Genomic DNA, 53,342 nt, shown 5'->3' on the forward strand with positions numbered 1-53,342 from the left:
ATCCCCATGACGATCCCATCGACCCAACGCCTTGTGCTGACCCTCACCGCTGCGGCCGCGCTGGCCACGGCCCTCTCGGCGTGCGTGCCGCTGGTCGTGGGCGGCGCTGCCGTCGGCGCCGGCCTCATGGCCACCGACCGCCGCAGCTCCGGTGCGCAGCTTGACGACCAGGCGATCGAGCTGCGCGGTGCCTCGCGCATCCGCGAAATCGCCAACGACCAGATGTACGTGACCGTCACCAGCTTCAACCGTCAGATGCTGCTGACCGGCACGGTGGGCAACGAGGCTGACCGCCGCCGCGCCGAAGCCGCGGTGCAGGGCATCGACAACGTGCGTTCGATCGTCAACGAGGTGGTGGTGGGCGAGCCGCGCTCGTTCCAGGTGCGCTCCAACGACACCTTCATCACCGGCAAGGTCAAGGCCTCGCTGCTCGATGCCAAGGACATCTTCGCGACCTCGTTCAAGGTGATCACCGAGAACGGCGTGGTCTACCTGATGGGCCTGGCGACGAAGCGCGAAGTCGACCGCGCCACGGACATCACGCGCGGCGTGTCGGGCGTGCAGAAGGTGGTGCGCGTGGTCGAGGTGGTGAGCGAGGCCGACTTGGCCGGCCAGACGCGCCAGGGCGGCACCGGGGCACCGGCGGCCGCACCGGCATCGAGCGGCTCGCGCGTGCCGCTGCCGCCGATGGAGCCGCTGCCGGCCAGCGGGGCAACGGTCACACCGATCCGCTGAACGAAACAAGTGCCCCGCGGGGGCGCTTGTTTACTTGAGCCGCGTGATGAGGCTGGAGGTGTCGTATCGCGCACCGCCGGCCTGCTGCACGTCGGCATAGAACTGATCGACCAGCGCGGTCACCGGCAGGCGCGCGCCGTTGCGCTTGGCTTCGTCCAGCACCAGACCCAGGTCCTTGCGCATCCAGTCGACCGCGAAACCGTAGTCGAACTTGCCCTCGATCATGGTCTTGCCGCGGTTCTCCATCTGCCAGCTCTGGGCCGCGCCCTTGCTGATGACGCCGAGCACGGCTTCCATGTCCAGGCCCGCGCGCATGCCGAAGGCGATGGCTTCGGACAGGCCCTGCACCAGACCCGCGATGCAGATCTGATTGACCATCTTGGCGAGCTGGCCGGCGCCGCTCTCACCCAGCAGCGTGACCGCGCGCGAGAAGGCCATGGCGACCGGCTTGACGGCGTCGAAGGTGGCGCTGTCGCCGCCGCACATCACGGTCAGCAGGCCGTTCTGCGCCCCGGCTTGGCCGCCAGACACAGGCGCATCGATGAACTGCAGGCCCTTATCGAGCGCGATGGCCGACAGCTCGCGCGCCACGTCGGCCGAGGCCGTCGTGTGGTCGACGAACACCGCGTTCTTCGACATGCCGGCGAAGGCGCCGTCGTCGCCCAGCACCACCGAGCGCAGGTCGTCGTCGTTGCCGACGCAGCAGAACACCATCTCCGCGCCGGCCGCGGCCTCGCGCGGCGTGGGGGCGCTCTGGCCGCCGAATTCGGCGGACCAGGCGGCCGACTTGGCGGCCGAGCGGTTGTAGACCGTCACGCGGTGGCCGGCCTTCGCGAGGTGGCCGGCCATGGGAAAGCCCATCACGCCCAGGCCGAGGAAGGCCACCTGGCGCGAGGGAACGGAGTCGTAGGTTTTGGGGTTGAGGCTGCTCATGGGGGCAGCTTAAACGACACCCCGCCCCAGCGACAGGCGGGTGAGCCCTACAGCGGCGGCAAGGGGCGCGACGGCTTGCGGGGGCGGCGCCGCGATGCATCGCTGGCGGGCCCCTTGCCCTTCCCGCCGCCGCCCTCCTGCCCGAAGGCCATGCCGGCCTTGACCTCTTCCACGCCACCCACGGGCACGGCACCGCCAGCCGCCTTCTCGAGTTGCTCGACCATGCGCGCGATGCGGTCGGCCACGCTCTCGTTGCTGAGCTTCTCTCGAAAGCGCTCGACCATCAGCGGGAACGCGAAGGGCGTGGGGCGGGCGAGCGTCTGCACCACCAGCGCCTGCGCGTTCATGCGCGCCAGGCTCGTGCGCAGGCGGCCGATTTCCAGCTCCTGCGCCAGCAACTCCTGCTCGGCCTGCAGCAGCAGCCGGTTGGCCGGGTCGTACTTGCGGAAGACCTCCCAGAACAGCGACGACGAGGCCTGCAGCTGCTTGTTGCTGCGCTTCTCGCCGGGGTAGCCCTGGAAGATCAGACCCGAGACACGCGCGATCTCGCGAAAGCGCCGCTGCGCCAGTTCGCTGGCGTTGAGGCTTTCGAGCACCTCGTGCAGCAGCGCGGCATCGGCGTCGTGGTGCGCGATCGCGTCCTGCGCCTGTGCGTCATGCCCGGCGCGCAGCACCTGCGGCAGCAGCACGGGCCAATCGACCTCGGTGGCGCACAGCAGCTCGAAGCCGTAGTCGTTGACCGCGATCGAGAAGGTGCGCGGCGCATGCTGCGCCACGCGCCAGGCGATCAGGTTCGCGAGCCCCAGGTGCACGTGGCGGCCGGCGAAGGGGTAGAGAAAAAGGTGCCAGCCTTCGCGCGTCTTCAGCACCTCGGCCAGCAGCGTCTGCGGCGTGGGCAGTGCCGACCACTGCTGCTGGATCTCGAGCAGCGGGCGCACGCACTGCAGCTCGGGCGTGTCGTACCTGCCCTCGCCCGCCAGCGCGAGCTGCTGCACCACCGCATCGGCCAACGTGGTCGACAGCGGCATGCGCCCGCCGTTCCAGCGCGGCACCGCCGGCCGCTTGCCGCTGGCACGCCGCACCCACGCGGTCATCTCGCGGATGCGCACGAGTTCGAGCATGCGGCCACCGAAGAGGAAGCAGTCGCCGGGTTTCATGCGCGCAGCGAAACTCTCTTCCACGCTTCCGATCTTGGCGCCACCGACGTACTGCACGGTCATGCTCGCGTCGCTCACGATGGTGCCGATGTTCATGCGGTGGCGGCGCGCCAGCCGCGCATCGGGCACGCGCCAGACGCCGTCGGCATCGGGCACCGCGCGCTGGTAATCGGGATACGCCGCGAGCGACGGGCCGCCCTGCCGCACGAAGGCCAGGCACCAGTCCCAGCTGTCGCGCGACAGCTTGGCGTAGGCGGCCGTGCCGCGCACTTCGTCATACAGATCATCCGGCATGAAACCGCCGCCCAGCGCCACCGTGACCAGGTGCTGCACCAGCACGTCGAGCGGTTGCTCGGGCGTGCTGCGCGCCTCGATGTGGCCGGCCGCAATCGCGTCGCGCGCCGCGGCGCCCTCCACCATTTCGATGCTGTGCGTGGGCACCAGCGTGATGCGCGACGGCCGACCCGGCGCGTGGCCCGAACGCCCCGCGCGCTGCAGCAGCCGCGCGACGCCTTTGGGCGAGCCGATCTGCAGCACGCGCTCGACGGGCAGGAAGTCGACGCCGAGGTCCAGGCTCGACGTGCACACCACCGCGCGCAACTCGCCGCTCTTGAGCCCCGCCTCGACCCACTCGCGCACCGCGCGGTCCAGCGAGCCGTGGTGCAGTGCGATCAGCCCCGCCCATTCGGGCTTCGCTTCGAGGATCGCCTGGTACCAGATTTCCGACTGCGAACGCGTGTTGGTGAAGACCAGCGTGGTACTGCTCGACGCGATCTCCTCGACCACCTGCGGCAGCATCGTGAGCCCGAGATGCCCGCCCCATGGAAAGCGCTCGGCCCGGCCGGGCAGCAGCGAGTCGATCACGAGCTTCTTGGGCACCTGGCCCTGCACCAACGTTCCATCGTCACGGCCGAGCAGCGTGCGCATCGCCTCGTCGAGATTGCCCAGCGTCGCCGACATGCCCCACACGCACAGCGCCGGGTTCCAGCGCTTGAGCCGCGCCAACGCCAGTTGCACCTGCACGCCGCGCTTGTTGCCCAGCAACTCGTGCCACTCGTCGACCACCACCATCTTGAAGGTGCCCAGCACGTCGGCCGCATCGGCACGCGACAGCAACACGGACAGGCTCTCAGGCGTCGTGACGAGCACGGTCGGCAGTCGGGCGTTCTGCGCGCTGCGCTCGCCGCTCGACGTGTCGCCGCTGCGCGCGCCGGCGGACCAATCGGGGGCGAGGGCTTCGAGGGGTTGCTGCAGCGCGCGCAGGGTGTCCGACGCGAGAGCGCGCATGGGGGTGATCCACAGCACGGTCAACGGTGGCGCCACCTTCTTCGCGGTGGTGCGCACAGCAGCCTTCGGCGCTACAGCGAAGGCCTTGAGTGCGCCGAGCCACACCGCGTAGGTCTTTCCGGCGCCGGTGGTGGCATGCAGCATGCCCGACCGTCCTTCGCCGATGGCCTTCCACACCTCCCGCTGGAACGCAAAGGGCTTCCAGCCCCGGCCCGCGAACCACGCAACGAGGTCGGCGTACTTCATGCCACCGTCGGCAGCAAGGCGGCCAGCGTCTCCAACGTATCCGCCTCCTCCACCGTCTTGTCCTCCCGCCATCGCAACATGCGCGGGAACCGCACCGCGATGCCGCTCTTGTGACGTGAGCTCTTCGCGATGCCTTCGAAGCCGAGCTCGAAGACCAGCGTCGGCTTCACGCTGCGCACCGGGCCGAAGCTCTCGATGGTGGTCTTGCGGATGACGGCGTCGACGCGTCCCATCTCGACGTCGGTGAGGCCCGAGTAAGCCTTGGCGAAGGGCACGAGCTTGCGGTCTTCCTGCTCCGGCGGACCGTCCCACACGGCGAAGGTGTAGTCGCTGTAGAGGCTGGCCCGGCGGCCGTGGCCGCGTTGGGCATAGATGAGCACGGCGTCGATGCTGAGCGGGTCGATCTTCCACTTCCACCAGGTGCCGACGTCCTTGGTGCGGCCGACGCCGTAGTGCGCGTGGCGCTGTTTGAGCATCATCCCTTCGACGCCCATCGCACGTGCCGCCTCGCGCTGGCGCGACAGGTCGGTCCAGCTGTCGCCGGTGAGCATCGGGCTGGCGACGAGTTGCGGGTGCTGCACCTGGGTGACCAGGTCATCCATCAGTGCGCGGCGCTCCTGCTGTGGCATGGCGCGCAGGTCGCGTCCTTGCCATTCGAGCAGGTCGTAGCCGAGCAGCACCACCGGGATCTCGCGCAGCAGCTTCGGGCCGATCGTCTTGCGGCCGATGCGGCGCTGCAGTTCGGCGAAGGGTTGGACCTTGTCGTCTCTCCAGACCGCGATCTCGCCGTCGAGCACCGTGCCGTCGGGCAGCGCCTCGCCCATGGTCGCGAGTTCGGGGAAGCGGTCGGTCACCAGCTCCTCGCCGCGCGACCACAGCGAGACCGCGCCGCCGCGCTTGACGAGTTGCGCGCGGATGCCGTCCCACTTCCATTCGACGATCCAATCGGCGGGCGGGCCGAGCAAGGCATCGAACTGCTCGACTGGCTGGTTGAACGGGTGCGCGAGGAAGAAGGGGTACGGTTGGCCGCTGGTCTTCTGGTTGAGTTCGCTGTCGTTCTCCGCGCCGATGAGCAGCGCGTAGTCGGCCGCCCCCGGTTGCCCGCTGATGTGCGTGTAGCCCATCAACCGTTGCGCCACGCGCTTCGGGTCGAGCCCGCCGACCGCCGCCAGCGCCTGCGTCACCTGCAGCCGCGACACGCCGACGCGGAAACTGCCGGTCATGAGCTTGAAGTAGACGAGTCGCTCGTCGATCGCGAGCTGGCGCCACTGCGCGCGCAAGGTGTCGGCGAGTTCATCGGGCGGCGTCTTCCGCAACGGCAACAGATGCCGCTCGATCCACACGGCCAGACCCAGATCGTGCGCCTCGGTCGGGGGCGGCAACAGCAGCGAGATGGTTTCGGCCAGGTCGCCGACGGCCTCGTAGCTCTCGTCGAACAGCCATTCGGGCAGGCCGGCGGCCTCTTGCGCGAGCAAGCGCAGCAACTTGGTCGGCACCAGCTGGCGTGGCTTGCCACCGGCGAGGAAGTAGACGGCCCACGCCGCGTCTTCGGGCGCTGCGGCGTGCAGATAGCGCTGCAGGGCGGCCTGCTTGGCGAGGCTCGACGTGGTGGCGTCGAGTTCGCGGTAGAGGGCGGCGAAGGCCTTCATGGCGCGGCGTCGGGGGCCGCTTCGACATCGGCTGCCGCAGGCTTGGCCTCGCCCTGGTCGGCCACGTCCTCGTCGCCGTATTCGGTCTTGAAGCCCTGCGCCTCCAGCCCGTTCTCGGTAAGCCAGCGCACCAGCACCGCGACGCTGCCGTGCGTGACGAACACGCGCTCGGCGCCGGTGCCGGCGATGGCCTTCTGCAGGCCGGGCCAGTCGGCGTGGTCGCTCATGACGAAGCCGCGGTCGACGCCGCGGCGCCGCCGGGTGCCACGCAGCTGCATCCAGCCGCTGGCGAAGGCGTCGACATAGTTGCCGAAGCGCCGCATCCACGGTGTGCCCTGGGCCGAGGGCGGCGCCAGCACCAGTGCGCGCTTGAGCATCTGCGGGTTGACCTCCGCGTCGCTCACGCGCAGCGTCGGCGGCAACGCCACGCCAGCGGCGCGGTACACCGCGTTCAGCGGTTCGACCGCGCCGTGCACCACGATCGGCCCGATGCCTGGCTCGACGCCATGCAGGATGCGCTGTGCCTTGCCGAACGCATAGCAGAACAGCACCGACGCGCGGCCCTCGTCGGCGTTGCGGCGCCACCAGTCGTTGATCTCGGCGAACAGCACGGCTTGCGTCGGCCAGCGGTAGATCGGCAGGCCGAAGGTGGACTCGGTGATGAAGGTGTCGCAAGGCACGGGCTCGAAGGGCGGGCAGGTGCCATCCGGCTCGGTCTTGTAGTCGCCCGAGGCCACCCACACGCGCCCGCCGTGCTCGACCCGCACCTGCGCCGAGCCGAGCACGTGGCCCGCCGGATGCAAGGAGATGCGCACGCCATGGTGCTCGATCGCCTCGCCGTACGGCAGCGTCTGAAGGGCGATGTCCGCCCCGAGCCGCGTGCGCAGCGTCCCTTCGCTGTCGGTGTGTGCCAGGTAATGCCCATGGCCCACGCGTGCATGGTCGGAATGCGCATGCGTGATGACGGCGCGCGCCACGGGCCGCCAGGGGTCGATGAAGAAGTCGCCTGGCGGGCAGTAGAGGCCTTCGGGGCGGGCGACGACGAGGTCCATGCAGCGATGCTAGCCCGGCGCGCCCTGCGAAACAGAGGTTCGCCAGCGCGTTGTGCCGTGTGCATTCGCCTACAAAGACGTCATGTGTATTGGGGCCGAGGCCGTTCGGAGACACGCGACAATGGCGCCGACCTGTCTCCCCTCCGCATTTCCCTCACGCCCGACGCGCGCCACCGACTTTTGCCACCACGATCGCCCATGACCGGCCACCGCTTCCACTGGCCCGCAGCCTTAGGCTCCCTGAAGCTGCGCATCACCGCGGGCGGCATCGCGGCGCTGATGGTGGGCATCGGGCTGATCACTGCACTGCTGGTGACGCGGGCCCAGAACGACACGCTGGAAGCGCAGCTGGTGCGCGAGTCGAGCGAGACGGTGCGCACTGCGGGGCTGCTGTCGCGCCAACTGGTCGACTTGCAGCGCGCGCTGGCCAGCGCCGTGCCGCAGTTCAGCGGCATTGCAGCAGAGGACAGGGGCGCTGTGCTGCGCCTGGTGGAGTCGCAGCACGTGTTGCGTCAACTCTTCAGCAATGTGTTCGCCACGTCGGTCGATGGCCGGGTGCTGGTGACGGCGGACAACCAGCAGATGAATCTTCCGGTCTCGCTCAACATCGCCGACCGCGACTACTTTCAACGGACCCTGCGCGAGAACCGCGCGATCATCTCCGACCCGACGCCGAGCCGCGTGAGCGGTCAACCGCTGATCATCCTGACGCAGCCAGTTCGCGATGCTGCAGGAACGACGATGATCTTCGGCGGTTCGCTGCGCCTGAACACGCGCGACCTGCTCGACGGCCTGGTGGAAGAGAACGAAAACGCCACGGCGCTCGTCGTCGTCACCGACAAGGCCGGCCGCGTGCTCGCCCACCCGAATCGCAGCCGCCTGTTGTCCTTGCTGAGCAGCGAGCCTCGTCTGGCACAGGCCTTCCTCGCGTGGCAAGCCATCGGCGCCCCCGTCGAGCCGAGCGGCGTCCGCCTGCCACAGCGCGGCGAGCTGGTCAGCGCGGCAGGCGTGCCCGGGCCGGACTGGATGGTCTGGCGCGTGCGGGCCGAAGCAGAGGTGCTGGCACCGCTGCGCGCGGCCCGCTCGGACGCGATCCTCGGCGCGGTCTTGCTGCTGGCGCTGCTGTCGCCGTTGCTCTTTCTGATGTTGTGGCGCGCGCTTCGGCCGCTGACGCTGCTCGAACACCGCGCACAGCACCTGTTCGACGGCTCGATGCCGCCCGAAGCCGGCTGGCCGCGGGAGCACGGTGAGGTCGGGCGGCTGAGCGCCGTGCTGCGCCGCGTGGGCCTGGAGCGGCTCACGCTGGAGGCACAGAACGCCAAGACCTTGCGCAAGCTGAACTCGGTGATGAGCGCCGCCCCGGTGGGCATCGCCTTCACGCGCGACGGCCGCTTCGAGCTCGTCAGCGCCGAGCTCTGCCGCCTGGTCGCCGCCACGCCGCAGGACCTGCTCGGCCAACCACTGCGCACGCTGTTTTCGTCGGACGACGACCATGACGCCTTCCTCGCACGCGAACGTTCGGACTTCCGGGCCTTGCAGCCATCCACCGGCGAATGGCAGCTGCTGCGGCATGACGGCTCCACCTTCTGGGCCGGCATGCGCACGAAGCCGGTCGACCTGGCCGACCGCACCCTGGGCACCATCTGGATCGTCAGCGACATCGAGGACCAGCGCGCGGTGCGTCAGCAACTCGAATGGTCTGCGGCACACGACGCGCTCACCGGCCTGGCCAACCGGAAGGCCTTCGAACAGCAGGCGCAACGGCTGCTCGAGAAGCGGCCCGCGTCGCTGCCGTCCACGTTGGTCTTCCTCGATCTCGACCGCTTCAAGCCGGTGAACGACACCGCGGGCCACCTCGTGGGCGACCTGATGCTGTTGACGGTGGCCACCGCGATCGCGGCGCATGTGCGCGCCGGCGACCTCGTGGCCCGCATCGGCGGCGACGAGTTCGTCCTGCTGCTCGAGGCTTGCCCGCACGACATGGCGATGCACATTGCCGACGAGGTGCGCCGCGCCATCACCGCCGTCGTGGTGCCGTCGGCCCTCGGCCCGTTGAGCGTCGGCGCCAGCGTCGGCGTGGCGGCGTTGCAGACGGACATGGCGACGGTGAACGACTGGCTGCAGGCCGCTGACGCCGCCTGCTATGCGGCCAAGGCAGCCGGCCGCGACACGGTGCGGAGCGCACGGTTCGAGGCACAGCCGCGCGACCTCTAAGCCACCGGTCCGGTCCACAGGACCACCTGGTTCCATTGAAGCGCAGGGCGCCGACTCCTAAAGTGCACCCACTGCACGACAACGGAGACACGATGACAAAGACAACACACGCAGCGCGCACCTGCTCGGCCGTCCTGTGCCTGGGCCTGGCCGGCGCCCTGGCCGCACCCCTGGCCCTGGCGCAGGACAACAAGCCCATCACCATCGTCGTCGGCAGCCCTGCCGGCGGCACCACCGACACGCTGGCCCGCGTGATCGGCCGGGCCATGGGCGACACCCTGCAACGCCCGGTATTGGTGGAGAACCGCGCCGGTGCCGGCGGCAACATCGCCGCGGCCTACGTGGCCAAGGCACCGGCCGACGGCAGCACGCTGCTCATGAGCTTCACCGGCCACACGATCAACGCCACGCTCTACAAGAACCTGCCCTTCGACCCGGTCAAGGACTTCACGCCCATCACCATGGTCGCGCGCGTGCCCAGCGTGCTGGTCGCGCGCAAGGGCGTGCCCTTCGACGACACAGCCGGGCTCATCGCCTACGCCAGGAAGAACCCCGGCAAGCTGAGCTTCGCGATCGGTGCGCAGGGCTCGTCGCTGCATCTGGCGAGCGAGCAGTTCAAGATGATGACGGGCACCGACATCCTCAACGTGCCCTACAAGGGCACCGGCCCTGCTCTGACCGACACGCTCGCCGGCACGGTCGACCTCATGTTCGCCAGCACCGTCAACGTGCTGCCGCACCGGCAGAACCCGGCGCTCAAGTTCCTCGGCGTGAGCAGCACCGCGCCGCTGCCGCAGTTCCCCAAGGTGCCGGTGATCAGCGCCACGGTCAAGGGCTTCGAGTCGAGCGCCTGGTTCGGCCTGTTCGGCCCGGCCAAGATGCCACCGGCCGTGACCGACAAGCTTTACGCCGCGGTGAAGAAGGCGCTGGAGAGCCCTTCGTACAAGGAGCGCATGGAGACCGAAGCGGCCACCGCCCCGGACATGACGCCCCAGGCCTTCACCACCTTTGTCGCGCAGGATGTGCAAGGCTGGGCGAAGATCATCAAGGCGTCGGGCGCGTCGGTCGAATGAGCGTGCGGCCGCAGCCGCGGGCGGCGAATGCAAGGCGGGTCGGCAATGCGAAGAGTTGGCCGCCGTCAACGCCCGACCAAACGCTCGACGACCTCGGCCGTGGGGAGAACCTCGGCAAAGCACGACGCCAGCGTGGCGAGTCCGTTGACATGGTCGTCTGGCGTGACCGCCGCGGTCGCGTCGCTCACCACGGCGACCCGGTAGTCGCGCATCATCGCGTCGCGTGCGGTGGACTCGCAGCAGACATTGGTCGCGACACCTGCGACGATGACGTTCTCGACCTGGCGTGCGACGAGCGCATCGGCCAGTTCGGAAGAGCCCGGCGCGAAGGCGGAGAAACGCGTTTTCTCCAGCACCAGATCGCGCGCATCGGGGTGCATCCCGGTGGAAAGCTGGTGACCGTCCGAGCCGGAAGCCAGGCCCCTTCGGTGTTCGCGGGCCGACGATGCATCGAAGAAGCCGGCGTGGTAGGCCGGCCAAAGATCGACCCCATCGCGCTCGAGCGTGTTCATCAACCACACCACGAGGGCTCCGCGTGCTCGCAGCGTATCGCACAGCATCCGGATGCGCGGTGCGATCGCGTCCATGCCGGCGATCTTGGGTTCGTAGTAGCGCTGCATGTCGACCACGAGCACCGCGGTCTGGCTTGCGAGGAAGGTCGTGTGCACCGGGCGGGAACCCCTTTTCTGCTGGATGCGCTGCAGAACATGCGCCGGGAGAAGGTTTGGCATCGATCGACTTTGCCGGCTTCGCACGGAGGGGTCAATCAGACCAATTGGTTCTATTGACCATACCAATGGCCGCCCTAGCATCAGCACCCATGTCACATCCGATGCCGACCGCCTTTCCCGACCGGTTGCCGCGCAGGCCGGCCGCATCGCCGCCGTCGACCGCAGCGCCCTTGCATCGCTATCACCACGTCCACCTGGTCTTGCGCCAGCGCCTCTTCGAGGGCTACTACGGCGATGGCGGCATGCTGCCGAGCGAAAGGATGCTGGCCGAGGAGTTCGACGTGGCACGGGTCACCTTGCGCAGCGCCATGGCTGCACTGGCACGCGACGGACTCGTCGTGCGACAACAAGGGCGTGGGACGGTCGCGCTGCCGCAGCAACGTGCGGAGGGCCCGGCCACCCCCACACGTGATGCGTTCGAGCAACTGTTCGCGAGCGTGATGGACATGGGCCTCAGAACCAAGGCCCGCGTGCTGAGCTACGGGCTCGTCGAGGCCGCCCAGGAAGTTCGCGATGCCATGCAGCTCGAGGCACCCGCCCAGGTGCTGCGGATCGTTCGGGTGAGATCACAGGGCGACCGGCCCGTGTCTTTCGCCACCGCTTTCGTCCCCGCCCGACTGGCCGCACGAATTCGCCGGCGTGACCTCGCGACGCAGCCGCTGCTGGCGCTGCTGGCCAAACAGGGCGTTCGCATCGAGCGCGCCGACGAGGTCATCAGCGCGACGCACGCGGACATCGATGCGGCCGAGGCCCTGCAGGTCCCCGTCGCCAGCGCGCTCCTTCGGGTCCGCAGGCTGATCCTCGATGCGAACGGCGAGCCTGTCGAACTTTTCGACGGGCTCTTTCGTCCCGAGGGCTATCAGTACCACCTCACCACCTCCCGCGACCCGATGCGTACCCGCATCCATGTCGCCATCGGAAGCGTCTGACCATCGATCCACAACCAGGAAGGCGCCCATGAAAATCTCACGCACCACGATCGCGCTCTGTTCTCTGGCAATGACCGCGGCGACATGGCTGGGCGCGGCGCCGACGGCGCATGCGCAGAAGTTTCCGACGCAGCCGATCAAGCTGATCGTCGGCGCCTCGCCCGGCGGCACGACCGACGCGCTGGCCCGCGAACTCGCCGATGACATGACGAAGTCGCTGGGACAGCCCGTCATCGTCGACAACAAGCCCGGCGCCGGCGGCAACATCGCCGCGGATTTCGTGGCGCGCGCGCCCGCCGACGGGCACACCTTGCTGGTGGCCTTCACCAGCCACACGATGAACGCGGCGCTCTTCAAGAAGCTGCCCTACGACCCGGTGAAGGACTTCACGCCGATCTCGCTGATCGGCAAGGTCGCCAGCGTGCTCGTGGCGCGGCCGGATCTGCCGGCCAAGGATCTGAAGGAGCTGCTCGCCGCTGCCAAGCAGAAAGACGGCTACAGCTTCGCGATCGGCGGGACCGGTTCGTCCCTGCAGATGGACACGGCCGAATTCCGCGCGACCTCGAAATTGCCGGGCGTCGACATTCCGTACAAGGGGAGTTCGCCCGCGCTCGTCGATGTCATGTCCGGACAGGTCGATCTGATGTTTGCGCCCATCGGCGGTGCACGCACCTTGCTGGAAAACGGCAAGGTGAAAGCCTATGCCGTGACCTCGGCCAAGCGGCTGGCCTCTTTGCCCGACGTGCCGGCTGTCGCGGAGGTGGTCCCCACCTTCACGACCAACTACGGCTGGTTCGGTGTGCTCGGCCCGGCCCGATTGCCCGCCGACGTGACGGCCCGTTTGAACGAGTGGGTGGTGAAGGCGATCCAGTCGCCGCGCATCAAGGCGCGACTGGCACAGGATGGCAGCGCACCGTCCGGCACCACGCCGACGGAATTCCATGAGTTTCTGGTCGGCGACGTGAAGCAATGGGCCGAGCAGGCCAAGCTCGCCAAGGTCGAGCTGCAGTGACGCCGGCCACCCTTGCGCAGAAGCTGGTCGCCCGCGCCGCCGGCGTGGGCGCGGTGACGCCGGGCGAGATCGTCACCTGCCGGGTCGACCTGGCCATGATGCACGACTCGGGCGGCCCGCGCCGCGTGAAGCCGATGCTCGAAAAGCTCGGCGCGAAGGTGTGGGACCCGGACAAGGTGGTCGTCATCACCGACCACTACGTGCCGGCGCACGACGCTGACAGCCGCGCCATCGTGCAGATCGCGCGCGACTGGGTGAAGGACGTGGGCATCACGCGCTTCCACGACACCCAGGGCATCTGCCATGTGGTGCTGCCGCAGAAGGGCCACCTGCGGCCTGGCCTGTTCGCGGTCGGCGGTGACAGCCATTCGCCCACCGGCGGCGCCTTCGGTGCCTACATGTTCGGCGTGGGCGCCACCGAGATGCTCGGCGTGCTGGTGACCGGCGAGATCTGGCTCAAGGTGCCGCACACGATCCGGATGTGGTGGGACGGCCGGCTCGCGCCGGGCGTGTCGGCCAAGGACATGATGCTGCACCTGTGCGGCCGCTTCGGCATGGACGGCGGCCAATACCAGGCGGTCGAGTACGCCGGCGCCGCGGTGCGCGCCCTGTCGATGCAGGAGCGCATGACGCTGTCGAACATGACGGCCGAGCTCGGCGGCCAGGCCGGGCTGATCGCGCCCGACGCGGTCACGGCCGAATGGCTCGCCGGTGTGGGCGTGCACGACGTCGACACCGCGCACTGGCAGACCGACGACGGCGCTCCGCTGCTGGCCGACCACCGGCTCGATGCCTCCGCGCTCGCGCCGCAGGTGGCGGCGCCGCACAGCCCGGCGCGGTCGCAATCGGTCGATGCCTTCGCGGGCACGACGGTGGACATCGCCTACGTCGGCGCCTGCACCGGCGCCAAGCTCGACGACCTGCGCATGGCGGCACAGGTGCTGCGCGGACAGCGCGTGGCCAAGGGCGTGCGACTGATGGTCGCGCCCGCCAGTGCCACCGACCAGGCGCAGGCCGCTGCCGAAGGCACCCTGGGTGCGCTGCTGGACGCCGGCGCCGAGTTGCTGCCCAACGCCTGCGGCGCCTGCGCCGGCTACGGCGCCAACGTCTTCGGCGAGAACACCGTGGCGATCAGCACGACGGCGCGCAATTTCAAGGGGCGCATGGGCGCGGATTCGTCGCAGGTGTACCTGGCTTCGCCCTTCACCGTGGCCGCCTCGGCCATCGCGGGACGCATCGTCGATGCACGGGAGATGCTGGTATGACAAACACCCCATCGCGTGGCCGTGCCTGGGTCTTCGGCGACGACCTCAACACCGACCTGCTGGCGCCGGGGCGCTACATGAAATTTGGCGTGGACGAGATCGCCAAGCACTGCCTCGAATCGATCTCGCCTTCGTTCGCCGCCACCGTGCGGCCGGGCGACATCGTCGTGGCCGGCCGCAATTTCGGCGCGGGTTCGTCGCGCGAGCAGGCGGTCGAGGTGCTGCGGCTCCTGGGCGTGGCCTGTGTGGTCGCCGTGTCGTATTCGGGCCTCTACTACCGCAACGGCTTCAACCTCGGCCTGCCGCTCCTGGTGTGCGCCGAAGCGCCGAGCGTGGCCGATGGCGCATCGCTCGCGCTCGACCTCGACGCCGCCCAGCTGTGCGACGTCACCACCGGCCGCACGCTGCAATGCGAAGCGGTGCCGGCTCATCTGATCGCGATGGTGCGTGACGGCGGCCTGGTGCCGCACCTGCAGCAGCGCCTTGCACGCGGCGACATCGCCGCCCAACGAACGAAAGCCACGACCCCATGACCCTGCGCACCCGCCTCCAATCGCCGAGCATCGTCACGGCCCCCGGCGTCTACGACGCGCTCTCGGCCCTGCTGGTCGAGCAGGCCGGCTTCGAGGCCGCCTACCTCTCGGGCGCCAGCATCGCCTACACGCGCTTCGGCCGGCCCGACATCGGCTTGCTCTCGCTGGACGACGTGGTGGCCGTGACCGGCCACATCCGCGAGCGCACCGGGCTTCACCTGATCGTCGACGCCGACACGGGCTTCGGCAACGCGTTGAACGTGCGCCGCACGGTGCAGCTGCTCGAGCGCGCCGGTGCCTCGGCCATCCAGCTGGAGGACCAGACCCTGCCCAAGCGCTGCGGCCACCTCGACGGCAAGACCATCGTGCCGGCGGCCGAGATGGCCGGGAAGATCCGCGCCGCGGTCGACGCGCGCCGCAACGAGCAGACGCTGATCGTCGCGCGCACCGACGCGGTCGCGGTCGAGGGGCTCGAACCTGCGCTGGAGCGGGCCGAGCGTTACGCCGAGGCCGGCGCCGACGTGCTCTTCGTCGAGGCGCTGCGCAGCACCGACGACATGGCGGACGCGCTGGCGCGCCTGTCGCACCGCGCGCCGATGCTGGCCAACATGGTCGAAGGCGGCAAGACCCCCGTGCTGCCGTCGGCGGAGCTGCAGTCGCTGGGTTACCGCATCGCGATCTTCCCGGGCGGCACGGTGCGGGCGCTGAGCTTCGCGCTGCAGGGCTATCTGCAAAGCCTGCGCGAGCACGGCACCACCACGCCGTGGCTGCCGCAGATGCTGTCCTTCGACCGGCTCAACGACGTGATCGGCACGCCCGAGATGCTGGCGCTGGGCAAGCGCTACGAATGAGCGCGGGGCGGGCACCGATTGCCCGCCGGGGTGGCGCCACCTACAGTGGCGAGCCCATGCCCACCGACCCGGATCACGCCCCCGCCGTTCCACGCTTCCACCAGCTGCGGCTGATCCTGCGCGAGCGGCTCAAGAGCGGTCTCTATGAACGCGGCCTGCCGCTGCCGGGCGAGCGGCTGCTGGCCGAGGAGTTCGGCGTGGCGCGCGTCACCGTGCGCTCGGCGCTGGCGCGGCTCGAAGAAGAGGGCTTGGTGGTGCGGCTGCGCGGCAAGGGCACGCTGCCGGCGGCGCAGGCCGAGGTACCGCGCCACCTGAAGCTGCGCGGCGGCCTGCTCGACAACATCGTGAACATGGGGCTGCGCACCAAGGTCTCGGTGCTCGAATGGCGGCTCGTGCCCGCGCCGTCGCCGGTCAGCACCGCGCTCGAACTGGCGCCCGGCGCGCGCGCGCTGAAGGTGGTGCGCGTGCGCAAGTTCAAGGGCCAGCCGATCGCCTACACCGAGGTCTTCCTGCCGGCCGACCTGGCCGATGCGGTGGCGCGCAGCACGCTGCAGGACATGCCGATGCTGGTCGCGCTGGAGCGCCATGGCGTGCAGGTCGAAGCCGCCGAGCAGACCATGGGCGCCGCGCTGGCCGACCTGCACGTGGCCAAGGCGCTCAAGCTGGCGCCCGGCGTGCCGCTGCTGCGGGTGTCGCGCGTGGTGCGCGACAGCACGGGGCGGCCGGTGCAGTTTCTCGTGGGGCTTTATCACCCGGAGCGCTACGAGTACCACATGCAACTCTCGCGCGTGGGGGGGCCGACCAAGGTGTGGATCGACAGCGACCGCCTGCCGGACGGCGCGGAGGTGGCCCGGGCGGCGTAGCGGCGTCGTCGCGGCGCCCTGTGGAACAATCTTCGGCACCCGTCGCGCCCTGCCGACGGGCCGCCCACCCATGCTTCACCCGCCCCGCCATTTCGTCTACCTCGACGCCGTCGCACGCGCGGGGTCGATCCGCAAGGCGGCCGAGAAACTGCACGTGGCCTCGACCGCGCTCAACCGGAAGATCCTGGAGATCGAGGCCGATGTGGGCACGCCGCTGTTCGAGCGGTTGCCGCGTGGCGTGCGGCTCACGTCCGCCGGCGAGGTGCTGATCGCGGCGGTGCGCCGCAGCATGGCGGACCTGCGCTCGGCCGAGTCGCAGATCGAGCAGCTGCGTGGCCTGGTGCGGGGCACGGTGCGCATCGGCTGCGCCGAATCGGTCGCCATCGACCTGATCCCCGACACCATCGCGCAGTACCAGCAGACGCACCCGGGCGTGCAGTTCCAGCTCGTGGCCGGCGTGACCGGCGTGCTGGTGGCGGCGCTTCTGGCCGACGACGTGGAACTGATCCTGGCGCACGACCCGGTGCCCTCGGAAACGCTGCGCGTCATCGCCGCCGTTCCCCAGCCGCTGTGCGCGATGCTGCGGCCCGACCACCCGCTGGCCGGCCGCGAGACGCTGCGCCTGGCCGACTGCCAGACGTACCCCGTGGCGCTGGGCGACCGCTCCTTCGGCAGCCGGCGCCTGCTGGACGCGCTCATGGCGCGCTCCCACATGACGCTGCAGGTGGCGCTGGAGGCCAGCGCGGTGCAGACGCTCAAGGAATTCACCCTGCGCACAGGCGCCATCAGCTTCCAGTTCCAGATCGGCACCCAGAACGAGGTGCGGCGCGGGGCGCTGGTGGCGATTCCGCTGACCGACCGGACGCTCACCAACAGCCAGCTGGTCCTGATGTCGCGCGCCGGCCGCACGCTGCCGATCGCCACGTTGTCCTTCATGGAAGCGCTGGTGAACCGGCTGGCCGCGCTGCCGGGCTGACAGCTGCGACAGCCTCGAGTGCGCACAAAATGTGTGCAGTGCGAGAGAAAGTATGCGCTAGAGGTTTGCACGCGCACTGCCCATACTGCGGACATCTGTTGCATCGCAGCATCCATGGACGCCCTGCTCTCCCCCCCACTCGTCGCTCCCGATGACACCGAACCCGCGGTGGACGAACGCCCTGCGCTGTGCGTGCACCGCCTGGGCATGGCCCATCCGGGCGACCTGTCGGCGCTGGCCGCGCTGCTCGATGCCGGCACGCTGCGGGCGGCCGACATCGTGGCCGTCATCGGCAAGACCGAGGGCAACGGCGGCGTCAACGACTTCACCCGCGGCTACTTCACGCAGACGCTGATGGCCCTGCTGGCCGAGCGCACCGGCCGCCCGGCCGCGACGCTGCTGCGCGAGTTGCCCTGCATCCTCTCCGGCGGCACCGAGGGCGTGCTGAGCCCGCACTATGTGGTGTTCGCGCGCAGCGGCCGGCTGGAGGCGTCGTCGGGCGATGCGACCGGCCCCGGCGCTCTCGCCATCGGCACCGCCGTGAGCGCGCCGCTGGCCGCACAGCACGTGGGCCGCTGGGCCCATGTCGAATCGGTGGCCGACGCGGTGCGCGCGGCCATGCGCGACGCCGGCATCGCGCGCACCGAAGACGTCGCCTTCGTGCAGGTCAAGTGCCCCTGCGTGACCGCTGCACGCGCCCAGGCCGCCGCCGCGGCGGGCCACACGGTGCTCACGACCGACGCCAACCGCTCGATGGCCACGGCCCGTGCGGCCGGCGCCTTCGGGGTGGCGATCGCACTGGGCGAGCTGCCCGACGACGCGGCGCTCGAAGCCGCGATGCTCACCGACTTCACACGTTTCTCGTCGCGCGCCAGCGTGTCGTCCGGCGTCGAGGTGGAGGCCAACGAAGTGATCGTGCTGGGCCACAGCCCGCGGTGGCAAGGCGACCTGCGCATGGGCTGCGCGCCGATGCGCGACGCGCTCGACCTGGGCGCCGTGGCGAGCGCACTGCGCCCGTTGGGGCTGGCCGCCGAGCCGCAACTGAGCGAGGCCGACGCGGCCCGCGTGGCTGCCGTCTTCGTCAAGTGCGAGCCCGACCGCCGCGGCAGCGTGCGCGGCGCGCGCCACACCATGCTGGACGACACCGACATCAACGCCCAGCGCCACATCCGTGGCGCGGTGGGCGGGCTGGTGGCCGGCGTGCTCGGCGACGGGCGCATCTTCGTGTCCGGCGGGGCGGAGCACCAGGGGCCCGACGGCGGCGGGCTGGTCGCCGTGATCGCCAGAGGCACCCCATGACCGATCCCTGGCAGCTCGACATCGACGCGCTGGTGCTGGCCTACGCGGCGCGCACGCTCTCGCCGGTGGAGGCGCTGGCCAGCGTGCTGGCGCGGCTGGACGCCGTGAACCCGCGCATCAACGCCGTCATCGCGCGCGATGACAACGCCGCGGCACGCGAGAGCGAACGCCGCTGGCTGCGCGGCGCGCCGCTGTCTGCGCTCGACGGCGTGCCGATCAGCGTGAAGGACAACATCCCCGTGGCCGGCATGCCCTGCCGCTGGGGCAGCGCGCTGTACCCGGCGCATGTGCAACGGCGCGACGAGTCGCCGGTGCAACGCCTGCGCGACGCCGGTGCGCTGCTGTTCGCCAAGACCAACGTGCCCGAGTTCACGCTGCAGGGCTACACCGACAACCTGGTGTTCGGCACCACGCGCAACCCGTGGGCCACCGCGCTCACGCCGGGCGGCTCGAGCGGCGGTGCCGTCGCGGCGGTGGCGGCGGGCATCGGCCCGGCCGCGCTGGCGACCGACGGCGGCGGGTCGATCCGCCGCCCCGCCGCGTACACCGGCCTGGTGGGGCTCAAGCCCACGTGGGGCACGGTGCCGCGCGCGCACGGCCTGCCCGAGATGCTGCCGGGCCTGGAGGTGATCGGCCCCATCGCCCGCAGCACGGCCGACGTGGTGCGCGTGCTGCAGGTGATCGCGCCGACCCTCTGGGACCTCGACCCGCTCGCCCTCCACGCGCCGCAACCACTGCGCATCGCACACTGGTCGCGCATCGCCGGCAGCCCGGTCGACCCGGTCATCGACCAGCGCATGGCCGCCGTCGCCGATCAGCTGCGCGGCATGGGCCACTTCGTGACCGCGGCCGACGCCCCGGCCGCCGTGCATGTGTTCAACCGGCTCGCCTGGCCGGTGCTTAGCGCCACCGGTCTGGCGGCCGTGCTGCACGACAACACGCCGAAGGACGACGCACGCATGACGCCCGCGCTGGCCGCGATGCTGGTCACTGGCCGTTCGCTGCGCGCGGTCGACCTGTTCAATGCGCAGGCCCACCAGCACGCGCTGCGCGACGCCATGGACCATGTCTTCGAAAGTGTCGACCTGGTGCTCACGCCGGCCTGCGCCGCCATGCCCTGGCCCGCCGACCACAGTCACCCGACCAGCATCGCCGGGCAGCGCGTCGACCCGCGCGGCCACGCCGTGTTCACCGCCTTCGTCAACGGCGCCGGCCTGCCCGCGCTGGCGCTGCCGGCCGAACCGTCGCCCGACGGTCTGCCCATCGGCTTCCAATTGATCGGCCCGCAGGGCAGCGACGCGCTGCTGTGCGCGCTGGGCCTGGCCTTCGAACGGCAGCAGCCGCAGGCGCGCCGCTGGCCGCTTCCTTCCCCTTCCGAGAGTCAACCCGCATGAAGATCGTGATCATCGGTGCCGGCGTGGCCGGCGCCATCCTGGCGCGGCGCCTGGCCCTGCTGCCCGGCGTGGAACTGCACTGCCTCGAACGCGTGAGCCCCGAAGACCATTCCGAGGCCGGCACCGGCCTCAACGTGGGCCCCAACGCCATCAAGGCGCTGCGCCTGTGCGACCCGGCCCTTGCGGCCGAGGTCGAAGCCGCCAGCCTGCCGTGGCAACGCTGGCAGGTGTCGCTGACCGACGGCACGGTGCTGTTCGACCTGCCGATCGCGCAGGTGGCCGACAACCCGGGCATCCGCATCCGCTGGTCGGAGCTGTACCGCGTGCTGCGCGCGGGTGCGGGCCCGGCGATCCACTACGGCTGCGAGATCGACGCAATCGGCCCCAGCGCCGCCGACGCCACGCGGACCACCGTGCGCTACACGCAGGGCGGCGTGCAGCACACCATCGACGACATCGACCTGCTGGTGGGCACCGACGGCCGCTACTCGGCCACGCGCGCAGCCTTCTCGGGCCTGCCCGAGCCGCGGCACGTGGGCGTGGCGATCGTGCGCACGCTGGTGCCCGACACCAGCGGCGGCCTCGTCGATGACTACGGCCAGTGGTTCAACGGTCCGCACCGGCTGCTGGCCTTCCGCGTGCCGCCGGACCACGTGTACATCGCCGCCACCTTCCCGATCGAACCCGGCGCGCCCATCGACGACGCGTGGAACACCGAGGCCGTGCTGCGCGCCGCCTACCAACCCGCGGGCAGCGCCTTCAGCGCGCAGGCGCAGTGGCTGATGGACGCGCTGTGCGCCAACCTCGCGCAGACGCACTGGGCGCGCATGCAGGAATCGGACGTGCGCTTCGCGGAGCCGGTGCGCCAGGTGATGTACCTCGGCGACAGCGCGCACGGCATGGCGCCGACGCTGGGCCAGGGCGCCACGCAATCGATGGAAGACGCCTGCGCCGCCGCGATGATCCTGGCGCGGGAGATCGGCGCCGGCCGCCTGTCGCCGCGCGACTGGCTCGCGCAGGTCGAGGCCGCGCGGGGCGAGCGCATCCGCTTCGCGATGGCACTGTCGATCGCCGCGACCGACACCATGCTCGCCGGCTCGGACCCGGTCGCAGGCACGCGCTGGAAGACAGAGCCGGGCTTCCTCGACGACCTCTCGGCGCTGTTCCGCGACGTGGCGCTCGCATGAACGCCGCCCGGCCGCCCGAAGGCGTTCGCACCGCAGCCCGCAGGGCGGAGGTTTTCTTATGAACACCGCCATCACCCACGGCCTGTTCCACCTCGCGATCAAGACCGCGAACCTCGACGCCACGCGCGCCTTCTGGGTCGGCGTGATCGGCCTGCGCGAGATCGCCCGCCCCGACTTCGGCTACCCCGGCGCCTGGCTCGCCTGCGGCCAGCCGGGCGGCCAGGCCATCATCCATGTGTACGCAGGTGGCCCCGCGCTCGGCGCTGAAGGCCAGGTGCCCAGCGGCACCGGCGCCATCGACCATGTGTCGCTCGCCTGCTCGGGCTACCACGCGTATGTCGCGCGCTTCCGCGCGGCGCAGCTCGACTGGCGCGAGTTCCTGGTGCCCGGCACCACGCTGTGGCAGCTCTTCGTCTACGACCCGAGCGGCGTGCAGCTCGAACTCACCTTCGAAGGCGCGGTCGAGACCGGTGCGCCGCCCGACATGTCGGCCGCCCGCGTGTACCGCGCGGGGCGCAGCTTCTTCGACCCGCTGACCTACCCCACCCTTTCATCGCCTTTCCATCTTCCGGAGTAACCCACGATGTCGCGTCCTGAATTCCTTTCCGCCCCGCTGCACACCCGCCGCCTGATCGCCGGCGCCCTCGCGCTCGCCGCGGCCACGCTCTGCCTGCCGGCCGCCGCTGCCGACAAGATCAAGATCGGCGTGTTCCCGTCGAGCGCAGCGCTGCCGTTCTACGTCGCGGTCAACCGGGGCTACTTCAAGGACGCCGACCTCGAGATCGAGGAAGTGCCCATGACCAGCCATCCGCTGACGGTGCAGGCCCTGGTGTCGAACGGCATCGACGCGGCCGTCAACCTGGTGACGCTCGAAGGCGCCAACATGGAAGCGCGCCGGCCCAACACGCTGAAGTACATCTCGCTCAACGGCCAGAATTCGCAGCATGTGATCGAGCAGTTCGTCGTCAAGGCCGACAGCCCGGCGAAGTCGCTGAAGGACTTCAAGAACGGCTTCAAGCTGTTCTCGGCGCCCGGCCCCGCCAACATCGGCGCGGCGCGCGCGGTGCTCAAGAAGGTGGGCCTGGTCGAAGGCAAGGACTTCACCATCCAGGAGCAGCAGATCGGCGTGCACGTCGGCGCGCTGCAGTCAGGCAACTTCGACGGCGGCTACACGCTGGAGCCGTCGGCCACGATCATGGTGGCGCAGAAGGTCGGCAAGCGCGTGGAGACCGGCGTGATCTCGACCTACCTGCTGGGCAACAAGAACGCCTCGGCCTTCGCCGCCGGTGCGGTTATGTCCGGCAAGTTCATGGCCGACAAGCCCGACGTGGCCAAGCGCTTCGCCGCGGCCTGGGCGCGCGGCGTGAAGGAAGCGCAGGCCGACAGCAGCGCGCGCGGCTACCTGGTGCAGGGCATGAAGGTGCCGCCGGAGCTGGCCGCCACCGTGCCGCTGCCGCGCATCGTGATGGTCAAGGACATGAGCGCCGCGGACGTGGGCGACTTCCAGAAGTTCCTCGACATCGGCACCGAGCTGGGCGTGGTCAAGGAGAAGATCGACGGCAAGACGCTGGTCCGAGCCTTCTGATGCGCGTGATGAATTCGAACCTGCCGATCGGAGCCGCCTTGCCCGATGCCGCGGAGAGCGAGAAGTCGCACCGCTGGTACCCGAAGGGCACGCACATCACCATCCGCGGCCTGACCAAGCGCTTCCAGGACGCGACCATCTACGACGACTTCGACCTGGACATCCCCAAGGGCAAGATCGTCTCGGTGTTCGGCCCCAACGGCTGCGGCAAGAGCACGCTGATCAACATGATCTCGGGCATCCTGCCGTACGACGCCGGGCAGATCCTGTTCGAAGGCAAGGAGGCGCGCGACACGCGCATCGGCTACGTCTTTCAGAACTACCGCGAGGCGGTGTTCCCGTGGATGCGCGCCATCGACAACATCCGCTATCCGCTGCAGTACCTCGACATCGCCAAGGGCGAGCGTCAGGCGCGGCTCGACCGGCTGGTCGAAAGCTTCGAGGTGAAGTTCGACCTGAACCGCTACCCCTACCAGATGTCCGGCGGCCAGCAGCAGCTGGTGTCGATCATGCGGGCGCTGGTGGTCGACCCCGAGGTGCTGTTCCTCGACGAGCCCTTCTCCGCGCTCGACTACGAGATGGTGATGTTCCTGCGCGAGCGCCTGCAGAAGGTGCTGACCGAGCGGCAGACCACCACGATGCTGGTGTCGCACGATCTCGACGAAGCCGTGCTGCTGGCCGACGAGGTGCTGCTGCTGACCAAGCGGCCCACCCGCGTGGCCGAGAACCTGCCCTTCGACGTGCCGCGCCCGCGCACGGCGGACACCACGCTCAGCCCCGCCTTCATCACGACCAAGACCCGTGCGCTGGAGATCTTCCAGCGGGAGGTGCGCAAGCCATGAGCGCGATCTCCGAACGCACCGCCGCCCGGTTGCGCCCGCTCGTCGGCATGGCGGTGCTCATCGCCCTGTGGGCCTTCGTCCACGCGACGCGCGCCATCGACCCGGTGCTGCTGCCGTCGCCGATGGAGGCGCTCGCCGCCTTCTGGAACGGCATCGCGCACGGCACGCTGTGGGGCGACTTCTACAAGACCATCGTGCGCACGCTCAGCTCCTTCGGGCTGGCGCTGGTGATCTCGGTGCCGCTGGGCATCGTGCTGGGCTCGAACGAAAAGATCTACCAGTCGATCGAGTTCGCAATCGACTTCTTCCGCTCGACGCCGGCCTCGGCGATGTTCCCGCTCTTCCTGGTGCTGTTCGGCGTCGGCGAGGCGACCAAGATCGCGGTGGCGGCCTTCGGCGCGGCGCTGGCGATTCTCTTCAACGTGGCCTACGGCGTGATGAGCGCGCGCAAGCAGCGCCAGCTCGCGGCCAAGGTGATGGGCGCGCCGCGCTGGCGGGTGCTGACCGACGTGATCCTGCTGGAGTCGATGCCGCAGGTGTTCGTGGGCATGCGCTCGGGCGTGTCGATCGCCCTGGTGATCGTGATCGTCGCCGAGATGTTCATCGGCTCGACCGACGGGTTGGGCCAGCGCATCATGCGTGCGCAAACCATCTTCGACATGCCCGACATGTACGCTTCGATTTTCGCGGCCGGCCTGCTCGGCTATGTGATGAACCTCGTGTTCCTGATGGCGGAGCGTCGCTTCGTGCATTGGGGTGGAAAGTAAGACCGTGACCGTTGCCCTCTCCGATATCAACCTCCCCGCCGTGCTCGAAGAAGTGACGGCCGCCTTCGCCGAGTACCAGCAGGCGCTCGTCACCAACGACGTGGCCGTGCTCGACAAGCTCTTCTTCAATTCGCCACACACGCTGCGCTACGGCGCGGGCGAGAACCTGTACGGCTACGACGCGATCCGCGCCTTCCGCCAGGCCCGCCCCGCGGTGAACCTGGAACGCGAAGTGACCGTCACAGCGATCACCAGCTACGGCCAGGACGTGGCTGTGACCAACATCGAGTTCAAGCGCGCCGGCAGCGACCGCATCGGCCGCCAGAGCCAGACCTGGGTGCGCCTGCCCGACGGCTGGCGCGTGGTGTCGGCGCACGTCAGCCTGATGAGCTGAGCGCGGCTACCAGTCCGTCCACTTGGCGTCGCTGGCTGCCGATGCAACCGTGCGCTCGATGAAGCGCACGCCGCGCGCGCCGTCTTCGACGCGCGGATAGTCCGCCGCGATCGGATCGGCCGCCACGCCGTCGAGCCGCGCCCGGATGTCGGCCACCACGCCCACATACACGTTGGCGAAGGCTTCGATGAAGCCTTCTGGGTGGCCACTGGGCAAGCGGCTGGCGCGCCGCGCCGATTCATGCAGCCACGGTGAGCCGCGCGTGAGGATGCGCTGGGGCCCGTCGGCCGGAAAGTGCACCAGCGCGCTCGGATGCTCCTGCCGCCAGTCGAGCGTGCCCTGCGTGCCGGTCACGCGCAGGCGCAGGTCGTTCTCGACACCGGTGTTGATCTGCGACGCGATCAGCACGCCGCGTGCGCCGTTGGAAAAGCGCAGCAGCACATTGGCGTCGTCGTCGAGCATGCGGCCCGGCACCAGCGCGCCGAGGTCGGCGCACAGGCGCTCGATGGCGAGGCCGGTGACGGTCGTAACCAGGTTCTCCGCGTGCGTGCCGATGTCGCCGATGGCACCCGCCGCACCGCTCTTCGCGGGGTCGGTGCGCCAGCCGGCCTGCTTGTTGCCGCCGGCCTCCAACGCCGTGGCGAGCCAGCCCTGGCTGTACTCGACGATGACCTTGCGCACCTCGCCGATCTCGCCGGCGCGCACCATCGCGCGCGCCTGGCGGACCATCGGGTAGCCACTGTAGTTGTAGGTCACGCCGAAGACCGTGCCTTGCGCCGCCACCGCGGCCACCAGCGCATCGGCCTCGGCGCGCGTGTGCACCAGCGGCTTGTCGCAGACCACGTGGAAGCCCGCCTCCACGAAAGCCTGCGCCACCGGGAAATGCACATGGTTGGGCGTGACGATGACGACGAAGTCGATACGCTCGTGCGCCGGCCGCGTCAGCTCGTCGGCCAGCAGCGCACGCCAGTCGCCATGGTTGCGGTCGTGGCGCAGGAACAGGTCGCGCCCGGAGGCGCGCGCCTTCTCCGCATTCGACGACAGCGCGCCAGCCACCAGCTCGCACTGGCCGTCGAGCGCGATGGCATGGCGGTGCACCGCGCCGATGAAGGCGTCGCGGCCGCCACCGACCATCGCATAGCGCAGCTTGCGCAACGGGGTTTCCAAAGTCACGTCAGAACGGGGAATTCGGGAAGTAGAAGTCCTTGGCGTTGTCCTTCGTGATCAGCACCGACGGGATGATCGTCGTGGCCGGTAGCTTCTCGCCCTTCAGGCGCGCCTCGGCGGTGAGCTTGATCGCGTCGTAGATGAACTTGGGCGAGTAGCTCACGTCGGCGTCGATCATCTTGTTCTTGCCGTCCATGATGGTCTTGACCATGCCCTTGGCGCCGGCGCCACCGAACACGATCTTGATGTCGTCGCGCTTGGCCTGCTCGATGGCCTTGAGCACGCCCACCGCCATGTCGTCGTCGGCCGCCCAGATGGCATCGATCTGCTTGAAGCGCGTGAGGTAGTCCTGCGTGACCTTGAAGGCATCGTCGCGGTTCCAGTTGGCGTACTTCGCGTCAAGCAGCTTCACGTCGGGGTGGTTCTTGAGCACCGCGTTGAAGGCGTCCATGCGCTCGTTGTCCAGCGTGGTCGCGATGCCGCGCAGCGCCACGACGTTGCCCTTGCCGCCCAGCTTCTTCACGATGTACTCGGCCGGGATGCGGCCGAAGGCGGTGTTGTCGCCGGCGACGTACGCGTCCTGCGCGCTGGTGTCGGTCAGGCCGCGGTCGACCACCGTCACGTAGGCGCCCTTAGCCTTCACCTGTGCTACCGGCTTGGTCAGCGCAGCCGATTCGAAGGGGAAGATCACGAGTGCGTTGATCCTGGTGACGGTCGTGAAGTCCTGCAGCTGGTTGGCCTGCTCAGGCGCACCACTGGCGGTCTTGATCGTGATCTTCAGGTCCTTGTGCTGCTTCTCCAGGTCCTTCTTCGCCTGGTTGGCCCAGTAGTTGATGCCACCCATGAAGCTGTGCGTGGCGGCCGGGATCGACACGCCGAGGTTGACCTTCTCGGCGGCGAACGCCGGCAGGCTGACGAGGGAGGCGGCTGCGATGGCCGTGAGTGCGATGCGGCGGGTGAAACGTGTCATGAGGGATGTCTCCTTGTGATGAATGAACGGGAACGGAAAGCTCAACGTCGGCCGCGCTGCAGGAACGCGACGATGATGATCACGAAGCCCTGCACCGCCGCGTTCAGGTAGACGCTGATGATGCTGGTGAGGTTCAGGATGTTGCTGATGACCGAGAGCAGGATGGCGCCGATCACCGTGCCGGCGATGCTGCCCGCACCGCCCTTGAGCGCGGTGCCGCCGACGATCACGGCTGCGATGGCTTCCAGCTCCCACAGCAGGCCGGTCGTGGGCGACGCCGAGCCGAGCCGCGGTACGTACAGCAGCGTGGCAATGCCGACGCACACGCCGAGCAGCACATAGGTGAGGATCTTCACGCGGTCGACGTCGACGGCCGCGTAGCGCGCCACCTGTTCGTTCGAGCCGATGGCCTGCACATAGCGGCCGTAGGCGGTGCGGTTGAGGATCACGCCGCCGATCACCGCGACGATGAAGAACACCCACACCGGCACCGGAATGCCCAGCAGGCTGGCGTAGTAGACCGGGGCATAGAGGTCCGACAGGTCGTTGTCGAGCGTGAGCGCACCGCCGTCGGCGAAGTAGGTGAGGTAGGCGCGGAAGATACCGAGCGTGCCCAAGGTCACGATGAAGGGCTCGATGCGGCCCTTGGTGATGAGCAGGCCGTGCGCCAGCCCGAACATCGCGCCGAGCAGCACCGCGAGCGTGGCGCCGAGCATCACCGCCATCAGCGGCGAGCCGGTGGCGGGCCCGGCCCAGTTGATGAACATGATCACGCTGCCGGCGATGAGCGCCGCCATCGAGCCGACCGACAGGTCGATGCCGCCCGAGATGATCACGAAGCACATGCCCACCGCGATGATGCCGATGAAGGCCGTGCGCGTGAGCACGTTCATCGCGTTGTCGGCGGTGGCGAAGTCGCTGTTGAGCAGCGTGCCGGCGATGCACAGCAGCACCAGGCCGGCGATCGGGCCGATGCCGTGCAGGCGCTCGGCCCAGCCGGGCTGGTTCTCGGCGCGGTGTGCGGTGGCCTCAGGCGTTGGCGTGGTCATGGGCGGTTCCGGTGGCATGGGCGATGAGTTGTTCTTCGGTGAGGTGCTCGGCGTCCAGCGTGGTCACCAGCCGGCCGGCGCGCATCACGGCGACGCGGTGGCACAGGCCGATGAGTTCCATCAACTCAGACGAAACGACGATCACGGCGAGTCCTTCGCGGGCCAGTCGCTGGATCAGGAAATAGATGTCGCGCTTGGCGCCGATGTCGACACCGCGCGTGGGCTCATCGAGCACCACCACCTTGGGCTGCGGCTGCAGCACCTTCGCGAGCGCCAGCTTCTGCTGGTTGCCGCCCGACAGCGACGAGGCGCGCGCATCCAGGTTGCCGGTGCGGATGCCATAGTCGTTCACGGCCTCGGCCAGTGCGGCGCGCTCGGCGTCGGGCTTCAACCATGGCGTCGCGTAGCGCTCCAGCGCCATCAGCGTGAGGTTCTGGCGCAGGCCGAAGTGCACGTGCAGGCCCTTGCCTTTGCGGTCTTCGCTCAGGTAGGAGAAGCCGTGCCTGGCGGCGTCGCGCGGGCTGCGCCAGCCCTTGCCGCCCGGCACCGGGCGGCCGAGCATCTCGACCTGGCCGCTCGCCGGGCGCAAGCCCATCAGGCCCTCGAACAGTTCGGTGCGGCCCGCGCCGACCAGGCCGGCGAAGCCCAGTATCTCGCCGGGTCGCACCTCGAAGCTCGCCCCCTGCGCCCAGCCGGGCACGCTGAAGTCGTGCACCTTCATGGCCGGTGCGGCGTCGCGCACGACGGCATCGCGCGGCGGGTAGAGGTCGGTCAGCTCGCGGCCGACCATCCGGTTCGCCATTTCGTGGCGGGTGATGTCGGCCGTGGGCGAGCGCATGACGAAGCGGCCGTCGCGCATCACGATCACGTCGTCGGTCACGCGCTCGACCTCGTCGAGCTTGTGCGAGATGTAGACGATGGTCACGCCTTCGGCGCGCAGCTGGGCGATCAGACCGAAGAGGCGTTCGGTCTCGCCCGGCGTGAGCGTGGCGGTCGGCTCATCCATGATGAGCAGCCGCGCGCGTCGCGCGATGGCCTTGGCGATCTCGACCAGCTGCTTCTCGGCGACGATGAGCCGGCGGACCTTGGTGCGCGGGTCGATCTGCAGGCCGACCTGCGCGAGGGCGGCGGCGGCCTCGCGGTCCATGGCCGCGTCGTCGAGCAGGAAGCCCGCCTTTTTCTTCTCGTGGCCCAGAAAGATGTTCTGCGCCACGCTCAGGTCTTCGGCGAGGTTGAACTCCTGGTGGATCAGCACGATGCCCAGCGTCTCCGCATCGCGCGAAGAGGCGAACTGCTGCGGTGCGCCGTCGATGCGCAGCGTGCCGCCGCTCGCCCGCTCGTAGCCCGCGAGAATCTTCATCAGCGTGGACTTGCCCGCGCCGTTCTCGCCCAGCAGGCCGTAGACCCGGCCGGGCGCGAGCGAGAAGCTCACGCCGTGCAGCACCTGCACCGGCCCGAAGGCCTTCTCGATGGCGTCGAAGTCGACGGCCAGCCCGTTCATGGCGCGACCCCTTTCACCTTCAGCGTTTCCTGCATCGCCAGCACGCCCGCGCCGATGAGGCCGGCCTGCGCGCCCAACGGCGTGTACTGGATCTCCAGATGCCGCGTCGACAGCGCCAGCGAGCGCTGGTAGACGCTCTGGCGCACGGCAGCGAGGAACAGCGGGCCGATGTGCGTAATGCCGCCCCCGATGAACACATGCGACGGATTGAAGAAATTGACCACCGACGCCAGCATCTGTCCGAGCAGGTTGCCGGCGCGTTGGATGATGGCGTTGGCCGCGGCGTCGCCGGCCCGTCCCGCATGGGCCACGTCGAGCGCGTCGAGCCGGCCCTGCGTGCGCAGGCGCTCCGCGAGCACCGCGCTCTCGCCTTGCTCTGCCGCCTGGACGGCCATGCGAGCGATCGCCGGGCCGGCCGCCATCACCTCGACGCACCCGACGTTGCCGCAGTGGCATCGCGGGCCTTCCTGGTCGACGCAGATGTGGCCCACGTCGCCGGCCGAGCCGGCGGCGCCGCGGTACACCTCGCCGTGGCAGACGATGCCGCAGCCGATGCCGGTGCCGACCTTGATGACCAGGAAGTTGGAGAGCGTGCGTTTGAGGCGCCAGAGCTCGCCCAGCGCCATGAGGTTCACGTCGTTGTCGACGAAGACCGGCGCCGCATAGTCCTCGCGCAGCGCCTCGCGGATCGAAAAGCCGTCCCAGGCCGGCATGAGCGGCGGGTTGACGAGCTGGCCGATCTGGAAGTTCACCGGCCCGGGAACGCCGATGCCGATGCCCATCACCTTCGATGCGTCGAGCCCGCACTGCGCCAGCAGCTCGCGCATGAGCACGCGCACCCGCGCCAGCACGACACCGGGCCCTTGCAGCACGTCGGCGGCCTCCGAGCATTGGGCGAGGGGCTGGAGATCGGGGCCGAGCACGGCGAGATCGAGACTGGTGGCGCCGATGTCGATGCCCACCAGCACGCCGAGCGACCGATGGAGTTGCAGGTTTTCGGCGCGACGGCCGCCGGAGGAGCGTTGCAGGCCCGCTTCGGCCAGCAGGCCCTGATCGACCAGACCAGCGATGAGCGCATTCGCCTTGCTCTTGGAGAAGCCGAGCTGCTCAGCCATGCCATGGCGCGAGCCGCCCGCCGACCAGAAGGTCGTCTCGAGCAGCTGCATCTCGTCGGCCGTCAGGCCGCGCCAGCGTTCCATGGGTTCGTCTCCGTCGTTCGCTCTCTCGACATCGGGTGGCCGAGGAGGAAGCCGGATACTAGACAGCCAAGTTCAGCCAGACAAGGCTGAACTTCGACCATTTAATGGCCAAACTGGCTCGCCCCTTCTTCGCCTTCGACCAGCCAAAGAAAAAGCCGCCCAAGGGCGGCTCTGTCGCAAGCGGTGAACCGGCTTACTTTTTCTGGCGGTACTTGCGCAGCGCGGCGATTTGCGCAGCCATCACGGCGAGTTCGGATTGCGCCATCGCGATGTCGATGTCGCTCTTGGCGTTCTTCAGCGCTTCCTCGGCGGCGGCCTTGGCGGCGTTGGCCTTCTCGTCGTCCAGGTCCTTGCCGCGGATCGCGGTGTCGGACAGCACGGTGACGGTGTTGGGCTGCACCTCGAGGATGCCACCGGCCACGAAGACGAACTCTTCGCCGCCGTCGACCGTCTCGATGCGCACGGCACCCGGGCGGATGCGCGTGATCAGCGGGGTGTGGCGCGGGTAGATGCCGAGCTCGCCGGCTTCACCGGGCAGCGCGACGAAGCGTGCTTCGCCCGAGAAGATCGACTCTTCTGCGCTGACCACGTCGACGTGAATGGTGTTTGCCATGTTTGTTCCTTTGCCGTTCTAGAGAGAACTTCGGAAAGCAAGCAGTCGGCCGTCTGGTGAGGCGCCGCGCGGAGCCGTACAGGAAGTACGGCGCGCACGGCAACGAAGCCAGGCGGTCGAATGCGCCGCTTTACGCGACCTTTTTGGCTTTCTCGAAGGCTTCGTCGATGGTCCCGACCATGTAGAACGACTGTTCCGGCAGGTGGTCGCATTCGCCGGCCACGATCATCTTGAAACCACGGATGGTTTCCGACAGCGGCACGTACTTGCCGGGCGAACCCGTGAACACTTCGGCCACGTGGAACGGCTGCGACAGGAAGCGCTGGATCTTCCGGGCGCGGGCCACGGCCAGCTTGTCGTCCGGCGCCAGTTCGTCCATGCCCAGAATCGCGATGATGTCGCGCAGTTCCTTGTAGCGCTGCAGCGTGCCTTGCACGGCGCGGGCCACGTTGTAGTGCTCTTCACCGACCACGTTCGGGTCGAGCTGGCGCGAGGTCGAGTCCAGCGGATCGACGGCCGGATAGATACCCAGCGAGGCGATGTCACGCGACAGCACCACGGTCGAGTCCAGGTGGGCGAAGGTCGTGGCAGGCGACGGGTCGGTCAAGTCGTCCGCAGGGACGTACACGGCCTGAATCGAGGTGATCGAGCCGACCTTGGTCGACGTGATCCGCTCCTGCAGGCGACCCATTTCCTCGGCCAGCGTCGGCTGGTAGCCCACGGCGGAAGGCATGCGGCCCAGCAGGGCGGACACTTCGGTACCGGCCAGCGTGTAGCGATAGATGTTGTCCACGAAGAACAGCACGTCACGGCCTTCGTCGCGGAACGACTCGGCGATGGTCAGGCCGGTCAGTGCCACGCGCAGACGGTTGCCCGGGGGCTCGTTCATCTGGCCGTAGACCATGGCGACCTTCGACTCCTCGAGCTTCTCGAGGTTCACGACGCCGGAGTCGGCCATCTCGTGATAGAAGTCGTTGCCTTCGCGGGTCCGCTCGCCCACACCGGCGAACACCGACAGACCCGAGTGGGCCTTGGCGATGTTGTTGATGAGTTCCATCATGTTCACGGTCTTGCCCACGCCGGCACCACCGAACAGGCCCACCTTGCCGCCCTTGGCGAACGGGCACACCAGGTCGATCACCTTGATGCCGGTTTCCAGCAGGTCGGTCGACGGCGAGAGTTCGTCGTAGGCCGGTGCCTTGCGGTGGATGGATGCGGTGACTTCCTGGCCGACCGGGCCGCGCTCGTCGATGGGCGCGCCCAGCACGTCCATGATGCGGCCGAGCGTGGCCTTGCCCACGGGCACGGTGATCGGCTTGCCGGTGTTGGTCACCATCAGGCCGCGGCGCAGGCCGTCGGACGAACCGAGGGCAATGGTGCGCACCACGCCGTCACCCAGCTGCTGCTGCACTTCGAGCGTGAGGGCGCTGCCCTCGAACTTCAGGGCGTCATAGATCTTGGGCATCTGGTTGCGCGGAAATTCCACGTCGACCACGGCACCGATACATTGAACGATCTTGCCTTGCACTGCATTGGCTTGAGCCATCATCTGCTCCAATTAATTTTTGAATCTGGTTGACGTCGAGGCTGGCTCAGACGCCGGCGGCCGCCGCAGCGCCCGACACGATTTCCGACAGCTCTTTGGTGATGCCGGCCTGGCGGGTCTTGTTGTAGACCAGCTTGAGTTCGGCGATCACGTTGCCGGCGTTGTCGGTGGCGGACTTCATGGCCACCATGCGCGCGGACTGCTCCGACGCCATGTTCTCGGCCACCGCCTGGTACACCAGCGACTCGGCATAGCGCACCAGCAGTTCGTCGATCACGCTGGCCGCGTCGGGCTCGTAGATGTAGTCCCACGCATGCTGACCCTTCTCGGCCTTCAGCGTGTCGGCCGCGAGCGGCAGCAGCTGCTCGACCACCGACTCCTGGCGCATCGTGTTGATGAACTTGGTGTAGCAGAGGTAGACCGCATTGACCTTGCCCTCGGCATACGCGTCGAGCAGCACCTTCACCGGGCCGATCAGCTTGTCGAGGTGCGGCGTGTCGCCCAGCTGGGTGACATGCGACACCACGCGGGCGCCGATGCGGTTGAGGAAGCCCAGGCCCTTGTTGCCGATGGCCACCGCCTCGACCGCCACGCCGGCCGCCTGCTGCTCGCGCAGCTTGGTGGTCAGCGCGCGCAGCACGTTGGTGTTCATGCCGCCGCACAGCCCCTTGTCGGTCGTCACCAGGATGTAGCCCGCGGCCTTCGCCTCGTTCGTTTTCATGAACGCGTGCGTGTACTCCGGGTTGGCCTGGCCGAGGTTCGCCGCGATGGTGCGGATCTTCTCGCTGTACGGGCGCGCGGCGCGCATGCGCTCCTGCGCCTTGCGCATCTTCGACGCGGCCACCATTTCCATGGCCTTGGTGATCTTCTTGGTGTTCTCCACCGATTTGATCTTGCCGCGGATTTCCTTGCCGGCTGCCATAGATGCTCCTTAAGCCTTGCTGTCGATCGCCATCAGGCGAACGATTTTTTGAACGTCGTGATCGCGGCGGTGAGTTCGGCCTCGGCGTCCTTGTCGAGCGCCTTGGCCTTCTCGATCTTGTCGAGCAGCGCCGCGTGGCTGGTCTTCAGGAACTGGTGCAGGCCGTGTTCGAAGGGCAGAACCTTCTTGACGTCCAGGTCGTCCATGAAACCCTTGTTCACCGCGAACAGCGTGGCACCCATCAGCGAGATGGGCAGCGGGCTGTACTGGGCCTGCTTGAGCAGTTCGGTCACGCGGGCACCGCGGTCGAGCTGTTTGCGGGTGGCTTCGTCCAGGTCGGAGGCGAACTGCGCGAACGCAGCCAGCTCACGGTACTGGGCCAAGTCGGTACGGATACCGCCCGACAGGCTCTTGATGATCTTCGTCTGGGCGGCCGAACCCACGCGCGACACCGAGATACCGGCGTTGATGGCGGGACGGATGCCGGCGTTGAACAGCGACGTTTCCAGGAAGATCTGGCCGTCGGTGATCGAGATCACGTTGGTCGGCACGAAGGCCGACACGTCGCCAGCCTGCGTTTCGATGATCGGCAGCGCCGTCAGCGAACCGGTCTTGCCCTTGACTTCACCCTTGGTGAAGGCTTCGACGTAGTCGGCGTTCACACGCGCTGCGCGTTCGAGCAGACGGCTGTGGAGATAGAACACGTCGCCAGGGTAGGCTTCGCGGCCTGGCGGGCGGCGCAGCAGCAGCGAGACCTGGCGGTAGGCCACGGCTTGCTTGGACAGGTCGTCATACACGATCAGGGCGTCTTCGCCGCGGTCGCGGAAGTACTCGCCCATCGTGCAGCCCGAGTAGGCCGACACATACTGCATGGCGGCCGATTCCGACGCGGAAGCGGCGACCACGATCGTGTAGTCCATGGCACCGGCTTGTTCCAGTGCGCGCACCACGTTCTTGATCGACGAAGCCTTCTGGCCGATCGCGACGTAGACGCAGGTCACGCCCTGGCCCTTCTGGTTGATGATCGCGTCGATCGCCACGGCCGTCTTGCCGGTCTGGCGGTCGCCGATGATCAGCTCGCGCTGGCCGCGGCCGATCGGCACCATGGAGTCGATCGACTTCAGGCCGGTCTGCAGCGGCTGGTCGACGGACTTCCGTGCGATCACGCCCGGCGCGACCTTTTCGATCACGTCGGTCATCTTGGCGTTGATCGGGCCCTTGCCGTCGATCGGCTGGCCCAGTGCGTTCACCACGCGGCCGATGAGCTCGGGGCCCACGGGCACTTCCAAGATGCGGCCCGTGCACTTCACGGTGTCGCCTTCGGAGATGTGTTCGTACTCGCCCAGAATCACGGCGCCGACCGAGTCGCGCTCGAGGTTCAGGGCCAGGCCGTACGACGGCGTGCCGTCGGCGGTGGGCGTGAACTCCAGCATTTCGCCCTGCATCGCGTCCGACAGGCCGTGCACGCGCACGATGCCGTCGGTCACCGAGACCACGGTGCCCTGGTTGCGAATGTCAGCGCTGACGCCAAGGCCCTCGATGCGGCTCTTGATCAGTTCGGAAATTTCTGCGGGATTGAGTTGCATGACTCTTTCCTTCTTTCAATAAATGGGGCCAACCGCCTCGCCGCATCAAGCGGTGAGCGCTGCTTTCATTTGCTCGAGACGCGCCTTGACGGACGTGTCGAGGACTTCATCGCCCACCACGGCACGGATGCCGCCGATGAGCGACGGGTCGAGTTCGACCCGCGTGTTCAGCTTGCGGCCGAAGCGGCGTTCCAGCGACTCGGCCACGGTCTTGAGACCGGCTTCGTCGATCGGGAAGGCGCTGTAGACCACGGCATCCGACGCGCCGCGCTGGGCGTTCTTCAGCAGCCTGAACTGGACGGCGGCTTCGGGCAGCGCGGCCAGACGACCGTTGTCGATCACGGTGCGCAGGAAGTTCTGACCGGCGACCGGAAGGCCGTTGGACACGAACCCCGACACCAGATCGAACACCTGTTCGGGCGCAACCTTCGGGTCGGAGGCGAACTGCAGCAGCTGCGGGTTGCCAGCGACGGCGGCAAGCTGGTCGAGCCAGCCGGCCGTGCCGTCGAGGTCGCTTGCCGATGCCTTGAACAGCGCTTCGGCGTAAGGACGGGCGATGGTGGCGAGTTCGGCCATGTCGTCCTCAGAGCTCGGTCTTCAGGCGATCGAGCAGGTCGGCGTGGACGCCGGCATTGACTTCCTTGCGGAGAATCTGCTCGGCACCCTTGACGGCCAGCGCGGCAACCTGCTCGCGCAGCGCCTCACGGGCACGCACCGATTGCTGTTCGGCCTCGGCCTGCGCGGCAGCCACGATCTTGTTGGCCTCCAGCGTGGCACGGCCCTTGGCCTCTTCGACGATCTGCTGGGCGCGCCGCTCGGCGTCGGCCAGAAGATTGGTCGTCTCGTTGCGGGACTTCACCAGTTCCTGCTCGACGCGCTGATTGGCAGAAGCGAGTTCCGCCTTGGCCTTCTCGGCGGCCGCCAGGCCCGCGGCGATCTTTTGTGCGCGTTCGTCCAGCGCCTTTGCGATGGGCGGCCACACGAACTTCATCGTGAACAGCACCAGCAGCAGGAAGACGATGGCCTGAACGAACAGGGTCGCGTTGATACTCACGGCAACACCTTTCTTGAGTGGCGTTGAACGGGATTACTTCGGCAGGTTGGCCAGGAAGGTCGCGGCGAACGGGTTGGCGAAGGCGAACAGCAGGGCGATTGCCACACCGATCAGGAAGGCAGCGTCGATCAGACCGGCCAAGATGAACATCTTGGTTTGGAGGTCGTTCATGAGCTCGGGTTGGCGTGCCGACGATTCGAGGAACTTGCCGCCCATCAGTGCGATGCCGATGGACGCACCGATCGCGCCGAGACCGACGATCAAACCACATGCCAGAGCGACGAGACCGAGAATGTTTGCCATGATGACTCCTTAGATTACAGATGAAAGCGAAAAGAAAAAACGAAAACGGGAACGGTAACCAGGCCTAGTGGCCCTCATGCGCCTGACCCAGATAAATGAGTGTGAGCATCATGAAAATGAATGCCTGCAGCGTGATCACCAGGATGTGGAAGATCGCCCAGACGGTTCCGGCAATGATGTGCCCGACTGGCAGCAGCACTCCCGAGAACGAAGCTGCCATCGCACCACCCATGAGTGCGATCAGCATGAAGACGAGTTCGCCGGCATACATGTTGCCGAACAGCCGCATGCCGTGCGAGACGGTCTTGGCGAGGTATTCGATGACCTGCATCAGCAGGTTGATGGGCCACAGCACCGGGTGCGCACCGAAGGGCGCGGTGATGAGCTCATGGCCCCAGCCGCCCAGGCCCTTGACCTTGATACCATAGAACAGGCACAGCAGCAGCACGGACGTCGACAGACCCAGCGTGGTCGAGAGGTCGGCCGTCGGCACGACGCGCATGTAGGCGTGGTGCGGGTCGTGGCCAGCCGCCTCGAACGCTTGCGCCCAGAGCGCCGGGAACAGGTCGACCGGCAGCATGTCCATCGCGTTCAGCAGGAAGATCCAGACGAACACGGTCAGCGCCAGCGGCGCGATGAACTTGCGGCTCTGCGCGTTATGCACATTGGCCTTGGCCTGGCTGTCGACCATCTCGACGAGCATCTCGACCGCGGCCTGGAAGCGGCCCGGAACGCCCGAGGTGGCCTTGCGCGCGGCGAGCCACAGCACGAAGCAGCCGATCACGCCGACCAGCAGCGCCCACAGCACCGAGTCGAGGTTGATGACGTTGAAGTCGACGATGGCTTTTTGGGTCACCGGTTCGAGGGCCCAGTTCACCTGCCAATGCTGCAAATGGTGAACGATGTATTCACTCGCGGTCGGTGCGTGTCCTTCTGCGGCCATCTTTCAGCGTCTCTTTAAAGAATCAAATCCGGTTCAACAATCTGGGCCGCACCACAAGGGCGACCCAGTACATCTTCATCGCTGCCACGATGCCAGCCAGCATCGCCAGCCAACTCAGGTCACCGATCACCCAGGGTGCCGCCGCCAGAAAGGCCACGGTCAACGCCAGCTTGATCAGCTCCCAGACAAAAAACCTCAGCATGGCGGCCGACGGGTTACCCGCCTGCGTGCCCCTCATTGCACCCCGGACGAACAACGCCGCCGGGACCGCCACTGCCATTGCTCCGTAAAGTGCCGACGCGCCGGCCACCGGCCGACCTGTCCACATCCAAGCGATGCCTGCCACGATCAATCCTGCGACCACTTGGGCCACGATCACCCACCAGGGCGAAGGTTCGGGATTGGCATCGCGCAGCTGCTGCGCCTGTTCGGCGGTGAGCGGCTTGAATTCGGCGTCTTCGACATCCATCTCGGACTCTGGCGTGCTTGTTGTCATGGTTGTGTGCACTGCCGGTGGCCGAAGGCTGCCTAAAATTTACAAAGCCATTGATTATAAGTAAAAACCCCTTGCATTCCGCCATGACCAAGCACATCAACGGGGAACTTCCTTCGCTTGACACCTTCACCGACGCCCATGACGACTCCAGCACCCACCGCCGCGCCTGAAATTCCGACCGACATCCGCAAGGAATCGCTCATCGAATATCCGTCCCAGTTCCCGATCAAAGTGATGGGCGCGAAGGTCGACGGCTTCGTGCATGCCGTCACGCAGATCGCGGAGAAGTTCGACCCGAAGTTCGACGCCAGCACCATCGAGCTGCGCACCAGCAAGGAAGGCAACTACCTGGGCGTGACCGTCACCGTGACGGCCACCAGCCGAGAGCAGCTCGACGATCTCTATCGCGCCCTGTCGTCGCACCCCATGGTGAAGGTCGTGCTTTGACCCTGGCCGTGCGGCCCACGCTGGTGCCGACGCTGCTCGGCCATGTCGAGTACCTGGAAACCTACGACGCGATGCGCCGCTTCGCCGCCGAGCGGGGCGAACACACGCCCGATGCGCTGTGGCTGTGCGAGCACCCGCCCGTCTTCACGCAGGGCCTGGCCGGCAAGGCGGACCACCTGCTGAACCCCGGCGCGATCCCGGTCGTGCAGACCGACCGCGGCGGGCAGGTGACGTACCACGGCCCCGGGCAGGTCGTAGCCTACCCCTTGCTCGACCTGCGACGCACCGGCTACTTCGTGAAGGAGTACGTCTACCGCATCGAAGAATCGGTGCTGCGCACGCTGGCGCACTTCGGCGTCACCGGGCACCGCGTGGCCGGCTCGCCCGGCATCTACGTGCGTCTGGACGATCCGTTTTCTCATGCGGCGCTGACACGCCCCCACGCTCCGCCGCTGCGCGGGTCGCTGCCCCCCGAGGGGGCTGATTCGCCTTGGGGCGGCCCGGCGGCAAATCCCGGCCCCTTCTCCCCGGCGGACCCGTTTCGCGGCCTCGGCAAGATCGCCGCGCTGGGCATCAAGGTGGCGCGCCACGGCACGTACCACGGCGTGTCCTTCAATGTCGCGATGGACCTGGAACCCTTCTCCCGCATCAACCCTTGCGGCTACGCAGGGCTGCGAACGGTCGACCTTTCTACAATCGGGGTCCACATCCCCTGGGAAGAAGCCGCGCACGTGCTGAGCCAGAAGCTCGTCACCTACCTGGCGCCTTGAGAGCCCCTATGAGCACCACCGAAGTCGTCCGCGAGGCGCAGAGCGCCGAAAACTACAACCCGCTGGCCAAGCAGAAGGCCGGCGCCAAGCTGTCGCGCATCCCGGTGAAAGTGGTGCAGGGCGAAGTGCTCAAGAAGCCCGAGTGGATCCGCGTCAAGGCCGGCTCGCCCACCACCCGCTTCTACGAGATCAAGCAGATACTGCGCGAGAACAACCTGCACACGGTGTGCGAGGAAGCCTCGTGCCCGAACATCGGCGAATGCTTCGGCAAGGGCACGGCCACGTTCATGATCATGGGCGACAAGTGCACCCGCCGCTGCCCGTTCTGCGATGTCGGCCACGGCCGGCCCGACCCGCTGGACCAGGACGAGCCGCTGAACCTGGCGCGCACCATCGCCAAGCTGCGCCTGAAGTACGTGGTGATCACCAGCGTCGACCGCGATGACCTGCGTGACGGCGGCAGCGGCCACTTCGTCGAGTGCATCCGCAACATCCGAGAGCTGTCGCCCACGACGCAGATCGAGATCCTGGTGCCCGACTTCCGCGGCCGCGACGACCGCGCGCTCGAGATCCTCAAGGCCGCGCCGCCGGACGTGATGAACCACAACCTGGAAACCGCGCCGCGCCTCTACAAGGAAGCGCGCCCCGGCAGCGACTACCAGTTCAGCCTGAACCTGCTGAAGAAATTCAAGGCGCTGCACCCGAGCGTGCCGACCAAGAGCGGCATCATGGTCGGCCTCGGCGAGACCGACGAAGAGATCCTGCAGGTGATGCGCGACATGCGCGCGCACGACATCGACATGCTGACCATCGGCCAGTACCTGTCGCCATCGAATTCGCACCTGCCGGTGCGCCGCTACGTGCACCCCGACACCTTCAAGATGTTCGAGGAAGAGGCCTACAAGATGGGCTTCAGCCACGCCGCCGTGGGTGCGATGGTGCGCTCGAGCTACCACGCCGACGAGCAGGCGCACGCCGCCGGCGTCTGAGCATCGGGCGGCTTGCGGACGGTCGTCCGCTTATGCTCGCCGCCCATGTCTTCCGCCACCTTGTTGGCCCTTGGCGCGATCGCGTTCTGGGCTACTCTCGCCTCGCTGGGCACCGCGCTCGCCCATGTTCCCCCCTTCCTGCTCACCGGCCTCGCCCTGACGATCGGCAGCGTGCTGGGTCTGCCGGCCCTGCTGCGCAACCGCAGCGCCTGGGCGGTGCCGCCTCGCACACTGGCGCTGGGCATCTACGGGCTCTTCGGCTTTCACTTCCTGCTATTCATCGCGCTGCGCAACGCGCCGCCGGTCGAAGCCAACCTGGTGAACTACCTGTGGCCGCTCTTCATGGTGGTGCTGGCGCCGGTGCTGCTGAAGGGCGTGACGCTGCGGCCGCTGCACGTCGTCGCCGCGCTGCTTGGTTTCGCAGGGGCGGCGATCGCCATCCTGGGGGCGCGCAGTGGCGGCGTCACGGTGGGCGCGACCTCCTCCGCGACCTGGGGCTTCGTGCCGGCGCTGGGGTCGGCCTTCATCTGGGCCAGCTACTCGCTGTGGACGCAGCGGGTTCCGGCCTTCTCCACCGCGGCCATCGGCCTGTTCGGGTTGGTCTCGGGCATGCTGGCCCTGGCTTGCCATGCGTTGCTGGAGCCCTCGGTCGCCCTGAGTGGCCGTGACTGGCTGCTGATCGCGCTGTGCGGCCTCGGCCCGCTCGGCGCAGCGTTCTATCTGTGGGACATGGCCCTCAAGCGCGGCGACGCGCGGCAGATCGGCATCCTGAGCTACCTCACGCCGTTGGCGTCGACCGGCCTGCTGCTCGTGCTGACCGGTCGGCCACTGTCATGGACGATCGCGCTGGCCGCGCTGATGATCATCTCGGCCGCCATGATCGGCACGCGCGCCCGCTGAGGCACCGTCGAGCGGCAGGGACAACTCGACGGCGAGCCCCGGCCGCGCCTGACGCACCTGCAGCGTGCCGCCATGCGCCTCCGCCACCAGCCGGCACAGGTACATGCCCAGCCCGACGCCCCCGGTGGCGCGTTGCCGCGCGCTGTCAGCGCGGAAGAAGGGCTCGGTGAGGTGCGCCAGTTGCGCGTCGTCGACACCCGGGCCGAAGTCGCGCACCTCGAGCACCACGCCCCCCTCGGCGGCCGGCCGCAAACTCAGCACCGGCGGCTCCGTCGCCTCGGCCCCGTGGCGCTGCGCGTTGTCCAGCAGGTTACGCACCAGCAGCCGCATGCGCGTGCGGTCGAGCGCCAGCGTCGGCAAGTTGTCGGCCACATCGAGCCGCACGGGGACGGCACCCGGCATCTCGCCCGCGGTGTCGCGTACCAGCGCGGCCAGATCGACCGGCTCGCGGTGCAGCGCGGTGTGCGGGCCGGCCAGACGTTCGCTCTCGAGCAGGTCGGTGATCAGGTCGCGCATCTCATTGAGGTCACGCAGCAGCGCGGCACGCTCGACCGCGCCCTCGTCGGTGGCGGGCAACAGCTCGGCATTGAGCCGTGCGCGGGTGAGTGGCGAGCGCAGCTCGTGGCTCAGCGCCAGCAGCAGCGCACGCTTGGCGTCGAACATGCCGCGGATGTCATGCGCCATCGTGTTGATGCGCTGCGCCAGGTCGCCCAGCTCATCGCGCCGCCGCAACGGGATGGGCTGATCGAACTCGCCGCGGCCGAAGCGATCGGCGCCCACGCGGATATCGTCGAGCGGGCGCAGCAGCTTGCGCACATAGGCGTAGGCGGCCAGGATCAGCGCGAGCAGCAACGCCAGCGTCAGCCAGCCGATGCCGTGCGGCTTGTCCTGCCACGGTGAGGCGCCCAGGCCGAAGGTGACGACGTGGCCGTCCGCAGTGCCGCGGCGGAACCAGGTGTCGCGCGCTTCACCCTCGCCGTCGCCCATTGCCTGCCGGTCGTGGCGGTCGGACCACCCTCCGCGCCGCGCCTTGTCCGGGTGCGAATCCCACTGCACCGTCGGCCCGTCGATGCGGATCGTGATCGGCAACCGCGCCACCAGCGCCTGCGCACGCGCGATGTCGGGCGGGCTGCCGATTTCGGCCACCAGGCGGTCGGTGTAGTCGGTCAGCAACGGCTTGGCCGCATCGCGCCAGCCGGTCGAGAAGGCACGCTGCATGCCGGCCAGGAACACGACGCCCATCGCGAACGCCAGTAGCACGAACACCGTGATGAGCCGTAGCCGCAGCGAATGCTTCCAGCGCTGCCGCCAGCGTTGCTCGGCGTTCGCGCGGCGCCTCATCGGGCGACAGCCAGCGCGTAGCCCGCGTTGCGCAGCGTCTTGATGCAATCCAGCGGCTCGAGCTTCTTGCGCAGCCGGCTGATCACGATGTCGACGGCACGCGTGTACAGCTCGGCCTCCTGGCCGCGCAGCTGGTTGAGGATGTCGTCGCGGTTCCACACCTTGCCCGGCTGCCGCGCGAGCAACGCCAGCAGTTCGAATTCGGTGCCCGTGAGTTCCACGCGCTCGCCCTGGCGCAGCACCTCGCGCCGGTCGAGGTCGACCACGAGTCCGTCGAACACCAGGCGCTGCGGCGTCGCCGTCGGTACGGCGGGTTTGCGCTGCCGCCGCAGGATGGTCTGCACGCGCGCCACCAGCTCGCGCGGCTCGAAGGGCTTGGGCAGGTAGTCGTCGGCACCGAGCTCGAGCCCGACCACGCGGTCCATCACGTCGCCGCGGGCCGTGAGCATCACGATGGGAATGTCGCTCTCCGCGCGGATCACGCGGCACAGCGCGAAGCCGTCCATCTCGGGCAGCATCACGTCGAGGATGGCGGCGTCGTAGTGCGCGGCCCGCAGCCTGGCCAGGCCGTCGCTCGGCCGCGTCGCGCTGTCGAGCACGCAGTCGAAGCGCGCGAAGTAGGTGGCCAGCGGCGCGGCCAGGTGCTCGTCGTCGTCGATCAGCAGGATGCGTGACATGCGCGGATTGTGCCTAGCCGCACCGGACCACAGCAGGCCGGCGATCAGGCTCGCGGGCATCGGCGCGACGCGGCGCATGCAGCCGCCTCAACCATGCCGACCCCAGCGGCGACCGCGCTCCATGAAGTCGCGCACCTGCTGCTGTTGCGCGGGCCGCAGGTGGTCGAAGAAGTCGGCAGCGGCGGCGATGACCTCGGGGCTGCCGTTGCGCAGGGCCGCCGTCTTCTCTTCCACCAGGCGCGTGGCGCCGGCCTGGTCGAACGCGCTCCCCGCGAACAATGCCTTGAACTGGGTACGCGGGTCGGCGCTGCCATGCAGGGCCGCGCGCTGCGCCTGGAGCTTGTCGGCCAGCACGTCGAGCTTCTGCTTCTGCGAGGCGTCGAGCTCGAGCTTGCTGCCGACCCGCTCGACGATGCGGGCGCGGAGTTCGGCCGGATCGCCGTGCCCCCAGCCGTGGCGCTGCGCGGCACAGCCGGCGATGCTGCCGACCACCAGGGCGCCGCCGAAAAGGCCGAGGAGGCTGCGTCGAATCCACGTCTTCATGATGCGGTCTCCGCGCTGGACGAGTGAAGGCGAAAGGTCATGTCGGGCTCCTGGTCTCAAGGAAGTGAAGGAGCCTCGATGGTGCGACGCGCGCCGGGCGGCGTCCTTTCGCCGCCGTATCGTTATGTTTCGTTTGATGACGACGCTCCCGCGCCGCGAAACTTCGGTCGCCGTTCAGCGGGGCGCGCTGAGCAACGCGGCCGGATCGTCGGCCTCAAGCACGCTCTGCGCCCAGGACGCGAGCTTGCCGGTGTCGGCACGCAGCACCTCCTGCTTGACGGCGAGGATCTGCGACGGGTGCATCGAGAAGCTGCGCAGCCCCAGGCCGAGCAGCAGGCGCGTGAAGGCGATATCGCCCGCCATCTCGCCGCACACGCTCACGCCCTTGCCCTGGCGGCGGCATTCGGCGATGGTGTCGGCCACCAGGCGCAGCACGGCAGGGTGCGCCGGGTCGTACAGGTGCGCCACGGCCTCATCGGCGCGGTCGATGGCCAGCGTGTACTGGATCAGGTCGTTGGTGCCGATCGACAGGAAATCGAAGTACTTGAGGAAGATCCGCACCGTGAGCGCGGCGGCCGGGATCTCGATCATCGCGCCGAGCTTGACGGCGCCGTGCACCGCGCCACGCCGGTCGAGCTGCGCACGCGCCTCGTCGATCAAGGCCAGCGTCTGGCGGATCTCGCTGGCGTGCGCCAGCATCGGGATGAGCAGGTGGATCTCGCCATGCGCCGCAGCCCGCAAGATGGCCCGCAGCTGGGTCAGGAACATGGCGGGGTCGGCCAGGCTCCAGCGGATGGCGCGCAGCCCGAGCGCGGGGTTCAGGTGCTCCTGCCGCCCAGCTTTGCCGTCCAGCGGCTTGTCGGCACCGACGTCGATGGTGCGGATCGTCACGGGCATGCCCTGCATGCCTTCGACCGCGCGTCGGTAGGCCTGGTACTGCTCTTCCTCGTTGGGCAGCCGCGTGAGCTGCTGCGCCTCACGGCCCATGAAGAGGAATTCGCTGCGAAACAGACCGACGCCCACAGCGCCGGCCTTGACGGCGCCCAGCGTGTCTTCGGGCATCTCGATATTCGCGAGCAGGTCGACGCGTTCGCCGTCGAGCGTCACCGCTGGCTTGTGGCGCAGGCGAACGAGGCGACCGCGCTCGAGCTCGCCCTGACGCTGCTTGAAGCCGTATTCGGCCAGGATGATCGGCGACGGGTCGACGATCACCACGCCGGCATCGCCGTCGATGATGACCCAGTCGTCCTGCCGCACCAGCTGGCTCGCGGTGCGCGCGCCGACCACGGCCGGGATGTCCATGCTGCGCGCCACGATGGCGGTGTGCGAGGTGCGGCCGCCGACATCGGTCACGAAGCCGGCGAACACGCTCTTCTTGAACTGCAGCATGTCGGCCGGCGACAGGTCGTGCGCGATCAGCACCAGCGGCGCATCCACGCCTTCGCCGCTGGTCGGGTCGTGGTGCTCGTCGTCGGCCGCGGCGCGCTTGCGCTTCGGCGGTGTCGGCGCCAGCACGGCCGCGGTGCCCTTCATGCGATGCAGCATGCGCTCGACGACCTGCTCCAGGTCGGCCTTGCGCTCGCGCAAGTACTCGTCCTCCATCTCGTCGAACTGGCGCGCGATCACCTCGAGCTGCGTGGTGAGCGCCCATTCGGCGTTGTAGAGCCGGTCGGTGATCCAGTGCTTGACGCCGTCGCTGAGGGCCTCGTCCTGCAGCAGCATCTGGTGCACCTCGAGCAGCGCGGCCAGTTCGTGCGGCGCCTCGCTCGGGCCCATCAGCGCGACGCTGGCCTGCAGCTTGGTCAGCTCGTCCGCCACCGCGTTGCGCGCACTGCGCACGCGCTGGATCTCGGTCTCGACCTGTTCCGGCTTGATGAAGTAATGCGCGACGTCAATGCGACTCGACACCACCAGCACCGCGCGCCCGATGGCGATGCCGCGGGCCACCGGGAGGCCGTGGACAGCGAAAGTCATGGAACGACGCGCGCGACCGACAACCGGCCGGCGCCGGGCCGCCCCAAGCCGGCCGCGCCCCCTCGGGGGGCAGCGACGACACGCAGTGCGGAGCGTGGGGGCGACATCACTCGCCTTCGCCGAACTTGTCGTTCATCAGGGCAACGAGCGCGTCCATCGCCTGTTGCTCCTGGTCGCCGTTCGTCTCGAGCTCGACGGTCGCGCCGAGGCCGGCGGCCAGCATCATCACGCCCATGATGCTCTTGGCGTTGACGCGGCGCTCGCCGCGGGCCAGCCAGACTTCGCAGGGGAAGCTGCCGGCAAGCTTGGTGAGCTTGGCCGACGCGCGTGCGTGCAGGCCCAGCTTATTGCTGATGGTCACGGATGTCTTGATCACTGTGCTTTCTTCTCGCCTGGTTCTGAGGAGCGGAAACCGCGACTTGCATGACGCCGGCGGTGCCGCCGGCCATGGCCCGCTGCACCAGCGCCTCGAGCGGCTCGTTGCGGTAGCTCACCGCGCGCAGCAGCATGGGCAGGTTGACCCCGGCCACCAGCCGCGAGCGCGCCCCGTCGACCAGCTTCTGCGCCACGTTGCAGGGCGTGGCGCCGAACACGTCGGCCAGCACGAGGACCTGCGAGCGCGGTGCGCGCAACGCCATCTCGAGGGTGATGCGCGCGGCCGCCAGCGTCTCTTCGGGCGACACGTTGGGTAGCACGTCGAGCGCGGCGATGTGCCGCTCGCAGTCGGGAAACACATGCAGCGCGCACTGACGCAGCGCCTGGGCGAGCGGAGCGTGGGCAATGATGAAGATGCTGTTCATGCGGCGCGATGGGTCGGGCGTCGATTATGCGGGCCGCCCGAGCCTGTAGCGGGACGTTCGGTGAGGCGGTTCACGGCAGCCGCAGGCCTTCGTCGAAGGTGGCGAACGCATCCGCGGCCGACGGCCGGCCGAGCACCGTGGCCTGATAGAGCGACACGCCGCCAGCACGCGTTTGCGCGAACCACAGCAGATGCGCCGGGGACTGGCCGCTGCCCTCGAGGCGAATCGGTGCCGGTTGCAATGCGGCGCGCGGCAGCGTGGCGGGGGTTTCGGTGGGTCGCGCATCCGCCAGTTGCGCACGCGTGGCCGCGCGCCAGGCGTTCAGCCAGGCCTCGGCCTGGGCTGCATTGGCGGCACGCGCGTGCGCCACCGCGAAGGTCGCGCCGCCCGCCTCGCAGCCGACCACCTCGACCGTGACCGAGGTATTGCCGAGCGGCAGGGCCCGGGTGGCGCGATCGGGCTTGCAGGGCAGCATCGCGACCAGGCCGCCATCGCCCACCGGCACCTCGCGCCAGTTGAAGGTCGGGCTGCAGGCCGCCGAAACGGCCGCGATGAGAAAGGCCAGCAGACCGGCACGGGAAGGAAGACGCATGGGGTGGCGATTATCGAGCCGACAGCCGGCCCTGGCCGTCGCCCTCGTTCTCAACGGATGGCGCCGAACACCTTCTGCAGAATCGCGCTGCCGCTGCCGACCGGGTCCTGGCGGATCTTGCGTTCTTCCTCGCCGATCATGAGGTACAGGCCGTCGAGCGACTTGCCGGTGACATAGCCCTGGAGGTTCGCGTCTTCCTTCTTCACCAGGCCGAAGCCCGCGGCCTTGCCGGCGAACTTGTTGTACTTCTCGGCGAGCTTGACCTTCACGGTGGCGGCGGTCACCACCGGAAGGAAGCGCTCGGTCAGCGGCGCGCGCGTCTTGCCCGCGAAGAACTGCGTCACCGAGTTCTCGCCGCCAGTCAGAATGCCCTTCGCATCGGTCACGCTCATGGTGCGCACGGCGTTGATCAGCAGGTCCTTGGCGGCGGGCACCGCTTGCTCGGCAGCGCGGTTCATGGCCGTCACCAGTTCGTCGATGCGGTTGCCCTGGCCCATCATGCGCAGCACCTTCGAGCCGTCTTCCAGGTAACCGGGCAAGGGGATGCGCACCTTGGGGTTGCCGAGAAAGCCGTCGGGCCGGCCCAGCAGGCTCACGGCCACAGTCGCGCCCTTTTCGAGCGCGGCCTTGACGCCACCCGAGGCATCGGCGGCACTGAGGTCGCCGAGTGACAGCGCGTGAGCGCGCTGCGTGGCGAGCAATACCAGAGAAGCCGGCACGGCGAGGCAGGCGGAACTAAAATTGCGACGCTTCATCGATCCATCTCCCATGAAAAAAATCATCCCTGTCGCCGCGCTCGCGATCGCTTTGGCCGTCGGCGCGGGTGTGTACCTGAACACCGGCGTCTCGGCCGCGCCGGCATCGACCTTCGTGTTGCTCGACGGCAGCAAGAAGACGACCGACGACCTCAAGGGCAAGGTGACGCTGGTGAATTTCTGGGCCACCAGTTGCGTGACCTGCGTCGCCGAGATGCCCAAGGTGATCGCCACCTACGACAAGTACAAGGCACAAGGCTACGACACCTTGGCCGTCGCCATGCGCTACGACCCACCGAGCTACGTGGTGAACTTCGCGGAAACGCGGAAATTGCCTTTCCAGGTGGCGATCGACAACACCGGTGACGTCGCCAAGGCCTGGGGCGACGTGACGCTCACACCGACGACCTACATCGTCAACAAGCGCGGCGAGATCGTGAAGCGCTACGTCGGCGAGCCTGACTTCGCCGAGCTGCACAAGCTGATCGAGAAGCTGCTGGCCGAGGCCTGAGCCACGCGGGCGCCGAAGCGAAGGCACCGTGAGGTGCCTTTTTTACGTCGGCCCGCGGCTCAGGGCGTCAGCGCGCGCGGAAGCTGTCGTGGCAGGCTTTGCAGGACGCGCCGGCCGGGCCGATGGCGGCCTTGATGGCGTCCAGGTTGCCGGTCTTGGCGGCGGCGGCCAGCTTGACCATTTCGCCCTGCGCCTTGCCGGCCAGGTCCTGGAACTTCGCCTGCTCGGTCCAGACCTCCGGACGGGCCTTGCCGCCCTCGGTGCCGGGGCCGAACGCCACCCACGGCTGCTTGATGAGCTCGGCCACACGGGCCGCGCTCTCGTCGGCCACCTTGGCGTTGAAGTCGTCGCGGCCCGACGCCATGTCGGCGACCCGCTTGAAATTCTGCTGCAGTTCCTTCAGCGTGGCCTGACGGAACTTGATCGCGTCCTCGGGCTTGTCGAACTTCTGCGGCTGGGCCAGGGCGGGCAGCGCGGCGACAGCGAGCATCGCGGCACATGCCAGGGCGGCAAGACGAATCATGGCTTTCCTTTTTTGGATCGTGGGGACGGCACCGCGGCGCAGCGCCGACGGCAGTGTAGGGGCGCGCGTCCGCGCCGGCGTCAGCACAAGGATTTCCCATCGCGAGGCACGGATTTGCTAATCTGCGCCTTCCACTGCCCTTCCCGCCCGATGACGCCCCCCGCTGCTTCCCCTGCGCGCTCCACGCCGCCTGCCGGCGGGGTGCGCGTCCGCATCTGGGACCTGCCCACGCGCCTGTTCCATGGGCTGCTGGCTGCCGCGGTGATCGGGGTGCTGGTCACCGGCTGGACCGGCGTCATGGACTGGCACTTCCGCCTCGGCTATGCGGTCATGGCGTTGCTGCTGTTCCGGCTCGTGTGGGGTGTGGTCGGTGGGCGCTGGTCGCGCTTCTCGGCCTTCGTCCACAGGCCGCGTTCGGTGGCCGCGTACCTGCGGGGTCAGGCGCATCCGGACCACCTCATCGGGCACAACCCGCTCGGGGCGCTGTCAGTCTTCGCGATGCTGGCGATCCTGATGCTCCAGGTCGCGACCGGCCTGGTCTCGGATGACGCGATCACCTACGCCGGGCCGCTGGCGCACACCGTCTCGGGGGCGTTGAGCGGGCTCGCGACTTACTGGCATGCGGTATGGGGCAAGTGGGTGGTGATCGGGCTCATCGTGCTGCACCTGGCCGCGGTGCTCTACTACGCCGCGGTGCGTCGTCAGCGGCTCGTGGCGCCGATGATCACGGGCGACAAGGTGTTTCCGCCGGACACAGCGATAGCGCCCAGTCGCGACGTCGCCGGATCGCGCTGGCTGGCGCTGGCCCTGTTCGCCGGCTGCGTCGCCGTGGTCGGCTGGATCAGCTCGATTCGCCCATGAGCTTCTCGCCCTCCCGCCCTCTGCCGCTGGCCGGCGCGCCGGACATCGTGCTCATCATGCCGCACGCCCCGGCGGAGCTCGCTGCCGCGCGATCGATCTTCCAGGAATACGCCTCAGGGCTCGGCATCGACCTGTGCTTCCAGCATTTCGACGAGGAGCTGCTGCAACTGCCCGGTGACTACGCCGAGCCCCGGGGCGCACTCTTGCTGGCGCTGGTCGATGCCGGTGCGCACGAGGCGCCCGGCACGCCGGCGCTGACGCTGACAGACGGCCGGGCGGCGCATGTCGCGGGGTGCTGCGCCTTGCGGCCGCTCGACACTGCCGACTACCCGAACGCGGCGGAGATGAAGCGGCTCTACGTGCGCCCCGGCTTCCGCGGGCTGGGGCTCGGCCGGCGCTTGGTGGAATCCATCCTGGATGCGGCGCGCGCTGCCGGCTACGCCTGCGTGCTGCTCGACACGCTGGATGACATGGAGTCTGCGCGGGCGCTGTACGAAGACCTGGGCTTCACCGAGGTACCGCCCTACTACCACAACCCGATCGCGGGCTCGCACTACCTCAAGGTCGAGCTGTAGCGCGAGCGCGGGCTCAACCCCTGGCTTGCGCCAGCAGCGTCTCGGCGTTGCTCACCTCGAACTTGCCGGGTGCCTCGACGTTGAGCGACGCCACCTTGCCGTCCTTCACCAGCATCGAATAGCGGTTGCTGCGCAGGCCCATGCCGCGGCCGGTGAGGTCGAGCGTCAGGCCGGTCGCCTTGGCGAAGTCGGCACTGCCGTCGGCCAGCATCCGAACCTTGGTGCCGGTCTTCTGGTCGCGCGCCCAGGCCCCCATCACGAAGGCGTCGTTGACGCTCAGGCACCAGATCTCGTCGACGCCCGCGGCCTTGAAGTCGTCGAAGTGCTGCACGTAGCCCGGCACATGCTTGGCCGAGCAGGTCGGCGTGAAGGCGCCGGGCAGCGCGAACACCGCAATCGTCTTGCCGGCCGCCGCCTTCGTCACGTCCACCGCATTGGGCCCGATGCTGCAGCCCTCGCCTTCGACTTCCGAATACTCCATGAGGGTGACCGAGGGGAGGGAATCGCCGACTTTGATCATGATGAGAATGCTCCAGACAAAAAAGAAAACGGCCCACATTGTGGGCCGTTTCCGGGGTGGCTGTGTGCCGGGGGTCAGACCAGGGCGGCCTTCTCGACCAAACGGGTCACGACCCAGTTCTTGGTCTTCGAGATCGGCCGGCTTTCGGTGATCTCGATGGTGTCGCCGAGGTGGTACTCGCCCTTTTCGTCATGGGCGTGGTACTTGCTCGTCTTGGCCACGATCTTGCCGTAGAGCTCGTGCTTCACACGACGCTCGACCAGCACGGTCACGGTCTTCTCACGCTTGTCGCTTACGACCTTGCCGATCAAGGTGCGCTTGAGGGATTTTTTAGCTTCCGTCATGTCTGCTCCTTACTTGGCGGCGGTCTCTTGCGACTTCTGCGCAAGGATGGTTTTGGCGCGAGCGATGTCGCGACGTGTCACGCGCAGCGTCGAGGTGTTCGACAGCTGTTGCGTGGCCTTCTGCATGCGCAGACCGAAATGGGCCTTCTGCAGATCCTTGATTTCGGTTGTCAGGCCGGCGACGTCTTTTTCGCGCAGCGTTGCAGCCTTCGACACCTTGACCGGCTTGGCCGCGGCGTCCTTCTTCTTACGTGTTGCCATGAGTGTTCTCTCCTCGATCAGGTGCCGAGCTGGCGCGCGACGAAGGTGGTACGCAGCGGCAGCTTGGCGGCAGCCAGGCGGAACGCTTCGCGGGCGAGTTCTTCGGGCACGCCGACGATCTCGAACACGATCTTGCCGGGCTGAATCTCGGCCACGTAGTACTCGGGGTTGCCCTTGCCGTTACCCATCCGCACTTCTGCGGGCTTGGTCGAAATCGGCTTGTCGGGAAACACGCGGATCCAGATGCGGCCACCGCGCTTCACGTGACGCGAGATCGCGCGACGTGCGGCTTCGAGTTGGCGCGCGGTCAGACGGCCGCGGTCGGTGCATTTCAGGCCGAAGTCGCCGAAGGCGACCGAATTGCCCGTGGTCGCAACACCGGTGTTGCGGCCCTTTTGTTCCTTGCGGAACTTTCTACGTGCAGGTTGCAGCATGTTTTCTTACTCCGTGATGACCCCAAGCGCTTGCGCGCCCAGGGGCGACCGATTACTCGGTCTTGGCACCGTCAGCTGCTGCAGCTGGCGCGGCTTTGCGGACGCGCTTAACGGCGGGTTTCGAGTCTGCACCCGGTGCTGCCGGAGCACCACCGGTGGCTTCTGCGGGCTTGTCGCTGCCGTCGGCCGGGGCGGTGTTGCCACCGATCGGACCACGGGCACCGGCACGCGGGCCAGAGCTCGGGCCACGACGGTCCGAACCCGGACGGTCGCCACCCGGGCGGCCATCGCGACGCGGACCGCGGGGGCGACGCTCGTCGTCAGGACGCGGCGTTTCGACGGCCGGCAGGTCGTTACGACCCAGCGTGTCGCCCTTGTAGACCCAGACCTTGACGCCGATGACGCCGTACGTGGTCTTGGCTTCCGAGGTGCCGTAGTCGATGTCGGCGCGCAGGGTGTGAAGCGGCACGCGACCTTCGCGGTACCACTCGCAACGTGCGATTTCGATGCCGTTCAAGCGGCCCGACGACATGATCTTGATGCCCTGGGCACCCAGACGCATGGCGTTCTGCATGGCACGCTTCATGGCGCGGCGGAACATGATCCGCTTCTCGAGCTGCTGCGTGATGCTGTCGGCGATCAGCTTGGCATCGATTTCGGGCTTGCGCACTTCTTCGATGTTCACGGCGACCGGCACACCCAGCTGCTTGCCGAGTTCGCGCTTGAGGTTCTCGATGTCTTCGCCCTTCTTGCCGATCACGACGCCCGGACGTGCCGAGTAGATCGTGATGCGTGCATTCTTGGCGGGACGCTCGATCATCACGCGGGAAACCGACGCGTTCTTGAGCTTCTTCTTCAGGTACTCGCGCACCTTGATGTCCTCCGCCAGCATGCCGGCGAAGTCCTTGTTGCTGGCATACCAGCGGCTGGACCAGTTACGGGTGACCGCAAGGCGGAAACCGGTGGGGTGGATTTTTTGTCCCATAGTCTTCCGGCCTTTAGTTGCCAACCGTCACGTACACGTGGCACGTGGGCTTGCTGATGCGGTTGCCGCGGCCCTTGGCGCGGGCGGTGAAGCGCTTGAGCGTGGCGCCTTGTTCGACGTAGATGGTCTTGACCTTCAACTCGTCGATGTCGGCACCGTCGTTGTGCTCGGCGTTGGCAATCGCCGACTCGAGCACCTTCTTGATGATCACAGCGGC

60 protein-coding genes (2 of these 60 running past the window's edge) are annotated in these 53,342 nt (G+C 68.3%); 26 read left to right on the forward strand and 34 right to left on the reverse strand.

Features of this window, described 5'->3' with window-relative positions; genetic code table 11:
* Nucleotides 1-10 carry the 3' end of an SIS domain-containing protein gene (locus tag ACSFA0_RS22055; protein WP_435452412.1) on the forward strand. The gene continues 590 nt to the left of window position 1, outside the view, so 10 of the gene's 600 nt are visible here — the last part of the coding sequence; its start codon lies off the left edge, out of view; its stop codon occupies nt 8-10.
* Nucleotides 7-735 carry a BON domain-containing protein gene (locus ACSFA0_RS22060; RefSeq protein WP_435452413.1) on the forward strand — a complete coding sequence of 243 codons (729 nt, stop codon included), beginning with the start codon at nt 7-9 and terminating at the stop codon, nt 733-735. Before ACSFA0_RS22055 ends, ACSFA0_RS22060 begins: the two co-directional genes overlap by 4 nt.
* Nucleotides 736-765: 30 nt before the next feature.
* On the opposite strand, the gene ACSFA0_RS22065 is transcribed toward ACSFA0_RS22060, so the two are convergent.
* From ACSFA0_RS22065 to ACSFA0_RS22080, 4 genes are read right to left on the reverse strand one after another with little or no spacing between them, the layout of a single operon-like run.
* Nucleotides 766-1,668: an NAD(P)-dependent oxidoreductase gene (locus tag ACSFA0_RS22065; RefSeq protein WP_435452414.1), complete on the reverse strand. Its 903-nt coding sequence runs from the start codon at nt 1,666-1,668 to the stop codon at nt 766-768.
* A gap of 47 nt (nt 1,669-1,715) precedes the next feature.
* Nucleotides 1,716-4,358 carry a ligase-associated DNA damage response DEXH box helicase gene (locus ACSFA0_RS22070; protein ID WP_435452415.1) on the reverse strand — a complete coding sequence of 881 codons (2,643 nt, stop codon included), beginning with the start codon at nt 4,356-4,358 and terminating at the stop codon, nt 1,716-1,718.
* Complete coding sequence (locus ACSFA0_RS22075) at nt 4,355-6,007, reverse strand: ATP-dependent DNA ligase (RefSeq protein ID WP_435452416.1); 1,653 nt, start codon at nt 6,005-6,007, stop codon at nt 4,355-4,357. Before ACSFA0_RS22075 ends, ACSFA0_RS22070 begins: the two co-directional genes overlap by 4 nt.
* The gene (locus tag ACSFA0_RS22080; RefSeq protein WP_435452417.1) at nt 6,004-7,059 is read right to left on the reverse strand and encodes a ligase-associated DNA damage response exonuclease; all 1,056 of its coding nucleotides are present in this window, start codon (nt 7,057-7,059) and stop codon (nt 6,004-6,006) included. Before ACSFA0_RS22080 ends, ACSFA0_RS22075 begins: the two co-directional genes overlap by 4 nt.
* A gap of 198 nt (nt 7,060-7,257) precedes the next feature.
* On the opposite strand from ACSFA0_RS22080, the gene ACSFA0_RS22085 reads away from it, so the two are divergent.
* Complete coding sequence (locus ACSFA0_RS22085) at nt 7,258-9,273, forward strand: sensor domain-containing diguanylate cyclase (protein WP_435452418.1); 2,016 nt, start codon at nt 7,258-7,260, stop codon at nt 9,271-9,273.
* A 92-nt stretch (nt 9,274-9,365) separates the two neighbouring features.
* Nucleotides 9,366-10,346 (forward strand): tripartite tricarboxylate transporter substrate-binding protein, encoded by a 981-nt coding sequence (locus tag ACSFA0_RS22090; RefSeq protein WP_435452419.1) that lies wholly within the window; start codon nt 9,366-9,368, stop codon nt 10,344-10,346.
* Between the two features lie 65 nt (nt 10,347-10,411).
* Here the strand turns inward: ACSFA0_RS22090 and ACSFA0_RS22095 are convergent, their stop codons facing one another.
* A complete protein-coding gene (locus tag ACSFA0_RS22095) occupies nt 10,412-11,077 on the reverse strand; it encodes a cysteine hydrolase family protein (RefSeq protein WP_435452420.1) in 666 nt (221 codons plus the stop codon).
* A gap of 101 nt (nt 11,078-11,178) precedes the next feature.
* Between ACSFA0_RS22095 and ACSFA0_RS22100 the strand changes: the two genes are divergently transcribed.
* The 15 genes from ACSFA0_RS22100 (at nt 11,179) to hpxZ (ending at nt 24,974) form a co-directional block, all read left to right on the forward strand.
* Complete coding sequence (locus ACSFA0_RS22100) at nt 11,179-12,006, forward strand: GntR family transcriptional regulator (RefSeq protein WP_435452421.1); 828 nt, start codon at nt 11,179-11,181, stop codon at nt 12,004-12,006.
* 28 nt (nt 12,007-12,034) lie between these two features.
* Nucleotides 12,035-13,018, forward strand: a complete 984-nt coding sequence (locus ACSFA0_RS22105; RefSeq protein ID WP_435452422.1) for a tripartite tricarboxylate transporter substrate binding protein — start codon at nt 12,035-12,037, stop codon at nt 13,016-13,018.
* Nucleotides 12,976-14,283 (forward strand): 3-isopropylmalate dehydratase large subunit, encoded by a 1,308-nt coding sequence (locus ACSFA0_RS22110; protein WP_435452423.1) that lies wholly within the window; start codon nt 12,976-12,978, stop codon nt 14,281-14,283. Before ACSFA0_RS22105 ends, ACSFA0_RS22110 begins: the two co-directional genes overlap by 43 nt.
* Entirely contained in the window at nt 14,280-14,816 is a 537-nt protein-coding gene (locus tag ACSFA0_RS22115) for a LeuD/DmdB family oxidoreductase small subunit (RefSeq protein ID WP_435452424.1), read from the forward strand. The genes ACSFA0_RS22110 and ACSFA0_RS22115 overlap by 4 nt, the downstream gene beginning before the upstream one ends.
* Nucleotides 14,813-15,667 carry an isocitrate lyase/PEP mutase family protein gene (locus tag ACSFA0_RS22120; protein ID WP_435452425.1) on the forward strand — a complete coding sequence of 285 codons (855 nt, stop codon included), beginning with the start codon at nt 14,813-14,815 and terminating at the stop codon, nt 15,665-15,667. Before ACSFA0_RS22115 ends, ACSFA0_RS22120 begins: the two co-directional genes overlap by 4 nt.
* Nucleotides 15,668-15,723: 56 nt before the next feature.
* Complete coding sequence (locus ACSFA0_RS22125) at nt 15,724-16,530, forward strand: GntR family transcriptional regulator (RefSeq protein WP_435452426.1); 807 nt, start codon at nt 15,724-15,726, stop codon at nt 16,528-16,530.
* A gap of 70 nt (nt 16,531-16,600) precedes the next feature.
* Entirely contained in the window at nt 16,601-17,506 is a 906-nt protein-coding gene (locus ACSFA0_RS22130) for a LysR family transcriptional regulator (RefSeq protein WP_435452427.1), read from the forward strand.
* 114 nt (nt 17,507-17,620) lie between these two features.
* A complete protein-coding gene (atzD, locus tag ACSFA0_RS22135) occupies nt 17,621-18,805 on the forward strand; it encodes a cyanuric acid amidohydrolase (RefSeq protein ID WP_435452428.1) in 1,185 nt (394 codons plus the stop codon).
* Nucleotides 18,802-20,199, forward strand: a complete 1,398-nt coding sequence (locus ACSFA0_RS22140; RefSeq protein ID WP_435452429.1) for an amidase — start codon at nt 18,802-18,804, stop codon at nt 20,197-20,199. The genes atzD and ACSFA0_RS22140 overlap by 4 nt, the downstream gene beginning before the upstream one ends.
* Complete coding sequence (locus tag ACSFA0_RS22145) at nt 20,196-21,386, forward strand: FAD-dependent oxidoreductase (RefSeq protein ID WP_435452430.1); 1,191 nt, start codon at nt 20,196-20,198, stop codon at nt 21,384-21,386. The genes ACSFA0_RS22140 and ACSFA0_RS22145 overlap by 4 nt, the downstream gene beginning before the upstream one ends.
* Nucleotides 21,387-21,444: 58 nt before the next feature.
* Nucleotides 21,445-21,963: a VOC family protein gene (locus tag ACSFA0_RS22150; RefSeq protein ID WP_435452431.1), complete on the forward strand. Its 519-nt coding sequence runs from the start codon at nt 21,445-21,447 to the stop codon at nt 21,961-21,963.
* A gap of 6 nt (nt 21,964-21,969) precedes the next feature.
* On the forward strand, nt 21,970-22,971 hold the full coding sequence (locus ACSFA0_RS22155; protein WP_435452432.1) for an ABC transporter substrate-binding protein: 1,002 nt from the start codon (nt 21,970-21,972) through the stop codon (nt 22,969-22,971).
* Nucleotides 22,971-23,813 carry an ABC transporter ATP-binding protein gene (locus ACSFA0_RS22160; RefSeq protein ID WP_435452433.1) on the forward strand — a complete coding sequence of 281 codons (843 nt, stop codon included), beginning with the start codon at nt 22,971-22,973 and terminating at the stop codon, nt 23,811-23,813. Before ACSFA0_RS22155 ends, ACSFA0_RS22160 begins: the two co-directional genes overlap by 1 nt.
* Nucleotides 23,810-24,580 carry an ABC transporter permease gene (locus ACSFA0_RS22165; protein WP_435452434.1) on the forward strand — a complete coding sequence of 257 codons (771 nt, stop codon included), beginning with the start codon at nt 23,810-23,812 and terminating at the stop codon, nt 24,578-24,580. The genes ACSFA0_RS22160 and ACSFA0_RS22165 overlap by 4 nt, the downstream gene beginning before the upstream one ends.
* A 4-nt stretch (nt 24,581-24,584) precedes the next feature.
* Nucleotides 24,585-24,974, forward strand: a complete 390-nt coding sequence (gene hpxZ / locus ACSFA0_RS22170) for an oxalurate catabolism protein HpxZ (RefSeq protein WP_435452435.1) — start codon at nt 24,585-24,587, stop codon at nt 24,972-24,974.
* A 6-nt stretch (nt 24,975-24,980) separates the two neighbouring features.
* Here hpxZ and ACSFA0_RS22175 read toward each other — a convergent pair whose 3' ends face one another.
* The 14 genes from ACSFA0_RS22175 to ACSFA0_RS22240 form a co-directional block, all read right to left on the reverse strand.
* Nucleotides 24,981-26,108: a Gfo/Idh/MocA family protein gene (locus tag ACSFA0_RS22175; protein ID WP_435452474.1), complete on the reverse strand. Its 1,128-nt coding sequence runs from the start codon at nt 26,106-26,108 to the stop codon at nt 24,981-24,983.
* A 40-nt stretch (nt 26,109-26,148) separates the two neighbouring features.
* On the reverse strand, nt 26,149-27,111 hold the full coding sequence (locus tag ACSFA0_RS22180; RefSeq protein WP_435452436.1) for a substrate-binding domain-containing protein: 963 nt from the start codon (nt 27,109-27,111) through the stop codon (nt 26,149-26,151).
* A gap of 41 nt (nt 27,112-27,152) precedes the next feature.
* Entirely contained in the window at nt 27,153-28,178 is a 1,026-nt protein-coding gene (locus ACSFA0_RS22185) for an ABC transporter permease (protein WP_435452437.1), read from the reverse strand.
* A complete protein-coding gene (locus ACSFA0_RS22190) occupies nt 28,141-29,661 on the reverse strand; it encodes a sugar ABC transporter ATP-binding protein (protein ID WP_435452438.1) in 1,521 nt (506 codons plus the stop codon). The genes ACSFA0_RS22185 and ACSFA0_RS22190 overlap by 38 nt, the downstream gene beginning before the upstream one ends.
* Nucleotides 29,658-30,827, reverse strand: coding sequence for an ROK family protein (locus tag ACSFA0_RS22195; RefSeq protein ID WP_435452475.1), 1,170 nt, complete (start codon nt 30,825-30,827; stop codon nt 29,658-29,660). Before ACSFA0_RS22195 ends, ACSFA0_RS22190 begins: the two co-directional genes overlap by 4 nt.
* Nucleotides 30,828-31,053: 226 nt before the next feature.
* Nucleotides 31,054-31,473, reverse strand: a complete 420-nt coding sequence (locus tag ACSFA0_RS22200; protein ID WP_435452439.1) for a F0F1 ATP synthase subunit epsilon — start codon at nt 31,471-31,473, stop codon at nt 31,054-31,056.
* A gap of 130 nt (nt 31,474-31,603) precedes the next feature.
* Nucleotides 31,604-33,019: a F0F1 ATP synthase subunit beta gene (gene atpD / locus ACSFA0_RS22205; protein ID WP_435452440.1), complete on the reverse strand. Its 1,416-nt coding sequence runs from the start codon at nt 33,017-33,019 to the stop codon at nt 31,604-31,606.
* Between the two features lie 46 nt (nt 33,020-33,065).
* On the reverse strand, nt 33,066-33,941 hold the full coding sequence (gene atpG / locus ACSFA0_RS22210) for a F0F1 ATP synthase subunit gamma (protein WP_435452441.1): 876 nt from the start codon (nt 33,939-33,941) through the stop codon (nt 33,066-33,068).
* Nucleotides 33,942-33,973: 32 nt separating this feature from the next.
* A complete protein-coding gene (atpA, locus tag ACSFA0_RS22215; protein ID WP_435452442.1) occupies nt 33,974-35,527 on the reverse strand; it encodes a F0F1 ATP synthase subunit alpha in 1,554 nt (517 codons plus the stop codon).
* A 45-nt stretch (nt 35,528-35,572) separates the two neighbouring features.
* The gene (locus ACSFA0_RS22220; protein WP_435452443.1) at nt 35,573-36,103 is read right to left on the reverse strand and encodes a F0F1 ATP synthase subunit delta; all 531 of its coding nucleotides are present in this window, start codon (nt 36,101-36,103) and stop codon (nt 35,573-35,575) included.
* A gap of 7 nt (nt 36,104-36,110) precedes the next feature.
* On the reverse strand, nt 36,111-36,581 hold the full coding sequence (locus ACSFA0_RS22225) for a F0F1 ATP synthase subunit B (RefSeq protein ID WP_435452444.1): 471 nt from the start codon (nt 36,579-36,581) through the stop codon (nt 36,111-36,113).
* 33 nt (nt 36,582-36,614) lie between these two features.
* Nucleotides 36,615-36,884, reverse strand: coding sequence for a F0F1 ATP synthase subunit C (gene atpE, locus ACSFA0_RS22230; RefSeq protein WP_140844704.1), 270 nt, complete (start codon nt 36,882-36,884; stop codon nt 36,615-36,617).
* Between the two features lie 64 nt (nt 36,885-36,948).
* Nucleotides 36,949-37,827: a F0F1 ATP synthase subunit A gene (gene atpB, locus ACSFA0_RS22235; RefSeq protein WP_435452445.1), complete on the reverse strand. Its 879-nt coding sequence runs from the start codon at nt 37,825-37,827 to the stop codon at nt 36,949-36,951.
* Between the two features lie 22 nt (nt 37,828-37,849).
* Nucleotides 37,850-38,296, reverse strand: coding sequence for an ATP synthase subunit I (locus tag ACSFA0_RS22240; protein ID WP_435452446.1), 447 nt, complete (start codon nt 38,294-38,296; stop codon nt 37,850-37,852).
* A gap of 165 nt (nt 38,297-38,461) precedes the next feature.
* Between ACSFA0_RS22240 and ACSFA0_RS22245 the strand changes: the two genes are divergently transcribed.
* The 4 genes from ACSFA0_RS22245 to ACSFA0_RS22260 are packed head-to-tail and all read left to right on the forward strand — an operon-like array spanning nt 38,462 to nt 41,429.
* Nucleotides 38,462-38,770: a YbeD family protein gene (locus tag ACSFA0_RS22245; RefSeq protein WP_435452447.1), complete on the forward strand. Its 309-nt coding sequence runs from the start codon at nt 38,462-38,464 to the stop codon at nt 38,768-38,770.
* Nucleotides 38,767-39,540 (forward strand): lipoyl(octanoyl) transferase LipB, encoded by a 774-nt coding sequence (gene lipB, locus ACSFA0_RS22250; RefSeq protein WP_435452448.1) that lies wholly within the window; start codon nt 38,767-38,769, stop codon nt 39,538-39,540. Before ACSFA0_RS22245 ends, lipB begins: the two co-directional genes overlap by 4 nt.
* A gap of 8 nt (nt 39,541-39,548) precedes the next feature.
* Nucleotides 39,549-40,529 (forward strand): lipoyl synthase, encoded by a 981-nt coding sequence (gene lipA, locus ACSFA0_RS22255; RefSeq protein WP_435452449.1) that lies wholly within the window; start codon nt 39,549-39,551, stop codon nt 40,527-40,529.
* A 45-nt stretch (nt 40,530-40,574) separates the two neighbouring features.
* Nucleotides 40,575-41,429 (forward strand): DMT family transporter, encoded by an 855-nt coding sequence (locus ACSFA0_RS22260; protein WP_435452450.1) that lies wholly within the window; start codon nt 40,575-40,577, stop codon nt 41,427-41,429.
* Here ACSFA0_RS22260 and ACSFA0_RS22265 read toward each other — a convergent pair.
* The 8 genes from ACSFA0_RS22265 to ACSFA0_RS22300 all read right to left on the reverse strand — a co-directional run bounded on the left by ACSFA0_RS22265 (nt 41,361) and on the right by ACSFA0_RS22300 (nt 48,111).
* Nucleotides 41,361-42,770, reverse strand: a complete 1,410-nt coding sequence (locus ACSFA0_RS22265) for a HAMP domain-containing sensor histidine kinase (RefSeq protein WP_435452451.1) — start codon at nt 42,768-42,770, stop codon at nt 41,361-41,363. The two genes, ACSFA0_RS22260 and ACSFA0_RS22265, sit on opposite strands and share 69 nt — an antisense overlap.
* Nucleotides 42,767-43,447 (reverse strand): response regulator transcription factor, encoded by a 681-nt coding sequence (locus tag ACSFA0_RS22270; RefSeq protein WP_435452452.1) that lies wholly within the window; start codon nt 43,445-43,447, stop codon nt 42,767-42,769. The genes ACSFA0_RS22265 and ACSFA0_RS22270 overlap by 4 nt, the downstream gene beginning before the upstream one ends.
* Nucleotides 43,448-43,534: 87 nt before the next feature.
* The gene (locus tag ACSFA0_RS22275; protein ID WP_435452453.1) at nt 43,535-43,990 is read right to left on the reverse strand and encodes a Spy/CpxP family protein refolding chaperone; all 456 of its coding nucleotides are present in this window, start codon (nt 43,988-43,990) and stop codon (nt 43,535-43,537) included.
* Between the two features lie 174 nt (nt 43,991-44,164).
* Complete coding sequence (gene ptsP, locus ACSFA0_RS22280; protein ID WP_435452454.1) at nt 44,165-45,964, reverse strand: phosphoenolpyruvate--protein phosphotransferase; 1,800 nt, start codon at nt 45,962-45,964, stop codon at nt 44,165-44,167.
* A gap of 106 nt (nt 45,965-46,070) precedes the next feature.
* Entirely contained in the window at nt 46,071-46,340 is a 270-nt protein-coding gene (locus tag ACSFA0_RS22285; protein WP_435452455.1) for an HPr family phosphocarrier protein, read from the reverse strand.
* Nucleotides 46,309-46,764: a PTS sugar transporter subunit IIA gene (locus ACSFA0_RS22290; protein WP_435452456.1), complete on the reverse strand. Its 456-nt coding sequence runs from the start codon at nt 46,762-46,764 to the stop codon at nt 46,309-46,311. Before ACSFA0_RS22290 ends, ACSFA0_RS22285 begins: the two co-directional genes overlap by 32 nt.
* A gap of 70 nt (nt 46,765-46,834) precedes the next feature.
* Nucleotides 46,835-47,356: a hypothetical protein gene (locus ACSFA0_RS22295; RefSeq protein WP_435452457.1), complete on the reverse strand. Its 522-nt coding sequence runs from the start codon at nt 47,354-47,356 to the stop codon at nt 46,835-46,837.
* Between the two features lie 50 nt (nt 47,357-47,406).
* A complete protein-coding gene (locus ACSFA0_RS22300; protein ID WP_435452458.1) occupies nt 47,407-48,111 on the reverse strand; it encodes a DUF4197 domain-containing protein in 705 nt (234 codons plus the stop codon).
* 13 nt (nt 48,112-48,124) lie between these two features.
* Here ACSFA0_RS22300 and ACSFA0_RS22305 point away from each other — a divergent pair, with 13 nt between their 5' ends.
* Nucleotides 48,125-48,622, forward strand: a complete 498-nt coding sequence (locus ACSFA0_RS22305; protein ID WP_435452459.1) for a TlpA disulfide reductase family protein — start codon at nt 48,125-48,127, stop codon at nt 48,620-48,622.
* Between the two features lie 67 nt (nt 48,623-48,689).
* On the opposite strand, the gene ACSFA0_RS22310 is transcribed toward ACSFA0_RS22305, so the two are convergent.
* A complete protein-coding gene (locus ACSFA0_RS22310; RefSeq protein WP_435452460.1) occupies nt 48,690-49,145 on the reverse strand; it encodes a c-type cytochrome in 456 nt (151 codons plus the stop codon).
* Nucleotides 49,146-49,295: 150 nt separating this feature from the next.
* Between ACSFA0_RS22310 and ACSFA0_RS22315 the strand changes: the two genes are divergently transcribed.
* A complete protein-coding gene (locus ACSFA0_RS22315; protein ID WP_435452461.1) occupies nt 49,296-50,006 on the forward strand; it encodes a cytochrome b/b6 domain-containing protein in 711 nt (236 codons plus the stop codon).
* The gene (locus tag ACSFA0_RS22320; RefSeq protein ID WP_435452462.1) at nt 50,003-50,581 is read left to right on the forward strand and encodes a GNAT family N-acetyltransferase; all 579 of its coding nucleotides are present in this window, start codon (nt 50,003-50,005) and stop codon (nt 50,579-50,581) included. Before ACSFA0_RS22315 ends, ACSFA0_RS22320 begins: the two co-directional genes overlap by 4 nt.
* A gap of 13 nt (nt 50,582-50,594) precedes the next feature.
* On the opposite strand, the gene ACSFA0_RS22325 is transcribed toward ACSFA0_RS22320, so the two are convergent.
* From ACSFA0_RS22325 to rplV, 6 genes are all read right to left on the reverse strand, one after another.
* Nucleotides 50,595-51,101: a peroxiredoxin gene (locus tag ACSFA0_RS22325; RefSeq protein ID WP_435452463.1), complete on the reverse strand. Its 507-nt coding sequence runs from the start codon at nt 51,099-51,101 to the stop codon at nt 50,595-50,597.
* Between the two features lie 74 nt (nt 51,102-51,175).
* Nucleotides 51,176-51,445, reverse strand: coding sequence for a 30S ribosomal protein S17 (rpsQ, locus tag ACSFA0_RS22330; protein WP_262073158.1), 270 nt, complete (start codon nt 51,443-51,445; stop codon nt 51,176-51,178).
* A 9-nt stretch (nt 51,446-51,454) separates the two neighbouring features.
* Nucleotides 51,455-51,661, reverse strand: a complete 207-nt coding sequence (rpmC, locus tag ACSFA0_RS22335) for a 50S ribosomal protein L29 (protein WP_435452476.1) — start codon at nt 51,659-51,661, stop codon at nt 51,455-51,457.
* Nucleotides 51,662-51,723: 62 nt separating this feature from the next.
* Nucleotides 51,724-52,140, reverse strand: coding sequence for a 50S ribosomal protein L16 (rplP, locus tag ACSFA0_RS22340; protein ID WP_262073157.1), 417 nt, complete (start codon nt 52,138-52,140; stop codon nt 51,724-51,726).
* A 52-nt stretch (nt 52,141-52,192) separates the two neighbouring features.
* A complete protein-coding gene (gene rpsC / locus ACSFA0_RS22345) occupies nt 52,193-53,125 on the reverse strand; it encodes a 30S ribosomal protein S3 (RefSeq protein ID WP_435452464.1) in 933 nt (310 codons plus the stop codon).
* 13 nt (nt 53,126-53,138) lie between these two features.
* Nucleotides 53,139-53,342 carry the 3' portion of a 50S ribosomal protein L22 gene (gene rplV / locus ACSFA0_RS22350; RefSeq protein WP_007838134.1) on the reverse strand. Its footprint extends 129 nt past the window's final position, so only the last 204 of its 333 coding nucleotides appear in the window; its start codon lies beyond the right edge, outside the window — the gene reads right to left on this strand; the stop codon is at nt 53,139-53,141.

The organism is Variovorax restrictus, from assembly GCF_051216715.1.
In the GTDB taxonomy this organism is placed as follows: Bacteria; Pseudomonadota; Gammaproteobacteria; order Burkholderiales; family Burkholderiaceae_C; genus Variovorax.

Excerpts from the sequence above, each read along its gene's own strand:
- atpD (WP_435452440.1), bottom strand. The coding sequence starts at position 33,019 with ATGGCTCAAGCCAATGCAGTGCAAGGCAAGATCGTTCAATGTATCGGT.
- ACSFA0_RS22160 (WP_435452433.1), top strand. The coding sequence starts at position 22,971 with ATGCGCGTGATGAATTCGAACCTGCCGATCGGAGCCGCCTTGCCCGAT.
- atpB (WP_435452445.1), bottom strand. The coding sequence starts at position 37,827 with ATGGCCGCAGAAGGACACGCACCGACCGCGAGTGAATACATCGTTCAC.
- ACSFA0_RS22155 (WP_435452432.1), top strand. The coding sequence starts at position 21,970 with ATGTCGCGTCCTGAATTCCTTTCCGCCCCGCTGCACACCCGCCGCCTG.
- ACSFA0_RS22150 (WP_435452431.1), top strand. The coding sequence starts at position 21,445 with ATGAACACCGCCATCACCCACGGCCTGTTCCACCTCGCGATCAAGACC.
- atpG (WP_435452441.1), bottom strand. The coding sequence starts at position 33,941 with ATGGCAGCCGGCAAGGAAATCCGCGGCAAGATCAAATCGGTGGAGAAC.
- ACSFA0_RS22290 (WP_435452456.1), bottom strand. The coding sequence starts at position 46,764 with ATGAACAGCATCTTCATCATTGCCCACGCTCCGCTCGCCCAGGCGCTG.
- atpA (WP_435452442.1), bottom strand. The coding sequence starts at position 35,527 with ATGCAACTCAATCCCGCAGAAATTTCCGAACTGATCAAGAGCCGCATC.
- ACSFA0_RS22320 (WP_435452462.1), top strand. The coding sequence starts at position 50,003 with ATGAGCTTCTCGCCCTCCCGCCCTCTGCCGCTGGCCGGCGCGCCGGAC.
- ACSFA0_RS22270 (WP_435452452.1), bottom strand. The coding sequence starts at position 43,447 with ATGTCACGCATCCTGCTGATCGACGACGACGAGCACCTGGCCGCGCCG.
- ACSFA0_RS22085 (WP_435452418.1), top strand. The coding sequence starts at position 7,258 with ATGACCGGCCACCGCTTCCACTGGCCCGCAGCCTTAGGCTCCCTGAAG.
- ACSFA0_RS22175 (WP_435452474.1), bottom strand. The coding sequence starts at position 26,108 with ATGGTCGGTGGCGGCCGCGACGCCTTCATCGGCGCGGTGCACCGCCAT.
- ACSFA0_RS22145 (WP_435452430.1), top strand. The coding sequence starts at position 20,196 with ATGAAGATCGTGATCATCGGTGCCGGCGTGGCCGGCGCCATCCTGGCG.
- ACSFA0_RS22305 (WP_435452459.1), top strand. The coding sequence starts at position 48,125 with ATGAAAAAAATCATCCCTGTCGCCGCGCTCGCGATCGCTTTGGCCGTC.
- ptsP (WP_435452454.1), bottom strand. The coding sequence starts at position 45,964 with ATGACTTTCGCTGTCCACGGCCTCCCGGTGGCCCGCGGCATCGCCATC.
- atzD (WP_435452428.1), top strand. The coding sequence starts at position 17,621 with ATGGACGCCCTGCTCTCCCCCCCACTCGTCGCTCCCGATGACACCGAA.
- atpE (WP_140844704.1), bottom strand. The coding sequence starts at position 36,884 with ATGGCAAACATTCTCGGTCTCGTCGCTCTGGCATGTGGTTTGATCGTC.
- ACSFA0_RS22165 (WP_435452434.1), top strand. The coding sequence starts at position 23,810 with ATGAGCGCGATCTCCGAACGCACCGCCGCCCGGTTGCGCCCGCTCGTC.
- ACSFA0_RS22200 (WP_435452439.1), bottom strand. The coding sequence starts at position 31,473 with ATGGCAAACACCATTCACGTCGACGTGGTCAGCGCAGAAGAGTCGATC.
- ACSFA0_RS22195 (WP_435452475.1), bottom strand. The coding sequence starts at position 30,827 with ATGCAGCTGCTCGAGACGACCTTCTGGTCGGCGGGCGGCTCGCGCCAT.
- ACSFA0_RS22260 (WP_435452450.1), top strand. The coding sequence starts at position 40,575 with ATGTCTTCCGCCACCTTGTTGGCCCTTGGCGCGATCGCGTTCTGGGCT.
- ACSFA0_RS22240 (WP_435452446.1), bottom strand. The coding sequence starts at position 38,296 with ATGGATGTCGAAGACGCCGAATTCAAGCCGCTCACCGCCGAACAGGCG.
- ACSFA0_RS22115 (WP_435452424.1), top strand. The coding sequence starts at position 14,280 with ATGACAAACACCCCATCGCGTGGCCGTGCCTGGGTCTTCGGCGACGAC.
- ACSFA0_RS22300 (WP_435452458.1), bottom strand. The coding sequence starts at position 48,111 with ATGAAGCGTCGCAATTTTAGTTCCGCCTGCCTCGCCGTGCCGGCTTCT.
- ACSFA0_RS22075 (WP_435452416.1), bottom strand. The coding sequence starts at position 6,007 with ATGAAGGCCTTCGCCGCCCTCTACCGCGAACTCGACGCCACCACGTCG.
- ACSFA0_RS22310 (WP_435452460.1), bottom strand. The coding sequence starts at position 49,145 with ATGATTCGTCTTGCCGCCCTGGCATGTGCCGCGATGCTCGCTGTCGCC.
- ACSFA0_RS22295 (WP_435452457.1), bottom strand. The coding sequence starts at position 47,356 with ATGCGTCTTCCTTCCCGTGCCGGTCTGCTGGCCTTTCTCATCGCGGCC.
- ACSFA0_RS22315 (WP_435452461.1), top strand. The coding sequence starts at position 49,296 with ATGACGCCCCCCGCTGCTTCCCCTGCGCGCTCCACGCCGCCTGCCGGC.
- ACSFA0_RS22245 (WP_435452447.1), top strand. The coding sequence starts at position 38,462 with ATGACGACTCCAGCACCCACCGCCGCGCCTGAAATTCCGACCGACATC.
- ACSFA0_RS22120 (WP_435452425.1), top strand. The coding sequence starts at position 14,813 with ATGACCCTGCGCACCCGCCTCCAATCGCCGAGCATCGTCACGGCCCCC.
- ACSFA0_RS22275 (WP_435452453.1), bottom strand. The coding sequence starts at position 43,990 with ATGAAGACGTGGATTCGACGCAGCCTCCTCGGCCTTTTCGGCGGCGCC.
- rpsQ (WP_262073158.1), bottom strand. The coding sequence starts at position 51,445 with ATGACGGAAGCTAAAAAATCCCTCAAGCGCACCTTGATCGGCAAGGTC.
- ACSFA0_RS22110 (WP_435452423.1), top strand. The coding sequence starts at position 12,976 with ATGGGCCGAGCAGGCCAAGCTCGCCAAGGTCGAGCTGCAGTGACGCCG.
- ACSFA0_RS22105 (WP_435452422.1), top strand. The coding sequence starts at position 12,035 with ATGAAAATCTCACGCACCACGATCGCGCTCTGTTCTCTGGCAATGACC.
- ACSFA0_RS22095 (WP_435452420.1), bottom strand. The coding sequence starts at position 11,077 with ATGCCAAACCTTCTCCCGGCGCATGTTCTGCAGCGCATCCAGCAGAAA.
- ACSFA0_RS22140 (WP_435452429.1), top strand. The coding sequence starts at position 18,802 with ATGACCGATCCCTGGCAGCTCGACATCGACGCGCTGGTGCTGGCCTAC.
- ACSFA0_RS22180 (WP_435452436.1), bottom strand. The coding sequence starts at position 27,111 with ATGACACGTTTCACCCGCCGCATCGCACTCACGGCCATCGCAGCCGCC.
- rplP (WP_262073157.1), bottom strand. The coding sequence starts at position 52,140 with ATGCTGCAACCTGCACGTAGAAAGTTCCGCAAGGAACAAAAGGGCCGC.
- ACSFA0_RS22325 (WP_435452463.1), bottom strand. The coding sequence starts at position 51,101 with ATGATCAAAGTCGGCGATTCCCTCCCCTCGGTCACCCTCATGGAGTAT.
- rpsC (WP_435452464.1), bottom strand. The coding sequence starts at position 53,125 with ATGGGACAAAAAATCCACCCCACCGGTTTCCGCCTTGCGGTCACCCGT.
- lipA (WP_435452449.1), top strand. The coding sequence starts at position 39,549 with ATGAGCACCACCGAAGTCGTCCGCGAGGCGCAGAGCGCCGAAAACTAC.
- ACSFA0_RS22265 (WP_435452451.1), bottom strand. The coding sequence starts at position 42,770 with ATGAGGCGCCGCGCGAACGCCGAGCAACGCTGGCGGCAGCGCTGGAAG.
- ACSFA0_RS22065 (WP_435452414.1), bottom strand. The coding sequence starts at position 1,668 with ATGAGCAGCCTCAACCCCAAAACCTACGACTCCGTTCCCTCGCGCCAG.
- ACSFA0_RS22060 (WP_435452413.1), top strand. The coding sequence starts at position 7 with ATGACGATCCCATCGACCCAACGCCTTGTGCTGACCCTCACCGCTGCG.
- ACSFA0_RS22100 (WP_435452421.1), top strand. The coding sequence starts at position 11,179 with ATGCCGACCGCCTTTCCCGACCGGTTGCCGCGCAGGCCGGCCGCATCG.
- ACSFA0_RS22125 (WP_435452426.1), top strand. The coding sequence starts at position 15,724 with ATGCCCACCGACCCGGATCACGCCCCCGCCGTTCCACGCTTCCACCAG.
- ACSFA0_RS22090 (WP_435452419.1), top strand. The coding sequence starts at position 9,366 with ATGACAAAGACAACACACGCAGCGCGCACCTGCTCGGCCGTCCTGTGC.
- ACSFA0_RS22080 (WP_435452417.1), bottom strand. The coding sequence starts at position 7,059 with ATGGACCTCGTCGTCGCCCGCCCCGAAGGCCTCTACTGCCCGCCAGGC.
- ACSFA0_RS22070 (WP_435452415.1), bottom strand. The coding sequence starts at position 4,358 with ATGAAGTACGCCGACCTCGTTGCGTGGTTCGCGGGCCGGGGCTGGAAG.
- ACSFA0_RS22130 (WP_435452427.1), top strand. The coding sequence starts at position 16,601 with ATGCTTCACCCGCCCCGCCATTTCGTCTACCTCGACGCCGTCGCACGC.
- ACSFA0_RS22190 (WP_435452438.1), bottom strand. The coding sequence starts at position 29,661 with ATGAACGGGCTGGCCGTCGACTTCGACGCCATCGAGAAGGCCTTCGGG.
- ACSFA0_RS22185 (WP_435452437.1), bottom strand. The coding sequence starts at position 28,178 with ATGCCACCGGAACCGCCCATGACCACGCCAACGCCTGAGGCCACCGCA.
- ACSFA0_RS22220 (WP_435452443.1), bottom strand. The coding sequence starts at position 36,103 with ATGGCCGAACTCGCCACCATCGCCCGTCCTTACGCCGAAGCGCTGTTC.